Annotated in this window: 45 protein-coding genes, 8 pseudogenes and 2 riboswitches (2 of these 55 cut by a window edge); of the genes and pseudogenes, 23 read left to right on the top strand and 30 right to left on the bottom strand. The window is 73.2% G+C overall.

Features of this window, described 5'->3' with window-relative positions:
- The 4 genes and pseudogenes from NEH16_RS23675 to NEH16_RS23660 all read left to right on the top strand — a co-directional run.
- Positions 1-152: the 3' portion of a beta-class carbonic anhydrase gene (locus NEH16_RS23675; RefSeq protein ID WP_073968186.1), read on the top strand. The gene continues 379 nt to the left of window position 1, outside the view; the window shows 152 of its 531 coding nt (coding positions 380-531); the start codon falls outside the window, past its left edge; the stop codon is at positions 150-152.
- 281 nt (positions 153-433) lie between these two features.
- Positions 434-1483: an AAA family ATPase gene (locus NEH16_RS23670; RefSeq protein WP_073968185.1), complete on the top strand. Its 1050-nt coding sequence runs from the start codon at positions 434-436 to the stop codon at positions 1481-1483.
- Positions 1483-2849 (top strand): annotated as a pseudogene (locus tag NEH16_RS23665) (DUF58 domain-containing protein). Before NEH16_RS23670 ends, NEH16_RS23665 begins: the two are co-directional and overlap by 1 nt.
- 55 nt (positions 2850-2904) lie before the next feature.
- Positions 2905-5316 carry a transglutaminase TgpA family protein gene (locus NEH16_RS23660; protein ID WP_265544815.1) on the top strand — a complete coding sequence of 804 codons (2412 nt, stop codon included), beginning with the start codon at positions 2905-2907 and terminating at the stop codon, positions 5314-5316.
- 315 nt (positions 5317-5631) lie between these two features.
- Here NEH16_RS23660 and NEH16_RS23655 read toward each other — a convergent pair whose 3' ends face one another.
- The 3 genes from NEH16_RS23655 to NEH16_RS23645 form a co-directional block, all read right to left on the bottom strand.
- Positions 5632-6030, bottom strand: coding sequence for a DUF3040 domain-containing protein (locus NEH16_RS23655; RefSeq protein ID WP_073968182.1), 399 nt, complete (start codon positions 6028-6030; stop codon positions 5632-5634).
- Between the two features lie 279 nt (positions 6031-6309).
- Positions 6310-7068 carry a class I SAM-dependent methyltransferase gene (locus NEH16_RS23650; protein WP_265544812.1) on the bottom strand — a complete coding sequence of 253 codons (759 nt, stop codon included), beginning with the start codon at positions 7066-7068 and terminating at the stop codon, positions 6310-6312.
- A gap of 97 nt (positions 7069-7165) precedes the next feature.
- Positions 7166-7693, bottom strand: coding sequence for an SAV_6107 family HEPN domain-containing protein (locus tag NEH16_RS23645; RefSeq protein WP_073968180.1), 528 nt, complete (start codon positions 7691-7693; stop codon positions 7166-7168).
- 166 nt (positions 7694-7859) lie between these two features.
- Between NEH16_RS23645 and NEH16_RS23640 the strand changes: the two genes are divergently transcribed.
- The 5 genes from NEH16_RS23640 (at position 7860) to NEH16_RS23620 (ending at position 13842) form a co-directional block, all read left to right on the top strand.
- On the top strand, positions 7860-8624 hold the full coding sequence (locus NEH16_RS23640; protein ID WP_265544811.1) for an ATP-binding cassette domain-containing protein: 765 nt from the start codon (positions 7860-7862) through the stop codon (positions 8622-8624).
- Positions 8596-10683 carry a YhgE/Pip domain-containing protein gene (locus tag NEH16_RS23635; RefSeq protein WP_265544809.1) on the top strand — a complete coding sequence of 696 codons (2088 nt, stop codon included), beginning with the start codon at positions 8596-8598 and terminating at the stop codon, positions 10681-10683. The genes NEH16_RS23640 and NEH16_RS23635 overlap by 29 nt, the downstream gene beginning before the upstream one ends.
- Positions 10684-10712: 29 nt before the next feature.
- Positions 10713-11324 (top strand): TetR/AcrR family transcriptional regulator, encoded by a 612-nt coding sequence (locus tag NEH16_RS23630; protein ID WP_073968177.1) that lies wholly within the window; start codon positions 10713-10715, stop codon positions 11322-11324.
- 344 nt (positions 11325-11668) lie between these two features.
- Positions 11669-12295 carry a DUF4126 domain-containing protein gene (locus NEH16_RS23625; protein ID WP_265544808.1) on the top strand — a complete coding sequence of 209 codons (627 nt, stop codon included), beginning with the start codon at positions 11669-11671 and terminating at the stop codon, positions 12293-12295.
- A gap of 38 nt (positions 12296-12333) precedes the next feature.
- Positions 12334-13842, top strand: a complete 1509-nt coding sequence (locus tag NEH16_RS23620; RefSeq protein ID WP_265544806.1) for a phytoene desaturase family protein — start codon at positions 12334-12336, stop codon at positions 13840-13842.
- A gap of 13 nt (positions 13843-13855) precedes the next feature.
- Here NEH16_RS23620 and NEH16_RS23615 read toward each other — a convergent pair whose 3' ends face one another.
- The 5 genes from NEH16_RS23615 to NEH16_RS23595 form a co-directional block, all read right to left on the bottom strand.
- Positions 13856-14719 (bottom strand): hypothetical protein, encoded by an 864-nt coding sequence (locus NEH16_RS23615; RefSeq protein WP_265544804.1) that lies wholly within the window; start codon positions 14717-14719, stop codon positions 13856-13858.
- A gap of 50 nt (positions 14720-14769) precedes the next feature.
- Positions 14770-15687, bottom strand: a complete 918-nt coding sequence (gene metF, locus NEH16_RS23610) for a methylenetetrahydrofolate reductase [NAD(P)H] (protein ID WP_073968173.1) — start codon at positions 15685-15687, stop codon at positions 14770-14772.
- 139 nt (positions 15688-15826) lie between these two features.
- Positions 15827-16480, bottom strand: coding sequence for a thiamine phosphate synthase (thiE, locus tag NEH16_RS23605; RefSeq protein WP_265544802.1), 654 nt, complete (start codon positions 16478-16480; stop codon positions 15827-15829).
- A 94-nt stretch (positions 16481-16574) separates the two neighbouring features.
- Positions 16575-16940 (bottom strand): Rv2175c family DNA-binding protein, encoded by a 366-nt coding sequence (locus tag NEH16_RS23600; protein WP_073968171.1) that lies wholly within the window; start codon positions 16938-16940, stop codon positions 16575-16577.
- Positions 16941-17018: 78 nt separating this feature from the next.
- A complete protein-coding gene (locus NEH16_RS23595; RefSeq protein ID WP_265544799.1) occupies positions 17019-18251 on the bottom strand; it encodes an NAD(P)/FAD-dependent oxidoreductase in 1233 nt (410 codons plus the stop codon).
- Positions 18252-18347: 96 nt separating this feature from the next.
- Positions 18348-18460: riboswitch (TPP riboswitch) on the top strand.
- Between NEH16_RS23595 and thiO the strand changes: the two genes are divergently transcribed.
- The 5 genes from thiO to NEH16_RS23570 all read left to right on the top strand — a co-directional run bounded on the left by thiO (position 18458) and on the right by NEH16_RS23570 (position 23540).
- Entirely contained in the window at positions 18458-19633 is a 1176-nt protein-coding gene (gene thiO / locus NEH16_RS23590; protein ID WP_265544797.1) for a glycine oxidase ThiO, read from the top strand. (Overlaps the previous riboswitch by 3 nt.)
- Positions 19630-19848, top strand: coding sequence for a sulfur carrier protein ThiS (thiS, locus tag NEH16_RS23585; protein ID WP_265544796.1), 219 nt, complete (start codon positions 19630-19632; stop codon positions 19846-19848). Before thiO ends, thiS begins: the two co-directional genes overlap by 4 nt.
- A gap of 2 nt (positions 19849-19850) precedes the next feature.
- Positions 19851-20645: a thiazole synthase gene (locus NEH16_RS23580; protein ID WP_265544794.1), complete on the top strand. Its 795-nt coding sequence runs from the start codon at positions 19851-19853 to the stop codon at positions 20643-20645.
- 88 nt (positions 20646-20733) lie between these two features.
- Positions 20734-22674 (top strand): Stk1 family PASTA domain-containing Ser/Thr kinase, encoded by a 1941-nt coding sequence (pknB, locus tag NEH16_RS23575; RefSeq protein ID WP_265547351.1) that lies wholly within the window; start codon positions 20734-20736, stop codon positions 22672-22674.
- 8 nt (positions 22675-22682) lie between these two features.
- A complete protein-coding gene (locus NEH16_RS23570; RefSeq protein ID WP_073968166.1) occupies positions 22683-23540 on the top strand; it encodes a deoxyribonuclease IV in 858 nt (285 codons plus the stop codon).
- Positions 23541-23562: 22 nt separating this feature from the next.
- On the opposite strand, the gene NEH16_RS23565 is transcribed toward NEH16_RS23570, so the two are convergent.
- Positions 23563-24195 carry a sulfite oxidase-like oxidoreductase gene (locus tag NEH16_RS23565; RefSeq protein WP_265544792.1) on the bottom strand — a complete coding sequence of 211 codons (633 nt, stop codon included), beginning with the start codon at positions 24193-24195 and terminating at the stop codon, positions 23563-23565.
- A 153-nt stretch (positions 24196-24348) separates the two neighbouring features.
- Here NEH16_RS23565 and bfr point away from each other — a divergent pair, with 153 nt between their 5' ends.
- A complete protein-coding gene (gene bfr / locus NEH16_RS23560) occupies positions 24349-24828 on the top strand; it encodes a bacterioferritin (protein WP_073968164.1) in 480 nt (159 codons plus the stop codon).
- Positions 24829-24834: 6 nt separating this feature from the next.
- On the opposite strand, the gene NEH16_RS23555 is transcribed toward bfr, so the two are convergent.
- Positions 24835-25077 carry a (2Fe-2S)-binding protein gene (locus tag NEH16_RS23555; protein WP_265544789.1) on the bottom strand — a complete coding sequence of 81 codons (243 nt, stop codon included), beginning with the start codon at positions 25075-25077 and terminating at the stop codon, positions 24835-24837.
- A 169-nt stretch (positions 25078-25246) separates the two neighbouring features.
- Positions 25247-26632 carry a class II 3-deoxy-7-phosphoheptulonate synthase gene (locus NEH16_RS23550; RefSeq protein ID WP_265544788.1) on the bottom strand — a complete coding sequence of 462 codons (1386 nt, stop codon included), beginning with the start codon at positions 26630-26632 and terminating at the stop codon, positions 25247-25249.
- 192 nt (positions 26633-26824) lie between these two features.
- On the opposite strand from NEH16_RS23550, the pseudogene NEH16_RS23545 reads away from it, so the two are divergent.
- From NEH16_RS23545 to NEH16_RS23540, 3 genes and pseudogenes are all read left to right on the top strand, one after another.
- Positions 26825-29541, top strand: a pseudogene (locus NEH16_RS23545) (N-acetylmuramoyl-L-alanine amidase).
- A gap of 93 nt (positions 29542-29634) precedes the next feature.
- Positions 29635-29691: a trp operon leader peptide gene (locus tag NEH16_RS33955; RefSeq protein ID WP_073968448.1), complete on the top strand. Its 57-nt coding sequence runs from the start codon at positions 29635-29637 to the stop codon at positions 29689-29691.
- 97 nt (positions 29692-29788) lie between these two features.
- Positions 29789-31656: pseudogene (locus tag NEH16_RS23540) on the top strand (anthranilate synthase family protein).
- 23 nt (positions 31657-31679) lie between these two features.
- Here the strand turns inward: NEH16_RS23540 and NEH16_RS23535 are convergent.
- The 4 genes and pseudogenes from NEH16_RS23535 to NEH16_RS23520 form a co-directional block, all read right to left on the bottom strand.
- Entirely contained in the window at positions 31680-32684 is a 1005-nt protein-coding gene (locus tag NEH16_RS23535) for a 2-hydroxyacid dehydrogenase (RefSeq protein ID WP_265547348.1), read from the bottom strand.
- An 80-nt stretch (positions 32685-32764) separates the two neighbouring features.
- Positions 32765-33457 carry a response regulator gene (locus tag NEH16_RS23530; protein WP_073968160.1) on the bottom strand — a complete coding sequence of 231 codons (693 nt, stop codon included), beginning with the start codon at positions 33455-33457 and terminating at the stop codon, positions 32765-32767.
- A pseudogene (gene macS / locus NEH16_RS23525) lies at positions 33456-34679 on the bottom strand (MacS family sensor histidine kinase); the annotation flags it as partial. The pseudogene macS and the gene NEH16_RS23530, both read right to left, overlap by 2 nt.
- Before the next feature lie 37 nt (positions 34680-34716).
- Entirely contained in the window at positions 34717-35436 is a 720-nt protein-coding gene (locus tag NEH16_RS23520) for a lysophospholipid acyltransferase family protein (RefSeq protein ID WP_073968158.1), read from the bottom strand.
- 235 nt (positions 35437-35671) lie between these two features.
- On the opposite strand from NEH16_RS23520, the pseudogene NEH16_RS23515 reads away from it, so the two are divergent.
- Positions 35672-36418 (top strand): annotated as a pseudogene (locus NEH16_RS23515) (alpha/beta hydrolase); the annotation flags it as partial.
- A 680-nt stretch (positions 36419-37098) separates the two neighbouring features.
- On the opposite strand, the pseudogene NEH16_RS23510 reads toward NEH16_RS23515, so the two are convergent.
- From NEH16_RS23510 to NEH16_RS23485, 6 genes and pseudogenes are all read right to left on the bottom strand, one after another.
- Positions 37099-37856, bottom strand: a pseudogene (locus NEH16_RS23510) (endonuclease/exonuclease/phosphatase family protein).
- 249 nt (positions 37857-38105) lie between these two features.
- Positions 38106-39047 carry an ROK family glucokinase gene (locus NEH16_RS23505; protein WP_018518640.1) on the bottom strand — a complete coding sequence of 314 codons (942 nt, stop codon included), beginning with the start codon at positions 39045-39047 and terminating at the stop codon, positions 38106-38108.
- Positions 39048-39121: 74 nt separating this feature from the next.
- A pseudogene (locus NEH16_RS23500) lies at positions 39122-39579 on the bottom strand (DUF5304 domain-containing protein).
- Between the two features lie 83 nt (positions 39580-39662).
- The gene (locus NEH16_RS23495; RefSeq protein WP_265544786.1) at positions 39663-40871 is read right to left on the bottom strand and encodes an ArsA family ATPase; all 1209 of its coding nucleotides are present in this window, start codon (positions 40869-40871) and stop codon (positions 39663-39665) included.
- A 4-nt stretch (positions 40872-40875) separates the two neighbouring features.
- Entirely contained in the window at positions 40876-41325 is a 450-nt protein-coding gene (locus NEH16_RS23490) for an SRPBCC family protein (RefSeq protein ID WP_018104407.1), read from the bottom strand.
- A gap of 99 nt (positions 41326-41424) precedes the next feature.
- Positions 41425-42204: a metallophosphoesterase family protein gene (locus NEH16_RS23485; protein ID WP_265544784.1), complete on the bottom strand. Its 780-nt coding sequence runs from the start codon at positions 42202-42204 to the stop codon at positions 41425-41427.
- A 265-nt stretch (positions 42205-42469) separates the two neighbouring features.
- Here NEH16_RS23485 and NEH16_RS23480 point away from each other — a divergent pair, with 265 nt between their 5' ends.
- Positions 42470-44266 (top strand): AMP-dependent synthetase/ligase, encoded by a 1797-nt coding sequence (locus tag NEH16_RS23480; RefSeq protein WP_265544783.1) that lies wholly within the window; start codon positions 42470-42472, stop codon positions 44264-44266.
- Between the two features lie 65 nt (positions 44267-44331).
- Here NEH16_RS23480 and NEH16_RS23475 read toward each other — a convergent pair whose 3' ends face one another.
- The gene (locus NEH16_RS23475; protein ID WP_265544780.1) at positions 44332-45474 is read right to left on the bottom strand and encodes a glycosyltransferase family 4 protein; all 1143 of its coding nucleotides are present in this window, start codon (positions 45472-45474) and stop codon (positions 44332-44334) included.
- Between the two features lie 108 nt (positions 45475-45582).
- On the opposite strand from NEH16_RS23475, the gene NEH16_RS23470 reads away from it, so the two are divergent.
- The gene (locus NEH16_RS23470; RefSeq protein ID WP_265544779.1) at positions 45583-46845 is read left to right on the top strand and encodes a glycosyltransferase family 87 protein; all 1263 of its coding nucleotides are present in this window, start codon (positions 45583-45585) and stop codon (positions 46843-46845) included.
- On the opposite strand, the gene NEH16_RS23465 is transcribed toward NEH16_RS23470, so the two are convergent.
- The 5 genes from NEH16_RS23465 to NEH16_RS23445 all read right to left on the bottom strand — a co-directional run bounded on the left by NEH16_RS23465 (position 46802) and on the right by NEH16_RS23445 (position 52292).
- On the bottom strand, positions 46802-48040 hold the full coding sequence (locus tag NEH16_RS23465) for a hypothetical protein (protein WP_265544777.1): 1239 nt from the start codon (positions 48038-48040) through the stop codon (positions 46802-46804). The two genes, NEH16_RS23470 and NEH16_RS23465, sit on opposite strands and share 44 nt — an antisense overlap.
- 28 nt (positions 48041-48068) lie before the next feature.
- A complete protein-coding gene (locus tag NEH16_RS23460) occupies positions 48069-49100 on the bottom strand; it encodes a C40 family peptidase (RefSeq protein WP_265544776.1) in 1032 nt (343 codons plus the stop codon).
- Between the two features lie 237 nt (positions 49101-49337).
- The gene (locus NEH16_RS23455; RefSeq protein ID WP_073968146.1) at positions 49338-50363 is read right to left on the bottom strand and encodes a C40 family peptidase; all 1026 of its coding nucleotides are present in this window, start codon (positions 50361-50363) and stop codon (positions 49338-49340) included.
- 286 nt (positions 50364-50649) lie between these two features.
- Complete coding sequence (locus tag NEH16_RS23450; protein ID WP_276103919.1) at positions 50650-52014, bottom strand: NYN domain-containing protein; 1365 nt, start codon at positions 52012-52014, stop codon at positions 50650-50652.
- 35 nt (positions 52015-52049) lie between these two features.
- Entirely contained in the window at positions 52050-52292 is a 243-nt protein-coding gene (locus tag NEH16_RS23445) for a hypothetical protein (protein WP_018104398.1), read from the bottom strand.
- Positions 52293-52451: 159 nt separating this feature from the next.
- On the opposite strand from NEH16_RS23445, the pseudogene NEH16_RS23440 reads away from it, so the two are divergent.
- Positions 52452-53197, top strand: a pseudogene (locus NEH16_RS23440) (rhomboid family intramembrane serine protease).
- Positions 53194-53475 carry an Lrp/AsnC family transcriptional regulator gene (locus NEH16_RS23435; RefSeq protein ID WP_073968144.1) on the top strand — a complete coding sequence of 94 codons (282 nt, stop codon included), beginning with the start codon at positions 53194-53196 and terminating at the stop codon, positions 53473-53475. The pseudogene NEH16_RS23440 and the gene NEH16_RS23435 overlap by 4 nt, the downstream one beginning before the upstream one ends.
- Positions 53476-53494: 19 nt before the next feature.
- Here the strand turns inward: NEH16_RS23435 and NEH16_RS23430 are convergent, their stop codons facing one another.
- The 3 genes from NEH16_RS23430 to qcrB form a co-directional block, all read right to left on the bottom strand.
- Positions 53495-54871 (bottom strand): aminotransferase class V-fold PLP-dependent enzyme, encoded by a 1377-nt coding sequence (locus NEH16_RS23430; protein WP_265544773.1) that lies wholly within the window; start codon positions 54869-54871, stop codon positions 53495-53497.
- A 176-nt stretch (positions 54872-55047) separates the two neighbouring features.
- A riboswitch (SAM riboswitch) is annotated at positions 55048-55165 on the bottom strand.
- 82 nt (positions 55166-55247) lie between these two features.
- Positions 55248-56312 carry an anthranilate phosphoribosyltransferase gene (gene trpD / locus NEH16_RS23425; protein ID WP_265544772.1) on the bottom strand — a complete coding sequence of 355 codons (1065 nt, stop codon included), beginning with the start codon at positions 56310-56312 and terminating at the stop codon, positions 55248-55250.
- Between the two features lie 123 nt (positions 56313-56435).
- Positions 56436-57671, bottom strand: the 3' portion of a protein-coding gene (gene qcrB / locus NEH16_RS23420; RefSeq protein ID WP_073968141.1) for a cytochrome bc1 complex cytochrome b subunit. Its footprint extends 411 nt past the window's final position; the window shows 1236 of its 1647 coding nt (coding positions 412-1647); its start codon lies beyond the right edge, outside the window — the gene reads right to left on this strand; its stop codon occupies positions 56436-56438.

The raw sequence follows: 57671 nt of genomic DNA, 5'->3' as shown, positions 1-57671 counted from the left end.
CCGTCGAGGCGTACACCGACGCCGACCAGGACGTGCGGCAGTCGATGCAGCGGGCCCGCACCTCGCCGTTCCTCAAGCACACCGACGACGTGCGCGGTTTTGTCTTCGACGTGACCACCGGCAAGCTGCGCGAGGTCCTGCCCGCCTCCTGAACCGAAGGCCCGCGTGGTCCCGGCCGAAGGCCCGAGGGACACCGGACCACCACCTTCCGGTGACGAAATCCTCACCCAATCCGACATATCGCCCCGGGTTGTCCACAGGCGAGTGACACGAAGCGGTAACGGCAACAAGAATGCGTGAGTGACACCCCGCCGGACCCCGTCCGGCGCGGTGTCCGCAATTCGGGGTGGGCCGGGCCGCACGAGGGCACCGGCCCGTGACTGGGGAATCCCCTGCTCCTGGTGAGCGTGGGGCGGGGCCGAGGAGGGCCGGGGTGACGACCTATGACGATCGAGCGAGCCTCACAGATCTGACCACCACCGTCGATCGGGTGCGCAGGTCGATGGAGGCCGTGATCGAGGGCAAGCCCGAGGTCGTGCGGCTCTCGCTGACCGTGCTGCTCGCGGAGGGGCACCTCCTGATCGAGGACGTGCCGGGCGTGGGCAAGACCATGCTGGCCAAGGCGCTGGCCCGGTCCGTCGACTGCTCGGTGCGGCGCATCCAGTTCACGCCCGACCTGCTGCCCTCGGACATCACCGGTGTGTCCATATACGACCAGCAGCGCCGGGACTTCGAGTTCAAGCCCGGCGCGATCTTCGCGCAGGTCGTGATCGGCGACGAGATCAACCGCGCCTCCCCGAAGACCCAGTCCGCGCTCCTGGAGTCGATGGAGGAGCGCCAGGTCACCATCGACGGGCACACCTACGAGCTGCCCGACCCCTTCATGGTCGTGGCGACGCAGAACCCGGTCGAGATGGAGGGCACGTATCCGCTGCCCGAGGCCCAGCGCGACCGGTTCATGGCCCGGGTGTCGATCGGCTATCCCAGCGCGGAGGCCGAGCTGCGGATGCTCGACGTGCACGGCGGCCCCTCGCCGCTCGACGACCTCCAGCCCGTGGCGCACGCGCACGACATCGTGAAGCTGATCGAGGCGGTGCGCGCGGTCCATGTCGCCGAGGCCGTCCGCAGATACGCGGTCCAGCTCGTCGCGGCCACCCGCGGCCACCTCGACCTCCGGCTCGGCGCCTCGCCGCGCGCCACGCTGCACCTGCTGCGCGCCGCCAAGGCGTCCGCCGCGCTGGCCGGCCGGGACTACTGCCTGCCGGACGACGTGCAGGCCCTGGCCGTCGCGGTGCTCGCGCACCGGCTGCTGCCCACCGCTCAGGCCCAGCTCAACCGGCGCACCGCCGAGCAGGTGGTGCTGGAGATCCTTCAGCAGACCCCGGTGCCCACGGCCTCGGGCGGCTCCGGCCCCCAGGCTCCCGCGTATCCGGCGGGCCCGGCGTACGGCGGCCCGCAGCAGCCCGGCGCGCGGCGTCCGTGATGGCCGCGTCGGGGCCCGTGGCGGTGGACGGGGACGACAAGGGCGGCCTGCGGGCCGCGCTCGGCGGCCTGACGACCCGTGGCCGGTCCTTCCTCGCGGCCGGGATCGCGGCGGCGGTCTGCGCCTACGTACTGGGCCAGGGCGACCTGCTGCGGGTCGGGCTGCTGCTCGCGGTGCTGCCGCTGGTCTCCGTGACCGTGCTCCACCGGACCCGCTACCGGGTCACGGGCACCCGCAGGCTCTCCCCCTCGCGCGTCCCGGCCGGCTCCGAGGCCCGCGTCCACCTGCGCATGGACAACGTCTCGCGGCTGCCCACGGGGCTGCTGATGCTCCAGGACCGGGTGCCGTACGTGCTCGGGCCGCGGCCCCGCTTCGTGCTGGACCGGGTGGAGGCGGGCGGGCGCCGCGAGGTGTCCTACCGGGTCCGGTCCGACCTGCGCGGGCGCTATCCGCTCGGCCCGCTGCAACTGCGGCTGAGCGACCCCTTCGGCATGTGCGAGCTGACCCGCTCGTTCAGCGCCTACGACACCCTGGTCGTGGTCCCCCGCACCGAACCGCTGCCCCCGCGCCGCTGGCCGGTGAGTCCTCCGGATACGGCGAGGGGCGCCAGCGGTCCCTGGCGCTGGCCGGTGACGACGACGTGATCCCGCGCGGCTACCGCTACGGGGACGATCTGCGCCGGGTCCACTGGCGTTCCACCGCGCGCTACGGGGAGCTGATGGTGCGCCGCGAGGAGCAGCCGCAGCGCGCCCGGTGCACGGTCCTGCTGGACACCCGCCGGACCGCCTACCGGGGGTCGGGGCCGGACTCCGCGTTCGAGTGGGCCGTCTCCGGTGCGGCGTCCGCGCTGGTGCACATGCTGGAGCGCGGCTTCGCGGTCCGGCTGTTGACGGACGCGGGGGACGCGGTGCCGGGCGAGGGCGAGGGCGGTTTCGCCGGTGCCACGCAGGCCACCGCGGACGCGGCGGGGCTGATGATGGACACCCTCGCGGAGATCGGGCACTCCGACGGCGGCGGTCTCTCCCGGGCCCACGACGTGCTGCGCGGGGGCGGCGAGGGGCTGCTGATCGCCTTCCTCGGCGATCTGGACGAGGAGCAGGCCGGGATGGCCGCCCGGATGCGGCAGCGCAGCGGCGGGGCCGTGGCCTTCGTCCTGGACAGCGCCGCCTGGGTGAACGGCGATTCGCCCGCCTCCCGGGAGGCGGCGGAGCGGCGGCTGCGGGTGCTGCGCGAGGCGGGGTGGACGGTGGTTTCGGCGGAGCCCGGCGCGCGGCTGGCCGAGCTGTGGCGGCTGGCGGCCCGGCACGGTGCGGTGGCCGGGTCCGGCGCCGCGGCCGGCCCGGCGGGCTTCGGGGGTTGGTCATGAGGGGGCTGGGCTTGAGGGGGCTGGGCCCGAGAGGGCTGGGCTTGAGGGGGCGGTCATGAGCGGTCGGGGCCGGCTGGCGCTGGCCGCCTTCGCGGCGACGCTGATGGCGTCCTGTTCGATGCTGCCGCTGGTGGACCCGGTGAGCTGGCTCGTGCAGGCGGCGTTCCTGCTGGCCGTGCAGTGCGGGGTGGGGGTGCTGGGCCGCCGGGTGCCGTTGCCCCGGCTGCTGACGGCCGCCGCCCAGGCGCTGGTCATGGTGGTGCTGCTGACCGTGGCGTTCGCCCGGGAGCAGGCGGTGGCGGGCGTGCTGCCCGGACCGCAGGCCCTGCGGCAGCTGGTGGACCTGCTCACGGCCGGCGGCGAAGACGTCGGGCGGTACGCGATCCCGGCACCGGCGACCCCGGGCATCCGGCTGATGCTGGTGGGCGGTGTCCTGCTGGTCGGTCTTCTGGTGGACACGCTGGCGGTGACGTTCCGCAGCGCCGCGCCCGCCGGGCTGCCGCTGCTGGCGCTGTATTCGGTGGCCGCCGGGCTGGCGGAGGGGAGTGCGGGCTGGCTGTGGTTCCTCCTGGCCGCCTGCGGCTATCTGCTGCTCCTGCTGGCCGAGGGGCGCGACCGGCTCTCCCAGTGGGGCCGGGTCTTCGCGGGCGCCGCGCGGCCCCGGGGCTCGTCCGCCGGGCTCGACACCACGGGCGGCGGCCGGGCGGCGGCCCCGGTCCGCACGGGGCGCCGGATCGGGGCGGTGGCCCTCGGGATCGCGCTCGTGGTGCCCGCGGCGCTGCCGGCGCTCGACGGCGGCCTGCTGGCCGGTGCGGGCGGCGGAGGCGGCAGGGGTGGCGGGGGCGGCACGATCTCCGCGGTGAACCCGCTGGTCTCGCTCCAGGACAACCTCAACCAGCCGGAGAACCGGCAGGTCATGTCGTACCGCACCGACGCGAGCAGTCCGGGCGACTTCTATCTGCGCATCCTGGCCCTGGACCAGTTCAACGGGAACGAGTGGCGTGCCTCGACGCGCAAGCTCCAGGACGTGCCGAAGCGGCTGCCGACTCCGGCCGGGCTGTCCTCGTCCGTCGCGGTCGCGGAGATCAGGTCGACCGTCTCGGCGTCGGCCTCCTACAAGCAGACGTATCTGCCGCTGCCCTATCCGGCGTCCGAGGTGCGGATCGGCGGCCGGTGGCGCTTCGAGCCGGAGGGACGCACCCTCGTCGGTGACGACGGGGAGACCACCGGCGGCGCGCAGTACACGGTGACCAGCCTCGATGTGCAGCCGACGTCCGACCAGCTCGCCCGCGCGGGCGCGGTGCCGCCGGAACTCCTGCGCGAGTACACGCAGGTGCCCGACTCGCTGCCGAAGGTGGTCGCGCGGACGGCCGACGAGGTCACGAAGGGGGCCGCCAACTCCTACGAGCGGGCGGTGAAGCTCCAGGACTACTTCTCCACCGACGGCGGGTTCAGGTACGACACCTCGGTCGACTCCGGTACGGGCAGCGCGGCGATCGCCCGCTTCCTGAAGGACAAGCAGGGCTTCTGCGTCCACTTCTCTTTCACGATGGCGGCGATGGCCCGGACGCTGGGCATCCCGGCCCGGGTCGCGGTGGGCTTCACCCCGGGCAGCGCGCAGGCGGACGGTTCGTACTCGGTGGGGCTGCGCGACGCGCACGCCTGGCCCGAGCTGTACTTCGAGGGGATCGGCTGGACGCGCTTCGAGCCGACGCCGACGCGGGGCTCCGTCCCGTCGTACACCCTGCCCGACGCTCCGACCGGTGACGCGGCGGACCCGGCCCGGCCGGAGGCGGACGCCTCGGCGCCGGTCGCGGCCACGCCGTCCGCCTCGGAGAGCTGCCCGGCGCAGATGCGCAAGCAGGGCGAGTGCGGGCAGTCCGCCGCGCCCGGTGCCGCCGCGCCGACCGACCCGGGGGCGCCGACCGGGACCGTGCTGGGCGTGGCCGCCGCGGTGGTGGTCGTCCTGCTGCTGCCGCTGCTGCCGATGTTCTGGCGCCTGCGGGCGCGGGCCCGCCGCCTGGGTTCCTCGGGCGGCCGCACCCCCGCCGACACGACCGCGCGGACGCTGGCGGTGTGGCGGGAGGTCACCGACACGGCGTGGGACCACGGCATTCCGCCGGACGAGGCGCTGACCCCGCGCCGGGCGGCCGAGCGGCTGGTGCGGCTGGGCCGGCTGGACACGGAGGCGGCGGACGCGGTGCACCGGGTCGCGGGAGCGGTGGAGCAGGTGCTCTACGCCCCCGAGCCGCGCCCGGCGTCGGGCCTCGCCGAGGACGCGCGGGCGGTACGGACCGGTCTGGCCCTCTCGGCCGGCCGCCCGGCCCGCCTCCGCGCGCTCCTCGCCCCCCGCTCGTCCGTACGGGTGGCCTGGGCCCTGTCCAGGCGCCGAACGGCCCTGTCGGCCCGCTTCCACCTGCCACCGCGCCCGGCATGGACCCGGCGCCCGTCCCGCCAGGAAGGCTGAGGGGGCCGCGGGCGGCCCGGGGCCTGCGCCGGCCGGGCAGTGTGCGCCCCGGCCCGGGACGGCCGCCCGCGGGCGGGGGCCCCGAAGGGCAGCCGCCGTACGGACCGACGCCGCACGGGGCTGCGCTGGTCCCCCACGCCCAGGGGGGTCGGGGGCCTCGGCCCGGACGCACCCCCGCGCAGGCGCAGCGCGCCGGGCCGCGCGCCACCACGCGGACGGGCCCGTGCCAACGGTGTCGGCCGCCCGGGGCGGCCATACGCGTGAAGGGGCGGCCGCCCGGTCGGCGGCCGCCCCTTCAGCTGAAGCGTTCTGTGGTTACTGTCCCTGCTCGTCGCGGCGGCGCTGCCACCGCTGTTCGATCCGGTTCATCACGGACCGGCGCTGACGGGACTGCCTGCGGTCGCCCGCGCCACCCGCGCGCACCGACTGCTGCTCGCCCGGCTTGGGCGCCTTGCGCCATCCCGTGACCGCGAGCACCGCGCAGCCCAGCATGACGAGGAAGCCCACCACGCTGATCCAGATCTGCTGAGCGACCATTCCGGCCATGAGGAGCGCGATACCCACCAGAAAGCCAGCGACCGCCTGGTAGACCCGTCGCCGGGTGTACGTACGCAGCCCACTTCCCTCGAGCGCTGTCGCGAACTTGGGATCTTCGGCGTACAGCGCTCGCTCCATTTGCTCGAGCATTCGCTGCTCGTGCTCCGAGAGCGGCACGGAGTCCTCCTCGTCGTCGGCCGCGGGGGCGGCCGGTATGCGGCCCTTCCAGGATAGGCAGGGAATCGCCCCCGTGAAACCCGCCCTCATTGCCAAACAGCCAGTCCGGGCCGCCACGACGGCTCAGCTGCTGAGTTGATTCCCCAACCTCCGATCCGTCATGCCGGATGGTGTCCCCCGATCATACGGGGCCGGAGCGCCGAACGGGGCGGTCGGTGCGTACTCCGTCTGCCGCTGCGTCGCTGATCAGCCGCGCTCTCGCCGGTAACCCCCGGGGGTTCAGCCCCGCTTGGTGCCCAGGACGTGCAGCTGGGTGGCCACGGAGTGGAACGCGGGCAGTTCGGCGGCGGCGGCCTCCAGCCGGAGCAGGGCCTCCATCGCGCCCGGCTCGGTGTCCACCAGGACCCCGGGGACAAGGTCGGCGAAGACCCGCACCCCGTGCACGGCGCCCACCTCGACGTCGGCGGCCGTGACCAGCTCGGTCAGCTGCTCCGCGGTGTACCGCCGGGGCATCGGGTCCCCGTCGCCCCACCGGCCCTCCGGGTCGCCCAGCGCGTGCCGCGCCTCGTTGAAGTGGCCGGCCAGCGCGCGGGCCAGGACGGCACCGCCGAGACCGGCGGCGAGCAGGCTCAGCGCCCCGGCCGGACGGAGGGCCTCCACCGCGTGCCGGACACCCTCGGCGGGGTCGTCCACGTACTCCAGGACGCCGTGGCAGAGCACCGCGTCGTAGCCCCCGCGCTCGACCACGTCGAACAGGCCGAGGATATCGCCCTGCACGCCGTGCACCCGGTCGGCGACCCCGGCCTCGGCGGCGCGGCGCTCCAGCGCGAAGAGCGCGTTGGGGCTGGGGTCGACGACGGTGACCCGGTGGCCGAGCCGGGCGGCGGGCACCGCGAAGTTGCCCGTGCCGCCGCCGGTGTCCAGCACGTCCAGGGCGTCCCGGCCGGTCGCCTTGACCCGGCGGTCGAGGGCGTCCTTCAGGACCTCCCAGACCACGGCGGTACGGAGGGAGGCACGGGGGCGCAGCGGGTCCGACACGGCAGTTGACTCCTCGGCACGGGCCGCACGGGGGCGGAGCGTGAACAGCGCAGGTAACAGGTACCGCCCACCCTATTGCCTGGCGCCGCCCACGCGGTCACCCCGCGTCGGGCCGCTCCCCGCGCGGCTGCGGGAGCACCGGCTGGAGCGCGAGCAGCCGTTCCACGAGGCGCAGGAACATGGCGGCGTCGCGCAGCAGGTCGTCGGCCTGACGCCGGTTGGCCGCTCCCGGTATGCCCGCCTCGGCGCGGGCCCGCCGAGCGGCGCCGGAGGCGAAGAGGGCGCTCCACTCGGCGAGTTCGGGCGCCAGCTCCGGAAGGATCTCCCAGGCGCTGCGGATCGGCTCCCGGCGTCGGCGCGGGGGCTCGGGCCGGGCCCGGGCGGCGAGGACGGCGGCCGCGGTGCGCAGGGCGGCGAGGTGTGCGGTGGCGTACCGCTCGTTGGGCACGGAGAGGACAGCTGCCTCGTCCAGGCCGGCACGGGCCTGGGTGAGGAGATCGAGGGCGGCGGGCGGTGCGGTGGTGCGCCGGACGACGGGGTGGACATCGCGGGCCGGGCCGGTCGGTGAGGGAGCAGGGCCGTCTGCGCGGCGTCGCGGAGCGGCGGCTGCGGACGAGTGGGCCATGACAGAACCTCCTGTCTCGGTGACGACTCTGTGGCCGTCTGTATCCATCGTGACCGCCCCCACTGACAATTAACCTCCGCACTGCCCTGACCTGGGCTTTTGCTTCGATCGCGAGTTCGGGCTACGTTTTGAACTGACCAGTCAGTTCAAATGAGGGGTGGGGTGCGTGGAGAGTCCGCACGGGGCGGCCGTCACCGCCGAGGACCTGGGCCTGGAAGGGCCGCGCGGCTGGGCCTTCCGGGGCGTGGGCTTCCGCGCGGAGCCCGGCGCCCTGATCGCCGTCGAGGGCCCGTCCGGCTCCGGCCGCACCTGCCTTCTGCTCGCCCTCACCGGCCGTATGCGTCCCACCGAGGGCGAGGCCACGACCGCAGGTCTGGCCCTGCCGCGCCGGGCCGCCGCCGTCCGCCGCCTCGCGGCCCTGGGCCCGGTGCCCGGGGTCAGCGAGCTGGACCCGGCGTTCACGGTCGCCGAGCACCTGCGCGAGCGGGCCCTGCTCCTGCGCCGCTACGACGGCTCCCCGCGCGCCCTGCTGCGCCGCCCCCGGGACCGGGCCGCCGCCGCCCGCGCCCGGATCGACGCCGCCCTGGAAGCCGCCGGGCTCGACCTCGCCACGCTGCCCAAGGCCGAGCGCACCGCCGTACGGGACCTGGAGCGGACCGAGGCGCTGCGGCTGTCCGTGGCCCTCGCGCTGATGGGCCGGCCCCGGCTGCTCGCGGTGGACGACACCGATCTCAAGCTGTCCGACGACGAGCGGGCCGAGGTCTGGGAGCTGCTGCGCTCCGTGGCCGCCGACGGCACCACCGTCCTCGCCGTCTGCAGCGAGGCCCCCGAGGACGCCGTCACCGTACGCACGGGCACCGCCCCCGAAACCCACGCCACCACGCACGAGGAGGAACCGGCCGATGCGTTCGCCGAGACTGGCCGCGCTTGAGCTGAGGCGCTTCGGAAGGGGCCGGCTGCCGCGCGCCGCCCTCGCCGCGCTCCTGCTGCTCCCCCTGCTCTACGGCGCCCTGTACCTGTGGTCCTTCTGGGACCCGTACGGCAGGCTGGACCGCATCCCGGTCGCCCTGGTCAACGACGACAAGGGCGCCACCGCCGACGGCAAGCGCCTCGCGGCGGGCGACCAGATCACCGGCAAGCTCCTCGACTCGAAGACCTTCGACTGGCACGAGGTGAGCGCCGAGGAGGCGGACCGGGGCGTCGAGAACGGCACCTACTACCTCTCGCTGCGCATGCCCGCCGACTTCAGCGCGCGCATCGCCTCCAGCGCCGGTGACTCCCCCGAGACCGGCGCGCTCCAGGTGCGTACCAACGACGCGAACAACTACATCGTCGGGCAGATATCGCGGACGGTGTTCTCCGAGGTCCGCACGGCCGCGTCGGCCAACGCCTCGCGCGGGTTCCTGGACCGGATCTTCATCAGCTTCTCCGATCTGCACGACCGGACGGCGAAGGCGGCGAAGGGCGCGTCCGATCTCAAGGACGGGATCGGCAAGGCGAAGAAGGGCTCGAAGGACCTCGCGGACGGGCTGAAGGACGCCAAGAAGGGCAGCGGCAAGCTGTCCGGCGGGATCGTGAAGCTCGACAAGGGCGCGGGCGATCTGGAGACCGGTTCGCGCCAGGTCGCCGACGGCACCCAGCTCCTCGCCGACAAGGTCAACGGGGTCGCCGCCAACGTACGCCCGTTCCTGAAGGACAACGGCAAGGCCATCGGCGACACCGCCCGGCTGGTCGCCGACTCCTCGAAGACCGTACGGGACAACCTGGACCTGCTCGTCAAGGCGGCGCCCACCGCCGCCACCGCCGCGCACACCGCCGCCGACGACCTCACCGAGATCCACCGCACCCGCTGCGAGGAGCAGCCGGCCCCCGACCCCACCGTCTGCCCGCCGCTGAAGCGGGCCGTGACCGCGGCGGCCGACGTCGCCGCCGTGGCCGACGACGTGAACACCCTGGTCAAGAACCAGAACGGGGACCTGAAGAAGCTGCGCACCCAACTGACCACACTGGAGAAGCAGGCGAAGAGCCTCGCCGCGCGCTCCCCGCACCTGGACGAGGACCTGGAAGCCGCGGTCAAGAAGATCAACGCGCTGAACTCCGGCGCGCACAAGGTCGCCACCGGCGCGGACCGGCTGCACACCGGGCTCGGCACGGCGAAGACCGGCTCGTCCGACCTGGACGCGGGCGTCGGCAAGCTCAAGAAGGGCGCCGACAGCCTCGACAAGGGCCTGGTCCGCCTGAAGGACGGGTCCACCACGCTCGCCCAGGGGCTCGGCGACGGCGTCGGCAAGATCCCCGACTACGGGAAGAAGGACCGCGACGCCCGTACGGAGGTCATGGCCGACCCGGTACGCCTGGCCTCGCAGTCGCTGCACTCCGCCCCGAACTACGGCACCGGCTTCGCGCCCTACTTCATCCCGCTGTCCCTCTGGGTCGGCGCCATGGTGGCGTACATGCTGATCAAGCCGCTCAGCGGGCGCGCCCTGGCCGCCGGGGCGCCGGCCCGGCGGATCGCCCTCGCGGGCTGGCTGCCGGTGGCCGGGATCGGGCTGCTCCAGACGGCCGCGCTGATGGCCGTCCTGCACTGGGGCCCCGGCCTGGACATGGCGCACCCCGCCGGGACGCTCGGCTTCCTGGCGCTGGTCACCTGCTGCTTCGCGGCGATCGTGCAGTGGCTGAACGCCTGCTTCGGCGCGGCCGGGCGCATCCTCGTCCTCGCGCTGCTGATGCTCCAGCTGACCTCGGCGGGCGGCACCTACCCCGTACAGACGAGTCCCGGTTTCTTCAACGCGATCCACCCGTACCTGCCGATGAGCTACGTCGTGGAGGGGCTGCGCCGGCTCATCACGGGCGGCGGGCTCGGCCCGGTCTGGCAGGGCTGCGCGGTGCTGGTGGCCTTCACCGCCGGGGCGCTCGCGCTGACCGCCCTGTCGGCCCGCCGCAAGCAGATGTGGACACTGGAGCGGCTGCATCCGGAGCTGAGCCTGTGACCGTGCCGGGACCTGTGAGAATCAGGTCCATGGAAAGCAGTAGCAGCGCGCGCCGCCAGGCCACCCGGCAGAGGCTCTACGAAGCAGCCGTCACCCTCATCGCCGAGAAGGGCTTCTCGGCGACCACGGTGGACGAGATCGCCGACCGGGCCGGGGTCGCCAAGGGCACGGTCTACTACAACTTCAAGAGCAAGACCGAGCTTTTCGAGGAGCTGCTGCGCCACGGCGTCGGCCTGCTCACCTCCTCGCTGCGCGCGGCGGCCGAGGAGACCGGCGCCCGCGGCGGCAGCCGGGTCGAGGCGCTGGACGCCATGATCCGGGCCGGTCTGGTCTTCATCGACCGCTACCCGGCCTTCACCCAGCTGTACGTGGCCGAGCTCTGGCGCACCAACCGCGCCTGGCAGTCCACCCTGCTGGTGGTGCGCCGCGAGGCGGTCGCCGTGGTGGAGGGCGTCATCGCGGAGGGCGTGACCAACGGCGAGCTGAGCGAGGAGATCGATGTGCCGCTGACGGCGGCGGCGCTCGTCGGGATGGTGCTGGTGGCGGCGCTCGACTGGCAGGCGTTCCAGCCGGAGCGCTCGATCGACGATGTGCACTCGGCGCTGTCCCTGCTGCTGCGCGGCCGCGTCAGCGGGCACTGAGCACCCCGTACGCACGAAGGCGCCGGTCGCGCGTGGCCCGTCCCCCGAGCCCGCCCGACCGGCGCCTTCCGTGCTGCCGGAGGACCATCCCCCGTGACCCCGTGTCCCCCGTGGTCCCGAAGTCCTCCGCCGCGCACCCCCGTTCGGAAGGGAGCCGCCGCCCCGCCCCGCCGCCCCGTGCCGGCGGTGGCGGGACGGCGCCCCTTCCGTGGCCACCACTCTGCCGTTCCGGCAGGTCACGGCCCATCCGTGCGGCTACTCATCCCGCGCTCTGAGTACGGGTACTCAGAGCCGGGTCTCCGCGCCCTGCCCGGGGGCCAGACCCGCTGGCTACGATCGCCTGCGTGTCGGTACTCCCTCTGGTGTTCACAAGCGGCTGGGCGAGCGGGATCAACGCGTACGCGGTGGTCCTCCTGCTCGGCATATTCGGCGCGACCGGTGTCAGCGACGAGGTGCCCGCCTCGTTGCAGCGCACCGACGTGCTCGTCGTCGTCGCGGTCCTCTTCCTCTTCGAGGCGGTCGCGGACAAGGTCCCCTATGTCGATACCGCGTGGGACGCGGTGCACACGGTCGTCAGGCCGGTGGCGGGCGCGGTGGTCGCGGCGCTGCTGGCCGGCGAGAGCGGTTCGCTCCCGGAGATCGCGGCCGGTGCCATCGGGGGCTCGACCGCCCTGGTGAGCCATCTGGTGAAGGCCGGGACGCGGATGGCGGTCAACACCTCACCCGAGCCGTTCAGCAACATCGCGCTGAGCGCCGTCGAGGACCTGGGGGTCGCGGGGGTCGTCACCTTCGCGATCTTCCATCCGTGGATCGCCGCCACCCTCGCCGGGACGTTCCTCGTCGCGGGCCTCGCGATCGTGATCTTCCTGGCCTCCCGCATCCGCCGGTTCTGGCGCCGCCGGGCGGAGCGCCGTGCGGAGAGGCGCCGGGGGCAGGCCGTCCTCCCCTCGGCCAACCCTCCCTGGGGCTGACGGCCGGTCTTTCGGCGGCGGCCGTTAAGGTCGCCTGCATGGCACGAATTGCGGTGATCGGCGCCGGGATGGGCGCGATGGCGGCGGCGGCCCGGCTGGCCGTGGCAGGGCACCGGGTGACGGTGTACGAGCGCGCGCAGACGTACGGCGGCTCGCTCGGGCAGTACGCGGAGGAGGGCTTCGCGTTCGACACCGGGCCGGGTCTGCTTCATCTCCCCGCGGTCTACCGCGACCTGTTCGTGAAGACCGGCAAGGAGCCGCTGGAGCGGTGCGTCCAGCTGACCCAGGTGGACCCGGCGAGCCGGCACCTCTTCGCGGACGGCACCTCGGTCTCCCTGCCGAACGCCTCGCGCGCCGGGACCGTCGCCGCCCTGGACACCGCGCTCGGCGGTGGCGCCGGCGCGACGTGGGGGGCCTTCCTCGACCGGGCCAGGGACGCCTGGGACCGCTCGCGGCGGCCGCTCCTGGAGGAGCCCCTGCGCCCCGACTGGCAGGTGCTGGGCCGTGACCCGTATCCGGCCGAGGAGCGCCGGCGGCTGCTGCGCCCGGCGCGGCGGGCCGGGACGGTGGCGGAGATCGGCGCGTGGGAGCTGGCGGACCCCCGGCTCGCGGCCCTCCTCGACGGATACGCCCTCGCGTACGGCCTCGACCCCTCGCACGCCCCGGCGGGCGCGGCCCTCCTGCCGTACATGGAGGAGACGTTCGGCACCTGGTACGTGAGCGGCGGCATGCGGGCGCTGGCCCGGGCCGTGTACGAGCGGTGCCTGGCCCGGAAGGTGGAGTTCGTCTTCGGCGCCGAGGTGGCCCGGGTCGTGGAGAAGGACGGCCGCGCTGCGGGCGTGGAGCTGGCGGACGGGACGGTCGCGGAGGCCGCCCATGTGGTGCTCGGGGCCCGGCCGTGGCCCGGCCTGGTGCCGGGTCAGGAGCTGTGGGCGGACGGGGATGTGACGGTGCGTGCGGACGGGGCGGGGGCAGGCCGCTTCGTGGTGATGCTGTCGCTGCGCGGCGGGCGGCCCGCGGACGCCGTGCACCGGACCGTGGTGCACCCGGCGGACGGGGCGGCCGAGCGCGAGGCGGTGTTCGGCGGCCGGATCGCCGCGCACCCGACGGTGACCGTGCTGCGCCCCGACGACCCCTCGACCCGCCCCGACGCGGAGCACGAGGCGGTGACGCTGGTGGCGACCGTGGCCCCGCACGGCCCGGTGGACTGGACGGACGAGGGCCTGCGGGCCCGGTTCGCCGAGACGCTGACCGAGGCGGCGGGCACGGCGGTGCCGGGGCTGCGGGAGCGGGTGCTGCGGACCCGGGTGCGGACGCCCGCCGAGACCGCCGCGGACACGGGCGCCGAGGGCGGTGCGGTGCCGCCGCCGGCGCTGGGCGGTGCCGGGGGCGCGTTCCTGCACCCGGCCAACCGGACCCGGCTGCCGGGCCTGTTGCTGGCCGGCGGCTGGTCGCATCCGGGCGGCGGACTCGCGCACGCGGGCATGTCCGGGGCGCTGGTCGCGGGGACCGTGGTGGAGGGGGACGGCTTCCGCGGCTCCCAGTGAGCCCGGGGGCGCCTCAGTAGCGGTACTGCTCGTCGTAGCCGGTGTCGTAGCCGTTCGGGTACGGGGCCGGCTGGGCGGCCTGCTGCGGGTGCTGGTCGCCCTCGCGCTGCTGCGGCACCCAGACACCGCCCGGCGGGGTCTCCGAGCCGTAGCCGTCGCCCTGCGCGTACGGGTCGGCGTACTGCTGGCCGCCGTAGCCGTCGTAGTTCCCGTAGCCCTCGTACGTGCCGTACTGCGGGGTGCTCGCCGTGGTGCCGATGTACGGGTCGGAGTAGGCGGCGTAGCTCTGCTGATCGGTGCCGTAGTCGTACTGCCCGGCCCCGGCATAGGTGTCCTGGGCCTGGGGCTGCTGGACCGGATAGCCGTAGGGGTCGTATGCCTCGTGGCTCTGCGCGGTCTGCGGCTCGTGGGCCGGGCGGGGCGGTGCAGGGTCGGTGTAGACGCCGTACTGGCCGGTGTCCTCGTCCATCGGTTCGGTCGCGTAGACGGCGGCGGGGGCAGGGGCGGACGGCGGGGCGGCCGGGGCCTCGGGGGCGCCGCCCTCGTACTCCACCTCCAGGTCCGAGACCTCCAGGGTGGGCTTGCGTCCGGCGGCGCCGCGCCGACGGCGGCTCTCACCGGGCTTGCCCCCGATCGCCCAGCCGGTGGAGAAGCCCTTGCGGAACGAGAGCGTGACGTAGGTCTGGCCGGTGGCGAAGGCGACCGCGCCGAGGGCGATGACGGGCACGGACGGCAGCAGGACGCCGATCACCACGCCGAGGAAGCCGGTGAAGGCGAGGAGGCGCCAGCGCAGCCGCGCCTTGTACTGCAGCAGCACCTCGCCGAGCAGCCACAGCGCGACGACACCGAACGCGATGTAGAGGACCGTCCAGCCCATGCCCGCCCCCTTCTACGGCCACCGCCCCGGATGGTGGCGGGTACGGCCGGTCACGACTGCTTGTGCAGTCCGAGATTCTCGTAGATCTCGAGCGTCGCAGTCGAGTTGTTCAGCGTGATGAAGTGCAGTCCGGGCACGCCCTCGGAGAGCAGCTTCGCGCTGAACCGCGTTGCGAAGTCGATGCCAATGGAGCGTACAGCGGCGGGGTCGTCCTTGGCGGCGAGGATGCGCTCTTTCAGGTCGTCGGGCAGCTTCGCGTCGCTGAGCTGGGAGAACCGCTCCAGTTGCCGGACGTTGGTGACCGGCATGACCTCGGGGATGATCGGGGTGTCGCAACCTGCCGCGACCACCCGGTCACGCATCCGGAGATATGCCTCGGGGTCGAAGAACATCTGGGTGATCGCGTAGTCGGCGCCCGCGCGGCACTTGTCCACGAAGTGCCGGATGTCGGTGTCCCAGTCCTCGGAGCGCGGGTGCCGCTCGGGGAACGCCGCGACGCCCACGCAGAAGTCACCGGCCTCCTTGATCAGCCGGACCAGGTCCGCCGCGTACTTCACGCCCTGCGGGTGCTCGACCCAGGGGCCCATCGGGTCGCCCGGCGGGTCGCCGCGCAGGGCGAGGATGTTCCGGATGCCGACGTCCGCGAACTGGCCGACCATGTTGCGCAGTTCGGCGACCGAGTGGTCGACGGCCGTGAGGTGCGCGACCGGGGTGAGCGTGGACTCGGCGGCGATGTCCTGGGTGGCCTTCACCGTGCCGGAGCGGGTGGATCCGCCGGCTCCGTACGTCACCGAGACGAAGCTCGGCGCGACGGCCTCGACCCGGCGCAGCGCGTTCCACAGGTTGCGCTCGCCCTTCTCGGTCTTGGGCGCCCAGAACTCGAACGAGTACGAGGTCGCGCCGGTCGCGAGCATCTCACGCACGGTGCGCGCGTGATCTGTCCTGGTGGAAGGTGTGCCAAGGGCCATACGGGCAGGTTAACCAGGGCGGGGCGGGCCCCCAACCGAACCGGAGACATTTGCCGGAATTGACTGATTCTTGTCCATCCTTCGGACAGATGCGTCCCAGACCGGTCCCGCGCGGCCGCTCCTGGCGCACCCGCCCCCGTCAGGCCCCGGCGCGCTCGCGGACCCGTCGTGCCAGCTCAGCGGCGGCGGCACCCGGGTCGGACGCCTCCGTAACGGCCCGTACGACCACGACCCGCCGGGCCCCGGCGTCCAGCACCTGGTCGAGGTTGTCCGCGTCGATGCCCCCGATGGCGAACCAGGGGCGGGCCGGGGCGAGCGAGGCGGCGTAGCGGACGAGGTCCAGGCCGGGCGCGTGGCGGCCGGGCTTGGTGGGGGTGGGCCAGCAGGGGCCGGTGCAGAAGTAGTCCACGCCGGGCTCGGTGACGGCGGCGTCGACCTCGGCCTCGGCGTGCGTGGAGCGGCCGATGACCGGCTCGGCGCCGATGATCGCGCGGGCCGCCGGCACCGGCAGGTCGCCCTGGCCCAGGTGCAGCACGTCGGAGCCGATGGCGTGGGCCACGTCCGCCCGGTCGTTGACGGCGAGGAGCTTGCCGTGCCGCTTGCAGGCGTCCGCGAAGACGGCGAGGTGGTCCAGCTCCTCACCGGCCTCCATGCCCTTGTCGCGGAGCTGGACGATGTCCACCCCGCCGGCGAGGACCGCGTCGAGGAAGTCGGGCAGGTCTCCCTGGCGCCTGCGGGCGTCCGTGCACAGGTAGAGCCGGGCGTCGGACAGCTGGGCGCGAGGCGTGGACATGGCGGTTCCCCCGGGACGGTGACGGTGGATCGGTGGTGCGGCGTGGGGAAGCGGGCCGCCCGCTCGCGCGGTGCGGCCCGCTTACCCGGGCGGTTCAGACGGCGAGCGCCTGGGCGCGGCGCTTCACCTCCGTGCCGCGATTCTCACTCAATGCCTGCGCGGGGGTGCCGGGCAGGGTCGGGTCGGGGGTGAAGAGCCATTCGAGCATCTCCTCGTCGGAGAAGCCGTCGTCCTTCAGGAGCGTCAGGGTCCCGGAGAGGCCCTTGACCACCTTGTTGCCGTCGATGAAGGCGGCGGGCACCTGAAGTGCCCGGTTCTCCCCACGGCGTACGGCGATGAGCTGGCCCTCCTTGACCAGCTGCCGCACACGCGTCACCTCGACATCGAGCATTTCCGCGATGTCGGGCAGGTGGAGCCAGGCAGGGACGAGAGCATCGATCTTTGCGTCAATCTCGGTCACGGGACAAGCCTGCCATCCCGGACTGACAGCCGAAACCCGGACTCCGCCCTTCAGGGCCCGGGCCTTCCGCGACACCCTCTACGGCAGGACCGCCGACTTCAGCGGCACGGCGGGGTCCCCGGCCCGGTCCGCGTCGAGCCGGCTCCCCGCCTCGATGAGCCGGCGCCCCTGGGCCAGGTCGCGCGGGCGGCTCACCGCGAGCACCGCGACCAGGACGCCTGCGCGCAGCCAGCACACCGACCAGCCGGGATCGGCCGGGTCGCCGCGCCACAGCAGGGTGTCGGCGTCCGCGTGGTGTCCGGCGTACTGCACGAACCGGCCGAACTGCTCGGACCAGAAGTAGGGCACGGGGTCGTACGGCGGGATGTCGGCGCCCTCCGCCGCGATGTGGGCGGCGGCGGTCCTGGGCCCCTGGAGCGCGTTGTCCCAGTGGTGCACGACCAGGCGGGTGCGGTAGCGGGCCGAGGGGAAGGAGGCGCAGTCGCCGACCGCGTACACATCGGGCAGCGAGGTGCGCAGCGCCGCGTCGGCGGTCACCGAGCCCTCGGGCCCGAGCGCGATGCCGGAGCCGGCGAGCCAGCCGGTGGCGGGGTGGGCGCCGATGCCGACGACGACCGCGCCCGCCGGCAGGGTGCGCCCGTCGGCGAGGACCACCGTGCCGGGTTCGACGCGGGCGACCCGGGTGCCGGTGAGGAGCCGGGCGCCGCTCTCCTCGTACCAGGCGGCCATCGGGGCGGCGACCTCGGCGGGCAGGGCGCCGGCCAGCGGGCGGTCGGCGGCCTCCACGACGGTGACCTCGCAGTCGGCGGCGCGGGCGGCGGTGGCGAACTCGGCGCCGATCCAGCCGGCGCCGACGACCACGACGGGGTGCCCGGCCTCCAGGACGGGGCGCAGCCGGGCCGCGTCGTCGAGGGTGCGCAGCAGGTGGACGCCGGGAACGCCTTCGGAGCCGGGCAGGGCGACGGGTTCGGCGCCGGTGGCGAGGACCAGGACGTCGTAGCGGACCGGGCCGTCGGAGGTGTCGAGTTCGTGGGCGCCGGCGCGGACGCCGGTGACCTCGCAGCCCAGGCGCAGGGTGATGTCCAGCCCCTCGAAGTCGATGTCGAAGGCGGACTCCTCGGCCTTGCCCAGCAGCACCGCCTTGGACAGCGGGGGCCGGTCGTAGGGCTGGTGGGGTTCGGCGCCGATCAGCGTGACGGGGCCGGTGAAGCCCTGTTCCCGCAGGGCAACGGCGGTCTGCACACCCGCCATGCCCGCGCCCGCGACGACGACCCGGCGTTCCGTCCGCTCTGCCCGCTGCTGCTCGCTCACCTGTCCACCTTACGTAGCTGACGAGCCATCAGGAAAGGGCGCCCCCTCCCCCGGCCCTCCCTACCCGGTCCGCCGGACGGGGTTTAGGGTGGCCACCGTAAGACACGCGGGAGCCCGGGCGCACCGGGCTGAGAGGGAGGCTGGGCGGCCTCCGACCGTACGAACCTGATCCGGGTCATGCCGGCGAAGGGAGGGGCTGGACACCCATGCGCACCCATCCCACCGAAGGGTCCGACGTCCTCGTCATCGGGGGCGGCATCATCGGTCTGGTGACCGCCTGGCGGGCCGCGCGGCGCGGCCTGGCCGTCGCGCTCGCCGACCCCGAGCCGGGCGGCGGAGCGGCCCGGGTCGCGGCCGGGATGCTGGCCGCCGTCACCGAGCTGCACTACGGCGAGGAGACGCTGCTCGGGCTCAACCTCGCCTCCGCCCGGCGCTATCCGGCGTTCACGGCCGAGCTGGAGGAGGCGAGCGGGCAGGACATCGGCTTCCGCGCCTGCGGCACCCTGGCCGTCGCGCTCGACGCCGACGACCGCGCCCATCTGCGCGAGCTCCACGAGCTGCAACGCCGCTCGGGCCTGGAGTCGGAGTGGCTGACCGGGCGCGAGTGCCGCCGCCTGGAACCGATGCTCGCCCCGGGCGTGCGCGGCGGCCTGCGGGTGGACGGCGACCACCAGGTCGACCCGCGCCGCCTCGCCGCCGCGCTGCTCACCGCCTGCGAACGGGCCGGAGTGGTCTTCCACCGCCGCCGGGCCGACCGCCTCTCCGTGGTCGCGGACCGGGCCGTGGGTGCCGTGCTCGACGACGGTACGGAGGTGGCCGCCGACCAGGTGGTACTCGCCGCGGGCAGTCTCAGCGGCCGGCTCGCCGGGGTCCCCGCCCACGTCCTGCCGCCGGTGCGCCCGGTCAAGGGCCAGGTGCTGCGCCTCACCGTGCCCCCGGCGTACGCCCCCTTCCTCTCGCGCACCGTGCGCGCGGTGGTCCGGGGCAGCCACGTCTATCTCGTACCGCGCGAGAACGGTGAGCTGGTCATCGGCGCCACCACCGAGGAGATGGGCTGGGACACCACCGTCACGGCGGGCGGGGTCTACGAGCTGCTGCGCGACGCCCACGAGCTGGTGCCCGGCATCACCGAGCTGCCGCTCACCGAGACCCGCGCCGGGCTGCGCCCCGCCTCCCCCGACAACGCCCCGCTGCTCGGCCGCACCGCGCTGCCCGGCCTCCACCTCGCCACCGGCCACGGCCGCAACGGTGTGCTGCTCACCCCCGTCACCGGGGACGCCATGGCGTCGCTGCTGGCCGACGGCGAGCTGCCCGAGGCGGCCCGCCCCTTCTCCCCCGGCCGGTTCGCCCCGGTCCCCGCACCCCAGGAGCAGCCCGCATGACCGACCCCACCCCGCTCACCGTGTCCGTGAACGGCGCCCCGGCCACCGTCGCGCCGGGCACCACCCTGGACGCCCTCGTCGCGACGCTGACCGACGCGACGGCGGGGGTGGCCGCCGCACTCAACGAGACCGTGGTGCCGCGCGGCCAGTGGCCCGCCGCCGCGCTCGCCGACGGCGACCGGGTCGAGGTCCTGACCGCGGTCCAGGGAGGCTGACGATGTCCGACGACCTGTTCACCCTCGGCGGCACCGACTTCACCTCGCGGCTGATCATGGGCACCGGCGGGGCGCCCAGCCTGGACGTGCTGGAGCGGTCGCTGATCGCGTCCGGCACCGAGCTGACCACGGTCGCGATGCGCCGCCTCGACCCGACCGTGCAGGGTTCGGTGCTCTCCGTGCTGCGGAAGCTGTCCATCCGGGTGCTGCCGAACACCGCCGGCTGCTACACCGCCGGGGAGGCCGTGCTCACCGCCCGGCTGGCCCGGGAGGCGCTGGGCACGGACTGGGTGAAGCTGGAGGTGGTGGCGGACGAGCGGACGCTGCTGCCCGACCCGGTCGAGCTGCTGGACGCCGCCGAGATCCTGGTGGACGACGGCTTCACGGTGCTGCCGTACACCAACGACGACCCGGTCCTGGCGCGGAAGCTGGAGGACGTGGGGTGCGCGGCGGTCATGCCGCTCGGCTCCCCCATCGGCTCGGGCCTGGGCATCCGCAACCCGCACAACTTCCAGCTGATCACCGAGCAGGCCGGGGTTCCGGTGATCCTGGACGCCGGAGCCGGGACCGCGTCGGACGCGGCGCTCGCGATGGAGCTGGGCTGCTCGGCTGTGATGCTCGCCTCAGCGGTGACCCGGGCCCAGGAGCCGGAGCTGATGGCCGCCGCGATGCGGCACGCGGTGGAGGGCGGGCGGCTCGCGCACCGGGCCGGGCGCATCCCGCGCCGCCACTTCGCGGAGGCGTCCTCGCCTACGGCCGGGCGGGCGGTGCTCGATCCGGAGCGGCCGGCTTTCTGACACGCGCCTGTCACGGCTCGGCTTCAGTACTGCGCCGGGTTCGCTCCGCCGCGGCGGGCCTGTCCGCGGCGGCTCGTAGACTCGCATGGTGGATACGACCCTCCAGGACCCCCTCGTCGGGCAGCTGCTCGACGGCCGCTACCGCGTCGATGCCCGCATCGCCGTGGGCGGCATGGCCACGGTCTACCGGGCCATGGACATGCGGCTCGACCGGGTGCTCGCGCTCAAGGTGATGCACCCGGCGCTGGCGACCGACGCCTCGTTCGTCGAGCGCTTCATCCGCGAGGCCAAGTCGGTGGCGCACCTCGCCCACCCCAACGTGGTCGGGGTCTTCGACCAGGGCGCCCAGGGTCAGTACGTCTACCTGGCCATGGAGTACGTCGCCGGGTGCACGCTGCGCGATGTGCTGAGCGAGCGCGGGGCGCTCCGGCCGCGGGCCGCGCTGGACATCCTGGAATCGGTCCTCGCCGCCCTCGGCGCGGCGCACCGCGCGGGCTTCGTGCACCGCGACATGAAGCCGGAGAACGTGCTGATCGGGGACGACGGCCGGGTCAAGGTCGCCGACTTCGGCCTGGTCCGGTCCGTGGACGCGGTGACGAACACCACCGGGACGATCCTCGGCACCGTCTCGTACCTGGCCCCGGAGCAGATCGAGCACGGCACGGCGGACACCCGCGCCGACGTGTACGCCTGCGGGGTCGTGCTGTACGAGATGCTGACCGGCGCCAAGCCGCGTGACGGGGAGTCCCCCGCCCAGGTCATCTACCAGCATCTGCACGAGGACGTGCCGGCCCCGTCCGCCGCCGTCCCCGGTCTGGCGCCCGAGCTGGACGCGCTGGTGGGGGGCGCGACCGCCCGGGACCCGGAGGCCCGCCCGTTCGACGCGGTGGCGCTGCTCGCCGTGGCCCGCCGGGCGCGCGCCGCCCTCACGGACGCGCAGCTCGACGCCGTACCGCCGCAGGCCCGGCCGGAGCCCGGCCCGGACGGCGGGACGGAGGGGTCCGACGCGCGGACGACGGTGATCCCCCGGGTGCTGCCGAGGGACCTGGGCACCGCCCACCACACCAGCCGGCTGGAGATGCCCCCGCCCGCGCCCCCGCGGCGCCCGCTGCCGCCGCGCCGGAGGGGGCCGTTCGCCGGCCCCCGGCGCGGGCTGATCGCGGCGGTCCTGGCGGTGCTCGTCGTCCTGGGCGTCGGCGGCGGCGTCTGGTACATCAACTCCGGGCAGTTCACGAAGGTCCCCTCGCTGCTGGGCCAGACCGAGAAGGCGGCCGAGAAGCGGCTCTCCGACGCGGGCCTGGAGCTGAAGGGCGTGAAGCGGGCCTTCAGCGACACCGTCGACCGGGGCAAGGTGATCAGCAGCGATCCCCGGTCCGGCGCGCGGATCAGGGGCAACGGCTCGGTCTCGCTCGTCGTCTCGCGCGGCCCCGAGATCGTCCGGGTGCCCGATGTCGCGGGCGACCGGCTCGCCGAAGCCAAGCAGCGGCTGACCAAGGCGGGCCTGCGCCCGGGCATGGTCACCAAGGAGTTCGACGACGACGTGGCGGCCGGCGAGGTGGTGCGTACGGACCCCGGGGCGGGCACCGAGCGCCACCCGGACTCGGCGGTCGCGATCGTCGTCTCCAAGGGCAGCCCCGTCGACGTCCCGGACGTCACCGGGCTCTCCGTCGACGACGCCACCGACACGCTGGCCGACGAGGGCCTGAAGGTGAAGGTGAAGCCCGGCCGGGTGCACTCGCCGGAGGACGAGGGCGATGTCGCCGCCCAGTCACCGAAGGAGGGCGCCGAGGCCGCCGAGGGCGACACCGTGACGCTGACGGTCTCCGCCGGGCCGCGCATGATCGACGTGCCGGACGTGGTCGGCAAGAACGTGGACGACGCCCGGGACGAGCTGGAGGCGGCGGGCTTCGAGGTCGACGTCGACCACGGGTTCCTCTCCTTCAGCGACAAGGTCGCAGGCCAGTCCGTGGACGGCGGCGACCGGGCCCCCGAGGGCAGCACCATCACCATCAAGACCAAGGGACTGTAGAGATCCGTATGCGCAACCCAGTCGGCGGCCATGTACCGGTGGCCGGCGGCCTCGCCAAGGTCGGCCTCCCCTATGCCCGCGAGATGGGCGCCGAGGCCGTCCAGGTCTTCGTCGCCAACCCGCGCGGCTGGGCCACCCCGGCCGGCAACCCGGCGCAGGACGAGCTGTTCCGCGCCCAGTGCGCCGCCGAGTCCGTACCGGCGTACGTGCACGCCCCGTATCTGATCAACTTCGGCTCGCACACCCCGGCGACGGTGGAGCGGTCCGTGGAGTCGCTGCGCCACTCGCTGCGCCGGGCCCGGGAGATCGGGGCGCTGGGCGTCGTGGTGCACACGGGGTCGGCCACCGGCGGGCGGCCCCGCGAGGAGGCGCTGGCCCAGGTACGGACGCACATGCGGCCGCTGCTGGACGAGCTGACGCACGACGACGACCCGTTCCTGCTGCTGGAGTCCACCGCCGGGCAGGGCTCCTCGCTCTGCTCACGGACCTGGGACTTCGGCCCGTACTTCGAGGCGCTGGACGCCCATCCGAAGCTCGGGGTCTGCCTGGACACCTGCCACATCTTCGCGGCGGGGCACGACCTGGCCGGGCCGGGCGGGATGAAGGAGACGCTGGACCTGCTGGTGGGGACGGTCGGCGAGGGCCGGCTGAAGCTCATCCACGCCAATGACTCCAAGGACGTCTCCGGCGCCCACAAGGACCGGCACGAGAACATCGGCTCGGGCCACATCGGCGAGGAGCCGTTCCGCGAGCTGTTCGCGCACCCGGCCACCGAGGGCGTGCCGCTGGTCATCGAGACACCGGGCGGCAAGGAGGGCCACGCGGCGGACGTGGCCCGGCTCCAGGCGCTGCGCGACGGCGGGTGACGCGGGCCGGTCGGAGCCCGGTTCAGAGTTCGGGGCCGTCCCCGGGCTCCTCCTGGTAGGAGTAGCGCTGTTCCTTCCAGGGGTCGCCGATGTTGTGGTAGCCGCGCTCCTCCCAGAAGCCGCGGCGGTCGGCGGTCATGTACTCGATGCCCCGGACCCACTTGGGCCCTTTCCAGGCGTACAGGTGGGGGACGACGAGCCGGAGCGGGAAGCCGTGTTCGGCGGTGAGCAGTTCGCCGCCCTTGTGGGTGGCGAACAGGGTCCGGTCGGAGAGGAAGTCGTCCAGCCTGAGGTTGGAGCTGAAGCCGTATTCGGCCCAGACCATCACATGCGTGACCTGGGGGGCGGGCGGCGCGAGGGCGACCACGTCGCGGGCGAGCACACCGCCCCACTCGGCGCCCAGCATGCTGAATTTGGTGACGCAGTGGAGATCGGCGACGACCGAGGAGAACGGCAGGGCCGAGAATTCCTCGTGGTTCCAGCAGTGCTTCTCACCGTCGGCGGTCGCGCCGAAGACGCGGAATTCCCAGCGTTCCGGTTTGAACTTGGGGACGGGCCCGTAGTGGGTGACCGGCCACCCACGCTGCAACCGCTGGCCCGGCGGAAGCTCGGACTGCTCTGACGCGCGGTGTTCCCGGCTTTCCGGCTGACCCATGTCTCCATGGTGACAGACAGGCGGGGGTGGTCGTGACCAGGGCGGAGCCCATTCGGGCAACTCGTACTAAGCATGCACTTACTGGACGGTCACCGGGTCCGGTGCGAGGATGCCGCCAACGTGCCCGGTTCACCGTTGGAAGGAGCCTCTGCGATGCAGGGCGACCCCGAGGTCATCGAGTTCCTGAATGAACAGCTGACCGCCGAATTGACTGCCATCAACCAGTACTTCCTGCACGCGAAGATGCAGGACAACTTCGGCTGGACCAAGCTGGCGAAATACACGCGCGCCGAGTCCTTCGACGAGATGAAGCACGCGGAGATCCTGACCGACCGCATTCTCTTCCTCGACGGTCTGCCGAACTACCAGCGGCTGTTCCACGTACGGGTCGGCCAGACGGTCACCGAGATGTTCCAGGCGGACCGGCAGATCGAGGTCGAGGCGATCGACCGCCTCAAGCGCGGGATCGAGCTGATGCGCGGCAAGGGCGACATCACGTCGGCGAACATCTTCGAGTCGATCCTCGCGGACGAGGAGCACCACATCGACTATCTCGACACCCAGCTCGATCTCGTCGAGAAGCTGGGCGAGCCGCTGTACATCGCGCAGCTGATCGAGCAGCCGGAGAGCTGACCGCGCTCAGGCGGCCTCGGGAAGCCCCTCCACCGGAGCGGTGGCGGTGGCGGGCGTCTGCTTCCGCTCCAGGAGCTCGCGGCGCGGGCAGGCACCCCGGCCGAGCATCGCCTGGATGGTGCGGACACAGCCGCCGCAGTCCGTGCCTGCCTTGGAGGCGGAGGCGATCTGGCGGGGCGTGCACGCCCCGGCCGCCGCATGATCCCTGACCTGCTGCTCCGTAACGCCGAAGCACGAGCAGACGTACATGCGGTTCACCTCCCGGGCGGGGACGGGTCGTGGGCGCCGCCCCGATGATCGGTGAGGCTAACCTAACCTTACCCGCCGCGCGCGGGCGGCAAAAGCCCGGGAATGCCCGTGGGGCACGGATCACATCGATCCGTGCCCCACAGTCGTACGGTGCCGCCTGCCGCGGCCCTTACTGGTCGCGGTACATCTCGGCGACGAGGAAGGCCAGGTCGAGCGACTGGCTGCGGTTGAGCCGGGGGTCGCAGGCCGTCTCGTAGCGCTGGTGGAGGTCGTCCACGAAGATCTCGTGGCCGCCGCCGACGCACTCGGTGACGTCGTCGCCGGTCAGCTCGACGTGGATGCCGCCGGGGTGCGTGCCGAGGCCCTTGTGCACCTCGAAGAAGCCCTTGACCTCGTCCAGGACGTCGTCGAAGCGACGCGTCTTGTGGCCGGAGGCCGCCTCGAAGGTGTTGCCGTGCATCGGGTCGGTCACCCAGGCGACGGTGGCGCCGGAGGCGGTGACCTTCTCGACCAGCTCGGGCAGCTTGTCCCGGACCTTGTCGGCGCCCATGCGGACGATGAACGTCAGCCGGCCGGGCTCGCGCTCGGGGTCGAGGCGCTCGATGTAGCCCAGGGCCTCGTCGACGGTGGTCGTCGGGCCGAGCTTGATCCCGATCGGGTTGCGCACCTTGGAGGCGAACTCGATGTGCGCGCCGTCCATCTGGCGGGTGCGCTCACCGATCCACACCATGTGGCCCGAGGTGTCGTACAGGTGGCCGGTGCGCGAGTCGGTGCGGGTCAGCGCGGTCTCGTAGTCGAGGAGCAGGGCCTCGTGCGAGGCGTAGAACTCGACGGCCTTGAACTCGGCGGGGTCGGTCCCGCACGCCTTCATGAAGTTCAGCGCGTTGTCGATCTCGCGGGCCAGGGCCTCGTAGCGCTGGCCGGACGGGGACGACTTCACGAAGTCCTGGTTCCAGGCGTGGACCTGGCGCAGGTCGGCGTAGCCGCCGGTGGTGAAGGCGCGCACGAGGTTCAGCGTGGAGGCGGACGCGTGGTACATCCGCTTCAGGCGCTCGGGGTCGGGGACGCGGTCGGCCTCGGTGAAGGCGAAGCCGTTGACGGAGTCGCCGCGGTAGGTCGGCAGGGTCACGCCGTCGCGGGTCTCGGTCGGCTTGGAGCGCGGCTTGGAGTACTGGCCGGCGATCCGGCCGACCTTGACGACGGGCACGGAGGCCGCGTAGGTGAGGACGGCGCTCATCTGGAGCAGCGTCTTCAGCTTGGCGCGGATGTGCTCGGCCGACACGGCGTCGAAGGCCTCGGCGCAGTCTCCGCCCTGCAACAGGAACGCCTCGCCCTTGGCGACGGCTCCCATACGGGCACGCAGCTGGTCGCACTCGCCCGCGAAGACGAGCGGCGGATACGACGCGAGGTCCGCGAGTACATCGCGCAGGGCCTCGGAGTCGGGGTACTCGGGCTGCTGCGCCGCGGGAAGGTCTCGCCAGGTGTTGCCACCGGCGACGGAGGTATTGGCGTTCACGGTCACGGCGTCCACATTACGGGGTCGCGACCGCTCCATTTCCCGGTTGCCCAGTCACTGAGACGGACGTCTCGCCACGGCCGGTGCCGGGGGTGTCCGAGCGGCCTGCTAACCTCGCGACTTTCAGCGTTGCACAACGTTGGACAAGTGGACATCGAGGGTGGGGACTTGAAGCGGAATCACCGTAAGGACCTCAAGAAGAGACGGCTGCTGATCGGGGCGGGTGCCGCCGTGGTCGCGACCGCGACGATCGGCACCCTGGCCATGGCCGCGCAGGACCCGGACCCGGGGACCGCCAAGGCCGCCTCGCCGTCCGCCGTGCTCCAGGCCCAGTTCGAGGACGCGGCCCGTGAGTTCGACGTACCGCAGAGCGTGCTGATGGCGGTCTCGTACCGGCAGACGCGGTGGGAGAGCCACGACGGGGAGCCGAGCACGACGGGTGCGTACAACGTCATGGGGCTCACCAGCGTGGCGGCCGGGGACGTGGAGCAGCCGACGGACGCGGAGCGTCTGGCGCACATGAACATGTCCGGCCGGCCGGAGATCGAGAAGACCTTCGACGCCGCGAAGGCGCTGCGCGACCTGCCGAAGAAGACGGTCGACACCACCGACCCCCGGCTGCACACGCTGGACGAGGCCGCCGGGCTGATCGACACGGACACGGCTTCGGTACGCGACGACACCGAGGACAGCATCCGCGCGGGCGCGGCCCTCCTCGCCGAGTACCAGCGCGACGCCAAGGGCTCCCTGTCGGACGACGCCGCGCAGTGGTATCCGGCGGTGGCGCGGTTCAGCCAGTCGCCGGACAAGAAGGGGGCCGACCTCTTCGCGAAGCGCGTCTTCGACTCGATCCGTACGGGCGAGAGCGCGGTCACCCAGGACGGCCAGCAGGTCTCGCTGCCCGCCGACCCGTCGGTCCAGCCGGTCAAGCCGGCGAAGGTGCCGCTGGCCGCGTCCTTCGCGAGCACGGCCGCGACCCCCACCCCGGAGTGCCCGTCCGGTCTGAACTGCAACTTCGTGCAGGCCAAGACGTCGAGCACGGGCCAGCGCGCCTACACGCCCGCCGTGCGCCCCGACAAGGGCGTCGACATCCGGCAGATCGTGATCCACGACACCGAGGGCGACTACGCGAGCTCGCTCGCCACGCTCACCAGCCCGAGTGCGGCCGCCAGCGCTAACTACCTGATCCGCGCGTCGGACGGCCTGGTCACGCAGATGGTCGAGAACAAGGACCTGGCGTGGCACGCGGGCAACTGGACCCTGAACATGCACTCGATCGGCGTGGAGCACGAGGGCTACGCGATCAAGGAGGGCAAGTGGTACACGGAGCCGCAGTACGAGTCCTCCTCGGCCCTGGTGAAGTTCCTGGCGGACAAGTACGGCGTCCCGATCGACCGTGAGCACATCATCGGCCACGACGCGGTGCCCGTCGCTCTGAACGACAAGTTCGCGGGGCCCACTGGGACCCGGGCCCGTTCTGGGACTGGAACCACTTCATGGGCCTGATGGGCGCCCCGACGGGCGCGAGCGGCGCCGGCGGCCCGGTCAAGGCGGGGCAGCTGGTGCGCGTGGTGCCGCCGTTCACCACGGCCAACCAGCCGAAGCTGACCTCCGGCTCCAAGGCGGTCACCACGCAGCCGGCGAACTTCGGCTACCTGTACACCTCGGCGTCCACCAGCGCGACCACGCTCAGCGATCCGTACTTCTCGGCGCTGTGGAGCGAGGGCTCCAACTGGTCGAACAAGGTCCGCGCCGGCGACACCTATGTCGTCGCCGAGGCCAAGGCCGACTGGACGGCGATCTGGTACGGCGGCAAGAAGGCGTGGTTCTACAACCCGGGCGGCCAGTACACCGTGCCGCTCGCCGCGGCCCCGCGCGTGGTGAAGGCCAAGGCCGGGGTGACCGTCCGGATCTACGGGCGGGCCTACCCGGAGACCGCCGCCTATGAGGCCGCGGGCCTGGAGGCGCCGACGGACAACCCGGACTACCTGACCAAGTACACGCTGCCTTCGGGCCAGGGGTACACGCTGGCCGGTGCCGAGGCGAAGGGCGACGACTGGTTCGGCTCGGCCCAGACGGACGTCATCGGTTCCACGTCCTATCTGCCGATCAACTACAACCACCGCCAGGCGTGGGTGAAGGCGAGCGACGTCCAGACCTCCACGAGCGTCGCGCCGGTCTCCGCCACCGACCGCTACAACATGATCGGCCGCGACAGCGCCGGCCGGATCTGGCAGTACCAGGGCACCGGTAGCGCCTCCTCCCCGTACTACCGCCGCTACCAGGCGGGCTACGGCTGGGGCGGCTACACCGTGATGACCGCCATGACCGCGCTGCGCGCGGACGGTACGGGCGACTTCGTGGCCCGGGACAAGGACGGCGTCCTCTGGTACTACCGGGGCAGCGGCAACCCGGACAAGCCGTACATGGCCCGGCTCAAGGTCGGCAGCGGCTGGAACCAGTACAGCAGCCTCAACGGCATGCGCGACCTGGACGCGGACGGCAAGGCCGACATGATCGCCCGCAACGCCGCCGGGGACATCTACTTCTACAAGGGCACCGGCACCCCGGAGAAGCCCTTCGCCCCCAAGGTGAAGATCGGGTACGGCTGGCAGATCTACGACCAGATCGTCTCCACCGGCGACCTCAACGGCGACGGCAAGGCCGACTTCGTGGCCCGGGACAAGTCCGGGACCCTGTGGATCTACACGGGCACCGGCTCGGCCTCCGCCCCGTACGACAAGCGGGTCAAGATCGGTACCGGCTGGGGCAAGTACAAGCTGCTGCTCGGCCCGAGCGACCTGGACCGTGACGGCCGGGGCGACCTGGTCGGCGTGGACTCGGCCGGAGATTTCTGGTTCTACCACTCCACCGGCAAGGTGACGGCCCCGTTCGCGACGAAGTCGCAGGTCGGGGACGGCTGGCAGATCTACGACACCCTGTTCTAGCCGACAGGACGTCTCGTGCGCGCGGGGCCCTTTCCCATCCGGCCGGGTGGGAAAGGGCCCCGCCGCCGTCAGGCGTGGGTTAGGGTACGGGGCATGTTCGCGCACTCGACCCGTAACTGGTGGTGGACCGCTCATCCGGCGGCCCGCTGATCGCGCGTACACACTGACGCAGAGGCCGCCCGAGGGGCGGCCTTTTCCGTGTCCACGGGCCGTTCCTCCCAGCTGATTCCCTGGAAGGAACCGACCCATGAGCTTCGACCGACTCCTGCGCGACGACTGCCCGCCGTTCGCCCTGCTGCGCCGCCGCACCCCCGGCCACGACCACGACACCGTCGAGGTGCTGATCGGCCGGGTGCACGAGGCGGACCGCCTCGCCGGCATCCCCGTGGGCGAGCTGCCGTCGCTGGCGCTGGTGCCGTTCCGGCAGATCGCGGAACGCGGCTTCGACGTACGCGACGACGGCACTCCGCTGTCCGTCCTGGTCGCGGACGAGGCGTACACGCTGTCCCTGACCGAGGCGCTGGAAGCGCTCCCCCGCCACGAAGTCCGCGTGGACGACGGGGAGTTCGACGTCAGCGACGAGGAGTACGCCGACACCGTGCGGCGGGTGATCGAGGACGAGATCGGCCGGGGCGAGGGCGCCAACTTCGTGATCCGGCGGACGTTCCGGGGCCGGATCGACGGCTTCGGCCGGGCGGACGCGCTGGCCCTGTTCCGGCGGCTGCTGGCGGGCGAGCGGGGCGCGTACTGGACGTTCGTCGTGCACACCGGCGACCGTGTACTCGTCGGCGCCAGCCCCGAGGTGCATGTGCGGATGTCCGGCGGGACCGTCGTGATGAACCCCATCAGCGGCACCTACCGCTACCCCGCCGAGGGGCCGACCCCGAGAGCCTGCTCGCCTTCCTCGGCGACCGCAAGGAGACCGAGGAGCTCTCCATGGTGGTCGACGAGGAGCTGAAGATGATGTGCACGGTCGGCGACATGGGCGGTGTGGTGATCGGCCCGCGCCTCAAGGAGATGGCCCATCTCGCGCACACCGAGTACGAGTTGCGCGGACGCTCCTCGCTGGACGTACGGGAGGTGCTGAGGGAGACCATGTTCGCGGCGACCGTCACCGGCTCCCCCGTGCAGAACGCCTGCCGGGTCATCGAGCGGTACGAGGACGGCGGGCGCGGCTACTACGCGGGCGCGCTGGCCCTGCTGCGCCGCGAGGGCGACGGCGGCCAGACCCTGGACTCGCCGATCCTGATCCGGACCGCCGACATCGACGCGGACGGCACGCTGCGGGTGCCGGTCGGGGCCACCCTGGTCCGCCACTCGGACCCGGAGAGCGAGGTCGCCGAGACCCACGCCAAGGCGGCCGGCGTCCTCGCCGCCCTCGGCGTCCGCCCGGCCCGCCCCGAGGCGGAGCGGGAGCGGCCCCGGCTGGCCGCCGACCCCCGGGTGCGGGCGGCCCTGGACGCCCGGCGGGACGGGCTCGCCCCGTTCTGGCTGCGGATGCAGGAGCGCGCCGCCGACCGCACCGGCCACGCCCTGGTGGTGGACGGCGAGGACACGTTCACCGCGATGCTCGGGCACCTGCTGCGCGCCTCGGGGCTCGACGTCACCGTGCGCCGCTACGACGAGCCGGGGCTGCGCGAGGCGGTGCGGGCGCACGAGGGGCCCGTGGTGCTCGGGCCCGGCCCGGGGAATCCGGCGGACGCGGCCGACCCGAAGATGCGGTTCCTCCGCGCGATGGCCGCCGAGCTGGTCCGGGACCACCGGCACGGGCTGCTCGGGGTGTGCCTCGGCCATGAGCTGATCGCGGCCGAACTGGGCCTGGAGATCGTCCGCAAAGCGGTGCCGTACCAGGGGGCGCAGACCCGTATCGATCTGTTCGGGCGGCCCGAGACGGTCGGCTTCTACAACAGCTACACCGCGCGCTGCGACGACTCCGGGGCGGCGGAGCTCGCGGCGCACGGCATCGAGGCGAGCCGGGACGAGGTGTCCGGGGAGCTGCACGCGCTGCGCGGGGCCGGGTTCGCCTCGGTGCAGTTCCACCCGGAGTCGGTGCTGACGCTGCGCGGGGCGGCGATCGTCTCCGAGCTGCTGGCGGGGCTGCCGGTGCGCGGCTGAGGGGCTGCCCGGGCCCCGGGGTCTCAGCTCCCGGGGCGGGCCGGGACCAGGACGTTGTCGCCGTGGCGGCCGGCCAGGTAGTCGCCGACGTTCTCGACGGTGGCGTCGATGATCTGGCCGACCGCGTCCTCGGTGTAGTACGCCTGGTGCGAGGTGACGATGACGTTCGGGAAGGTCACGAGCCGGGCCAGGGTGTCGTCGTCCACGCCCTCCAGGGACTTGTCCAGGAAGAACAGCCCGGCCTCCGCCTCGTACACGTCGAGTCCGACGCCGAGGAAGCGGCCCGCGCGCAACTCGCCGACCAGGGCCGAGGTGTCGATGAGGCCGCCCCGGCTGGAGTTGACCAGGATCGCGTCGTCCTTCATCAGGGCGAGGGCGTCCCTGTCGATGAGGTGGTGCGTCGCCGGGAGCAGCGGGACGTGCAGGCTGACCAGGTCGGACTCGGCGAGCAGCCGCTCCTTGTCGACGTACCGCATGCCCAGCTCGACGCAGGCCGGGTTCTCTGCGACGTCCCAGCCGAGCAGCTTCATGCCGAAGCCGTGGGCGATCCGGGTGAACGCCTCGCCGATCTTGCCGGTGCCGACGACGCCCACGGTGCGGCCGTGCATGTCGCGGCCGAGGAGCCCGTCGAGCCGGAAGTCGAAGTCGCGGGTGCGGCTCGCGGCCCGGATCACCCGGCGGTTGACCGCCATGGCCAGGGTCCAGGCGAACTCCGCGACCGAGTACGGCGAGTAGTACGAGACCCGGGCGACGCGCAGCGCCAAGCGCTCTGCGACGTCCAGGTCGATGTTGTTGAAGCCGGTGGAGCGCTGGGCGATCATCTGGGTGCCGCCGGCCGCGAGGGTCTGGAGGACCGCGCCGCCCAGGTCGGCGTTGACGCTGGTGGAGATGACCTCGTAGCCGGCCGCGATGGGGGCGGTGTCCCGGTTCAGGAAGACGTCCAGGCAGCGGACTTCGTGCTTCCCGGCGAATGCCTTCTCGATCAGCGGCTTCTCGTCGGACTGCACTCCGAAGGCCAGGATCTCCACGACGTCTCCCCTGTCTGCGTGCTGGGCGCGGCCGGTCCCCGCGAATATACGGCGACCGGCCCCGCCGCGCCGGACAGGCCCTAGACGTCGTCGAGTCCGCGCTCTATGGCGTAGCGCACCAGCTCGACCCGGTTGTGCAGCTGGAGCTTGCCCAGGGTGTTCTGGACGTGGTTCTGCACGGTCCGGTGCGAGATGACGAGCCGCTCCGCGATCTGCTTGTACGAGAGCCCCTTGGCCACGAGCCGCAGCACCTCGGTCTCCCGGTCGGTCAGCTCCGGCGCCTTGGGCTCGTCGGACGCGGCCGGTGCGGGCTCCGAGGCCAGCCTGCGGTACTCGCCGAGGACCAGGCCCGCCAGGCCCGGGGTGAAGACGGCGTCTCCGGCGGCGGTGCGGCGGACGGCCTCGGTCAGCTCCTGGGTGCTCGCCGACTTCATCAGGTAGCCGGTGGCACCGGACTTGACGGCCTCCAGGACGTCGGCGTGCTCGCCGCTGGCGGAGAGCACGAGGACCCGCAGCCCGGGCTGGCTGCCGACGAGTTCCTTGCAGACCTGCACCCCGGGCATGCCGGGCAGATTGAGGTCGAGGACCAGGACGTCCGGGGTGACGGCGCCGGCCCGGCGGACGGCCTGGGGCCCGTCGCCCGCGGTGGCCACCACGTCGAACCCGGCCTCGGTGAGGTCGCGGGCCACCGCGTCCCGCCACATCGGGTGGTCGTCCACCACCATCACTCTGATCGCCGGCTGCCCGGTGCCCTCTTCGTGTGTCGCGTTCATCGGACCGATCCCGCCTTCCCCGTGAAACCTTGGGAACCTTCAATTCCACCTCGGTGCCCTGTCCGGGCACCGAGATCAGCTCTGCCGTACCGCCCAGGTCGCGCAGCCGGCCGCGGATCGACAGGGCGACCCCGAGCCGCCCCTCCCCCTCGGCCTGCGCGAGCCGCCCCTCGGGGATGCCGGGCCCGTCGTCCCGGACCGTGACGACGACCTCGTCCGGCCAGTCCTCCAGCAGGATCCACGCCTGGGCGCCCTCGCCCGCGTGCACCCGGACATTGTCCAGCGCCGCGCCGACCGCGGCCGCCAGTTCCGCCGCGGCGGCGGAGGGCAGCAGCACCGGGGCGCCCGGCTCCGCGAAGCTGGTCCGGGATCCGGCGTGCGGGGCGAGGAGCGTCCGCAGGTCGGTCTCGCCGCCGTCGGCCGGTTCGTCCTCGTCCGTCTCGACGGTCCGGACGACGGCGCCCTCGGAGGCGTCCTCGGAGAGCCGGGTGGGCGGCACCAGGCCGCTGGAGACCAGGGTGCGCAGGGCGACCTCCTGTTCCCCGGCCATCCGGCCGAGCTCCGCCGCCTCGCCGCCGATCGCGGCGCCGCGCCGCTGGACCATCGCGAGGACCTGGAGCACGCCGTCGTGGATGTCCCGGGCGAGGCGTTCCCGTTCGCGGGTGGCGGCCTCGATCTCCAGGGCGCGGGCGAGGGTGCGCTCACTGGCCCGGGCGACCTCCACCACGTAACCGATGGCGATGGAGGCGACCCAGACCAGCATCACGTTGTGCAGGGTGTCGCGGCTGGGCTCGCCGCGCTCGATGAGGTTGGCGACGGCGACCAGGCTGGAGGCGAAGCCCGCCCAGCGCCAGCCGCCCTTGATCGCGAAGGCCAGCACGGAACCGGCGGTCCAGATGGACGGCAGGGTCGGCCCGTCGACGTGCTGCGCCTGGAGGTCGGCGAGCGGGGTGACCAGGATCCCGATGAGGGCGAGGGCCAGGTCCGCGCCCAGGAAGCGCCTGGTGCAGGCGGCGGCGCTGCCCACCTTCGGCAGGGTGGCGAGCGTCCAGACCGCCATCAGCGACAGGAAGGTGATCGCTATCCAGGGCCGCTCGTAGTCGTGCCGGGCGAAGGCGGCGAGCAGGACCGCATAGGCCATCGTCAGCACGCGGTACGCCGTCAGGGCGCGCCACAGCGGCTGCTCCACGGACATCCGGACCACGCGTACGCGTTTGACCATGCTGTTCTCCCCCGTCCCCCGGCGGACCGCCGCGCCGTCAGGCGCTGTCGCCGTCCGTCTTCTTCGCGGCCTCGGACCGGCGCTTGGCCTCGTCGGCGAGCTGCCGCTTGGCGGCGGTCGCGTAGATGTCGACGTACTCCTGGCCCGAGAGCTTCATGATCTCGTACATCACCTCGTCGGTGACCGAGCGCAGGATGAAGCGGTCGCCGTCCATGCCGTGGTAGCGGCTGAAGTCGAGCGGCTTGCCGATGCGGATGCCGGGCCGCATCAGCTTGGGGATCACCTGGCCGGGCGGCTGGATCTTCTCCGTGTCGATCATGGCGACGGGGATGACCGGCGCCCCGGTGGCCAGCGCGACGCGGGCCAGGCCGCCGGGCTTGCCCCGGTAGAGCCGCCCGTCGGGCGACCGGGTGCCCTCGGGGTAGATGCCGAAGAGGCCGCCGCTCTCGATGACCTGGATGCCCGCCCGGATCGCCGCCTCACCGGCGCCGCGCGCGCCGGAGCGGTCGACGGGGAGCTGGCCGACGCCCTTGAAGAACGCGGCGGTGAGCTTGCCCTTCACACCGGGGGCCGTGAAGTACTCGGCCTTCGCGATGAAGGTCACCTTCCGGTCCAGGACGGCCGGCAGGAAGAAGGAGTCGGAGAACGACAGGTGGTTGCTGGCGAGGATCGCGGGCCCGCGCGCGGGGATGTTCTCCAGGCCCTCCACCCACGGCCTGAAGGCGAGCTTCAGCGACCCGCCGATGGAGAACTTCATAGCGCCGTAGATCAACTCGGATGCCTCCTGTGTGCTGTCCGACAGACCTTAACCCGCCGTGTCCCCCTTCCTCCCGCCTGGCGCGGACGGGTGTCCGAGGCCCGGGCCGCGACGGCCCTGGTCGGTGTCGGCCCGGTCGCGTACGGTGAAGTAATCCTCGCGCGTCCCGTACATCTTTCCGAACCCCTTCCGCTCCCCGCTCGTGCCCCGCGAGCCTCATGAACAGGAGACCCCGGTGCCGGTCCTTCCCGGAGCCGAGCCGTTCCGCCACGAGGGCGGAGCGGTCGGCGTCCTCCTCTGTCACGGATTCACCGGTTCCCCGCAGTCGCTGCGCCCCTGGGCCGAGTATCTGGCCGAGCGCGGCCTGACGGTGTCGCTGCCGCTGCTCCCCGGGCACGGCACGCGCTGGCAGGACATGCAGGTGACCGGCTGGCAGGACTGGTACGCGGAGGTGGACCGGGAGCTCCGCGGGCTGCTGGAGCGCTGCGAGCGGGTGTTCGTCTTCGGGCTCTCGATGGGCGGTGCGCTGGCGCTGCGGCTGGCCGCGAAGCACGGGGACGCGGTGAGCGGTCTGGTGCTCGTCAATCCGGCCAACAAGGTGCACGGCCTCGCGGCGCACGCGCTGCCGGTGGTCCGCCATCTGGTGCCGACGACGAAGGGCCTGGTCAGCGACATCGCCCTGGAGGGTGTCGCGGAGGTGGGGTACGAACGGGTGCCGCTGCACGCGGCGCATTCGGTGCGCCGGTTCTTCCGGCTGGTCGACGGCGACCTCCCCCAGGTCACCCAGCCGCTCCTGCTGCTGCACAGCCCGCAGGACCACGTCGTGCCGCCCGCCGACACGGCCCGCATCCTGAGCCGGGTCTCCTCGACGGATGTCCGGGAGGTCCTGCTGGAACAGAGCTATCACGTCGCGACGTTGGACCATGATGCGAAGCGGATCTTCGACGAGAGTCATGCGTTCATCGGCCGCCTCGCTCCGAGCGAGAAGAATCAGGAGGGGGTACGTCCGATGGCTGAGCACGACGCGGAGCGCGCGGGCAGCGAGGAGGAGCGCGAGCCGCTCCCCGTGGAGGGGGCGGCCGTCGCCGACGAGGCCGGCGCCCCGGTGGCCGGTGCGGGTGACGGAGCGCTGGACGAGGAGGCCGTCTGGCGGGCCATCGTGGAGGGTTACGGGGAGGAGCCGCCGGACCCGCCGGGCGCGCGGCCCTTCCGGTCGATCGAGGATCTGGCGCTGCCGGACGACGGTCCGCTGACCGCCCCGGCCGCGGACAAGGGGCTCGGCAAGCGGCCGCCCAAGCCGAAGCCGGAGGAGGACCGGCCGCTGGGCGGCTCCGTGGTCTTCGCTCCGGGCGTGGGCCCGCGCGACTACGAGCCGGCCGACCCGGACGCGGCCGCCCCGGGCGGCGGGGACGACGACGAGGGGCACTTCGTGCCGCCGGAGCCGCCGCCGCTGCCGGAGGCCGACGTCACGGCGAAGTTCGCCTGGCTCGCGGTGGTCGGCGGGCCGGTGCTGATGCTGCTCGCGGTGCTGCTGTCCTGGGAGATGACCTGGTGGCTGACGACGGTCTGCGTCGGCGGCTTCCTGGGCGGTTTCGTGACGCTGGTGGCCCGGATGGACTCCGACGAGGACGGCGACGACGACCCGGGGCGGGGCGCGGTGGTCTAGGGGGTGTCTGCGGGCACCCGGAGTGCGGCCAGTACCGGGCGGTGGTCGGTCGCCGCCCGCAGGTCGGCCTCGCGCACCCCGGGCAGTCCGTCCGGGACCCCGCAGCCGAGGACCTCGATGCCGCCGGTGGCGAAGACGGCGTCGATCCGGCGGCGCGGTTCGTGCGCCGGGAAGGTGTACTCGCCGCCCTGCGGCTTCACCTCCCAGCAGTCCTGGTAGCGCCCGGCCAGCCGCCGGAAGGCCCGCCCGCTCGGTACGTCGTTGAGGTCGCCGGCGACGACGGCGTGCCGCACGCCCAGCGCGTCCACGGTCTCCGTCAGCCGCTCGGCCTGGGCCAGCCGCTCCTGCCGCTGGAGGCTGAGGTGGCAGCTGACCACGCCGACCCGGGCGCCCGCGAACCGGACGACGGCGGTGGCGAAGCCCCGGCGGTGCAGCCCCGGGGTGCGCGGCAGCAGGATGTCCTCGGTGCGCTCGACGGTGGCGCGCAGCGAGCACAGCAGCAGCGGCCCGGCGGCGGTGGCGCCCCGCCCAGGATCACCAGGTCGGTGGCGGCGGCGAGCCGGGCGGCGTACTTGCGCCAGCGGAAGAAGCGCGGCGCCTCCTGGACGAGGACCAGATCGGGGGCGCAGGCGCGGATGACCCGGGCGAGGGCGCCGCGGTCGTCGCGCATCGAGCGGATGTTGTAGCTGAGCACGCGGATGACGGCCGAGCCGTCCGGCTCGGTGCACGAATCGGGCAGCGACATCGTGGCCATGCCCTCACGATACGGCGGACGCCCGCCGCTCCCAGGTCGTGTCCGCGAAGTGTCGTCCGGCCCACGACGCCTGGCACGCACTCTCGCGGCGTTGCCGGGGTGCCCAAGTAGCTCCGCTACGAGGACACCCCGGCGCCTTGCGAGAGCACGCACCAGACGCCGCAGGCCCCGCCCTTCGGGCGGACGACGCCACTTCGCGGACACTCCCGGGGCGCGACGGGCGTCCGGCGTTCGGATGCGCGGGTGGGCTCAGCCCTGGCGGGCCAGGTCCGCCGCGCCCACGAGACCTGCCTTGCCGCCGAGTTGGGCGGCGAGCACCTGGGCGTGCGGGCGCCATTCGCCGCCGATCAGCCAGCGCCGGAACGACTTGCGGATCGGGTCGAGGACGAGCTCGCCCTCGTCCGAGACGCCGCCGCCGACGATGAAGGCCGACGGGTCGAACAGCGAGGCCAAGTCGGCGAGTCCGGCGCCGGCCCAGCGGGCCAGCTCGCGGAACGAGTCGACGGCCACCGGGCAGCCCTGGCGGGCGGCCTCGCTGATGTGCTTGCCCTCGATGCCGTCCACGGTGCCGTCGCCGAGCCCCAGGAGGATCGGGGCGTTCTCCGGGGTGGCGTTGGCACGCTGCTTCGCGTACCGCACGAGGGCGCGGCCGGAGGCGTACTGCTCCCAGCAGCCCTGGCTGCCGCAGCCGCAGAGCAGACCGTCCGGGACGACCCGGATGTGGCCGAACTCGGCGGCCACGCCGAACCGTCCGCGGCGCAGCTTGTTGCCGATGATGATGCCGCCGCCGAGGCCGGTGCCCAGCGTGATGCAGATGACGTCGTCGTGGCCCTGGCCGGCGCCGAAGCGGTATTCGCCCCAGGCGGCGGCGTTGGCGTCGTTCTCCACGACGACGGGGAGGCCGACGCGCTGCTCGACCTTGTCCTTGAGCGGTTCGTGGCGCCAGTTGATGTTGGGCGCGAACAGCACGGTGGCCCGCTTGTCGTCCACGTATCCGGCCGCGCCGATGCCGACGGCGTCGACCTGGTGCCCGGCGCTCGCGCCGGAGACCGCCGCCGCGATGGCGTCCACGATGGCTTCGGCCGTCGGCGGGGTCGGCACCTTGAAGGTCGAGAGGATGTGGCCCTCTTCGTCGACCACTCCAGCTGCGATCTTCGTGCCGCCGATATCGACGCCGATGGTGAGTCCCATGAATCCCTCAGTTCCGGTCGAGCCCCGCTGAGGCAACCGTACCCGAGGCCGGGGCCCGCCCTCTCCGGCGCCGGTCAGTCGAGGTCGATGTGTTCGCCGGCGCCGGACCCCTCGTCCCGGGGGCCTTCGGGGCCTTCCGCCTTCTTTTCGGTGCCCGCGGGGTCCCCCGCCCCCGGGTCCAGCGGCCTTCCTGGCCCTGGACCGCGGAGCGGTAGGCGGCGAGCAGTTCGTTACCGGCCGCCGCGATGTGATCGAAAACGTCCGGATTGCGTTCGATGACGGGCTCCACGGCCGCCTTGGCCTGCTGGATGACCTGCTGCACGGCCCCCTGCGCGGCCATGCCGAGCAGCGGCGCCTGGAACGAGCCGAGCTTGTCGGCCACCGCGTCGACCAGCTTGCGCAGCTCCTCGGCGGCGGTGCCGGGCGGCGGCCCGTAGGCGGCGCGGCGGCGGGCCTGCTCGGCGGCGAGGTCCTCGGCGCACGCGTCGGCCCAGGCGTCCTCGTCGGCGGGGCGATCGGTGGCTTCGCTCATGGCGGACTCCAGGGGGCATCGTGGCCGGCGGCCCGGCATACCGGACACGTACCTTCGACGGTACCCGAACGGCGGTGGGCCGTTCAGCCCGTCCGGGGCCAGAGCGCGGGATCGGGCGTGAAGCGGACCCGGAGCACCCCGTCGGTGAGGGCCGCGCCGGAGACGGTGCAGCGGCGCAGGGCGGGCTCCAGGGGCACGATGCGGTGGAACGGGCCGACGGTCAGGAGGAGTTCGCCGCCGCGCCGGACGAGCTGGAGGTCCTTCTTGACGGCGCCGGGGAGCCGCAGGCACCAGACGAGTATCCCGTCGCCTTCGGGGCCGCCGGCCTCCTCGGTCCACCAGGGGTCCGGGGCCCGGCCGCCCGCCTCGCCGATGCCGGACACGGCGAGCGCGTTGCCGTCGCCGTCCGCGCCGGCCAGGGCCAGGAGGTCGTCGGGGCCCTGCGGGTCGCGGCCGAGGTGGGCGACGCGGACCGGGGCCGCCCCCTCGTCCGCCCAGTGGCCGAGGGACTTCTCCTGCTGGGCGGCGAGCGCGGCGAAGAAGGGGTCCGGGGAGTGGCCGGGCAGCAGCCGGTTGGCGACCGGTGCCTCGGCGCGCAGCCCGTGCAGGGCGAGGCCGGTGCGGGCGGTGCGCAGGGCCTCGTCGGCGGCGGGCCCGGGCTCGGCGACGAGCCGGAGGGTGGTGGACCGGTCCTCGATCAGCGCCTGGACCTGGGCCAGTTCGGCGTCGTGCCGGGCTGCGGCCTCGTACAGCCACTGGGCGGGCATGGGCACCCCGGCCAGCTGGGCGAGCATCGGGCGCAGGGCGCGGGCGGCCTGGCGCTCCTGGGGCAGCAGCCGGCGCAGATAGCGGCGCAGCTGTTCGGGGAGGGCGAGCAGGCGGAGGGCGTCGCGCAGGGGCGGGAGGTCCACGACGAGGAGGTCGTACGCCTCGGCGGACCAGTCGCCGCGGGCGGCCCGGCGCAGCGCGTGGAGCAGGGCGAGTTCGCCGCTGCCGGGGAGTTCGGTCAGCTCCTCGCCGTCCAGCGGGTTGCCGCCGAGCAGTTCGAGGACGGACGACAACTGCTCCTGGAGGGACAGGAGTTCGTCGCGGAAGTGGGCGGCGGAGTCGATCCGGACGGACCGCAGCCCGGCGGTGACCGGGGTGGGGGCGGTGGCGTCGGGGAAGCCGGGTATCGGGTCGGCGGAGATCAGCAGGGTGCGGGCGCCGTCGCGGGCCGCGGCGAGCGCGGTGGCCGCCGCGACGGTCGTACGGCCTGCTCCGCCGGGTCCGGTGACCAGGACCGTACGCACGCGCTCAGCCCTTCGGGACGGACTCGACGCGCTTCTTCAGGCCGGCGAGGGCGCGGTCGATGATGACCTTCTCCGCCTTGCGCTTGATCATGCCGAGCATGGGGATCTTGACGTCGACGGTCAGCCGGTAGGTGACCTCGGTGCGGTCGCCGTCGCCGAGCGGCGCGAGCGCGTAGGAGCCGTCGATGGCGCGGAGCATCTGGGACTTGACCAGGGTCCAGCTGACCTCGTAGTCGCCGATCCAGGTGTAGGCGAGGGTGTGGTCGTCCTTGATGGCGCCGGCGTCCAGGACGAGGCGGACCTTCTCGGCGCGGCCGTGCTCGTCGGTGCCGAGGACCTCGGCCTCCTTGACCTCGCCGGTCCACTCCGGATAGCGCTCGAAGTCGGCGATCACACCCATGACGTCGGCCGGCGCCGCCTCGATCGTGATGCTCGAGCTGGTGTGTTCAGCCATCGCTGTGGCCCTCCAGTGCGGTGTACCGGTCCGTCGGCAGGAGCCTGCCGCCAGAAGGCTATCGCGTGCGCCCGGCGGCCCGTCCCAGGGTGGGGCGGTTCACCACTCCAGTGCCCAGGGCCGGCCGGTGGAGGCGAAGTGGCCGACGTTCACGCACTCGGTGGCACCGATCCGCATCCGGCGGGCCAGTGGCTGGTGGACGTGGCCGAAGAGGGAGTAGCGGGGGCGGGTGCGCCGGATGGCGTCGAGCAGGGCCCGGCTGCCGCGCTCGAAGCGGCGCGCCACGGTGTCGTAGACCAGCTCGGGCACCTCGGGCGGGATGTGGGTGCAGAGCACGTCGACCTCGCCGACCGCCTCGATCTTGGCGGCGTACTCCTCGTCGCCGATCTCGTACGGGGTGCGCATCGGCGTCCGCAGGCCGCCGCCGACGAAGCCGAAGACGCGGCCGCCGATCTCGACCCGCTCGCCGTCCAGGACGGTGGTGCCGGGGGCGGCGTACTCGGGCCAGAGGGCGGGGATGTCGACGTTGCCGTAGGTGGCGTACGTCGGGGTGGGCAGCGCGGCGAACATCTCGGCGTACTGCCGGCGGACCGCTTCGGTGATCGCGGCGTTGCGGTCCATGCCCTGCCAGAGCTGCCGGCCGAAGTCGCGGGCCTCGTCGAAGCGGCGGGCGGTGCGCAGGGCGACGATCCGGTCGGCGTTCTCGACGCCGAAGAGGTCGGGGAAGATGCCGCGCGAGTGGTCGGCGTAGTCGAGGAAGAGGACCAGGTCACCGAGGCAGATCAGGGCGTCGGCACCGTCCCCGGCGCGGGCCAGCGCCTCGGTGTTGCCGTGCACGTCGCTGACCACATGGACGCGGGTGTTCGCTCCTGCTCGCATGAAAACAGCGTAGAGCCTGCGCAGAGGCCCCGGACCTGCGGTTACTTCCTGGTGTGCGGACGGGTGGACTACTGTGCGCGAAAGGACGTCCCGATATGTGTGACGCATAAGACATCTGGCCGGGACCCCCTATCCGGAACCGAGTACTGGTGGGTAACGTCCGGGCAGTCCAGTCGTGCTCACCCCACTGAGCACCCGCCATCTTGGACCGCGCCGGTGCGTCACACAGAGCCGTGGCACCGGAGCCCGATGAGGAGCAGCAGTCTTGCGCGAGTTCAGCCTTCCGGCCCTGTACGAGGTCCCCTCGGACGGCAACCTGACGGATCTCATCCGCCGCAATGCCGCTCAGCATCCCGATGTCGCGGTGATGAGCCGCAAAGTGGCGGGCGTCTGGACGGACGTCACCGCCACGCGGTTCCTGGCCGAGGTCCGGTCGGCCGCCAAGGGCCTGATCGCGGCGGGCGTCGAGCCCGGCGACCGGGTCGCCCTGATGTCGCGCACCCGGTACGAGTGGGTGCTGCTGGACTTCGCGATCTGGAGCGCGGGCGCGGTCACCGTGCCGGTGTACGAGACCAGCTCGCCCGAGCAGGTGCAGTGGATCCTCGGTGACTCGGGGGCCGTCGCGGTCCTCGTGGAGAGCGACGTCCACGCCGCCGCCGTCGCCTCCGTGCGCGACCGGCTCCCCGGGCTGCGCCACGTCTGGCAGATCGAGAAGGGCGCCGTCGACACGCTCCGCGCCGAGGGCGAGGAGGTCTCCGAGGAGACCGTCGACCTGCGCAGCGCGTCGGCCCGCGCCGACGACCCCGCCACCATCGTCTACACCTCCGGCACCACGGGCCGCCCCAAGGGCTGCGTCCTGACGCACCGCAGCTTCTTCGCGGAGTGCGGGAACGTGGTGGAGCGCCTCAAGCCCCTCTTCCGTACCGGCGAGTGCTCGGTCCTGCTCTTCCTGCCCGCCGCCCACGTCTTCGGACGGCTGGTCGAGGTCGCCTCGGTGATGGCGCCGATCAAGCTCGGCTGCGTCCCGGACATCAAGAACCTCACCGACGAGCTGGCCGCGTTCCGCCCGACGCTGATCCTCGGCGTGCCGCGCGTCTTCGAGAAGGTCTACAACGCCGCGCGCGCCAAGGCGCAGGCCGACGGCAAGGGCAAGATCTTCGACAGGGCCGCCGACACCGCGATCGCCTACAGCCGCGCGCTGGGCACCCCGCAGGGCCCCTCGCTGGGCCTGAAGTTCCGGCACAAGGTCTTCGACCGCCTGGTCTACGGCAAGCTGCGCGCGGTGCTCGGCGGGCGCGGCGAGCACGCGATCTCCGGCGGCGCCCCGCTCGGCGAGCGGCTCGGCCACTTCTACCGGGGCATCGGCTTCACCGTCCTGGAGGGCTACGGCCTCACCGAGTCCTGCGCGGCCACCGCCTTCAACCCCTGGGACCGGCAGAAGATCGGCACGGTCGGCCAGCCGCTCCCCGGTTCCGTGGTGCGCATCGCGGACGACGGCGAGGTGCTGCTCCACGGCGAGCACCTGTTCTCCGGCTACTGGAACAACGAGGCGGCGACGGCCGAGGCGCTGGCGGACGGCTGGTTCCACACCGGGGACATCGGCACGCTGGACGAGGACGGCTACCTCGCGATCACCGGCCGCAAGAAGGAGATCATCGTCACGGCCGGCGGCAAGAACGTCGCGCCCGCCGTCATCGAGGACCGCATCCGCGGCCACGCCCTGGTGGCGGAGTGCATGGTGGTCGGCGACGGGCGGCCCTTCGTGGGCGCGCTGGTGACGCTGGACGAGGAGTTCCTGGGCCGCTGGGCCGAGGAGCACGGCAAGCCGGCCGGCTCGACCGCGCTGTCGCTGCGCGACGACCCGGAGCTGATCGCCGAGGTGCAGCGCGCGGTGGACGACGGCAACGCGGCGGTCTCCAAGGCCGAGTCCGTACGCAAGTTCCGCATCCTGGGCGCCCAGTTCACCGAGGAGGCGGGCCACATCACGCCCTCGCTGAAGCTGAAGCGGAACGTGGTGGCGAAGGACTTCGCGGACGAGGTGGAGTCGATCTACCGCTCGTGAGCGCGTGCGGCGTACGACGACGAGGGGGCCCGCACCGGTGTGGTGCGGGCCCCCTCGTCCGCGTATCAGAGCAGTTCGCGCAGCCGCTCCGCGAGCAGGTCCCAGCGCCACTTCTCCTCGACCCAGGCCCGGCCCCGCTCCCCCATGCGCCGCCGCAGCTCCGCGTCGCCCAGCAGCGCGGTGATCCGGTCCGCCGCCTCGCCGGGCTCACCGCCGCGCACCACCCAGCCGCTCTCGCCGTCCAGCACCGCGTCCGGGGCGCCGCCCGAGTCGCCGGCCACCACCGGCAGCCCGGTCGCGGACGCCTCCAGGTACACGATGCCCAGGCCCTCCACGTCGAGGCCGCCGCGCCGGGTCCGGCAGGGCATCGCGAAGACGTCCCCGGCCCCGTAGTGCGCGGGCAGCTCCGACCAGGGCACCGGCCCGGTGAACCGCACGGAGTCCGCCACCCCGGTGCGCGCGGCGAGCCGCCGCAGGTCGTCCTCGTAGGGCCCGCCGCCCACGATCAGCAGGACCGCGTCCGGCTGGGCGGCCAGGATCGCGGGCATCGCGAGGATCAGGGTGTCCTGGCCCTTGCGGGGCACCAGCCGGGACACGCAGACCACGACCGGCCGTTCGGTGAGCCCGAGCCGGGCCCGGACCTCGTCGCCGCCGGAGTCCGGGCGGAACGTCTTCTCGTCCACGCCGGGGGGCAGCTGCACCATGCGGCGGGCGGCGGCCGGGCTCAGCGCGGCGGCGATCCGGGAGCGGGTGTACTCGCCGAGGTAGGTCAGCGTGTCGGTGCCCTCGCCGATCCGGCGCAGCAGCTGCCGGGAGGCGGGCAGCTGCGCCCAGGCCGCCTCGTGGCCGTGCGTCGTGGCGACGAGCCGCCGGGCGCCCGCCTCGCGCAGCGCCGGGCCCATCAGGCCGAGCGGGGCGGCGGCGCCGAACCAGACGGACGAGCAGCCGTGCGCGCGCAGCAGCTCCGTGGCGCGCCGGGTCACCCGCGGGGTCGGCAGCAGCATCGTCGTACGGTCGCGGACGACGGTGAACGGCTGCTCGGCGTCGAAGGCGGCGGTGGCGGCCGCGCCCTCGGCCCCGCGCTTCCAGGTGGAGGCGTAGACGACGACCCGGTCGGGGTCGAGCCGCAGCGCCATGTTGTGCAGGAACGCCTGGATGCCTCCCGGGCGGGGCGGGAAGTCGTTGGTCACGATCAAGGTCTTGTCCATCGCCGCCGACAGTACCGGGCCCCGGCGGCCGTGCCTGATGGCCCGCGCACAGGGCGTACGGGCATCATGGCTGTTTCGTACGGCGTACAGGACGGGTGAGGGCAGGTCATGACGGGTTCCAGCGGCACGCGTCCGGCGGCCTTCGTGGTGTGGGCGCTCACCAGGGCGGTGCTGCTGCTCTGGGTGACCAAGGTGGTCACCCCGCCGGGGCTCGACGTGACGAGCGACGTGTCGGTGATCTACCACGGCTGGTCCGAGGTGCTGCGCTCCGGCAGCTACCCGCAGTCCGACGTCACCTGGCAGTACCCGCCGGTGGCGGCCCTGGCGGTCCTCTCCCCCGCCCTGCTGCCGTTCCTGGACTACGCCACCGCCTTCTACGTGCTGGCGTTCCTGTGCGACGCGCTGGTCCTGGGGATGCTGCTGCGCGCGAGCGACGGTCCGGGGCGCCGGGCGGCCGGGGTGTGGGTGTGGGTGGCGGGCGTCCCGCTGCTCGGCACGACCGCGTACGCCCGGTACGACGTGATGGTGACGGCGGTGGCGGTGGCGGCGCTGCTGGCCGGGCTGCGGCACCCCCGGGTGCTGGGGGCGCTGGCCGCGTTCGGGGCGCTGCTGAAGGTGTGGCCGGCGCTGGTGCTGGCCGGGACGGCCCGGGGGCGCGCGACCCGGCTGGCCTGGGGGACGGCGGCGGCGGTGGCGGCCGGGCTGCTGCTGGTGTGCGTGGCGGCGGCGCCGGGCGCGCTGGCGTTCCTCGGCTTCCAGCGGGACCGGGGCACCGAGGTCGAGTCGCTGGGGGCGCTGGTCTTCCATGTGTGGCGGCAGTTCGGCTGGGAGGGCCGGGTGGAGCTGCACTACGGCTCGCTGGAGTTCCTGGGCCCGCATGTGCCGCTGGTGAGCACCCTGGCGCTGGGGCTGAGCGTCGCCGCGTTCGGCTGGCTGCTGGTGTGGCGGCTGAAGGCGCGGACCTTCGGGGTGAGTACGCCGGCGGACGCGGCGTTCACGGCGGTGCTGCTGTTCACCACGACGAGCCGGGTGATCAGCCCGCAGTACATGCTGTGGCTGGTCGGCCTCGCGGCGGTCTGCCTGGTGCTGCGGGAGAGCCGGATGGGGTGGCCGGCCGTGCTGGTGGTGGCGGCCACGGGCGTGACGCAGCTGGAGTTCCCGATCGGCTTCGTCCATGTGGTGACGAGCGACGCGCACGGCCTGACCCTGATGTTCCTGCGCAACGGGCTGCTGGTCGCCGCGTGTGTGCTGGCGGCCGTGCGGCTGTGGCGGGACACGGTACGGGCCCCGAGCCGCGAGGCGGTCCGGGAGGCGGCGGAGCCCGCGCTCAGCCGAGCCGGTCGCGCAGATACACCCGCCAGCGCGCCGTGAAGTCCTGCGGGGTGGTGCCCAGCACCTCGTGCAGGGCGTCCTCGATCGCCCCGTCGCGCCCGTGGTGGGCGCCCACGGCCCGGTAGAAGGCGAACAGCTTCTCCTCGCCCCAGCGGTCCGCGATCAGCTCGCAGGCCAGCCAGGAGCCCTCGTACGCCTTCGCCAGCCGGTCCGCGTCCCCGGCGAAGGCGAAGTCCTCGTCGTCGGGCAGCCCGGCCGGCAGGTCCCCGGCCCGCACCGCGTCGGCCAGCTCGGGGGCGATCTCCTCGGCGGTGCGGTCCTGGTCCCGGTAGGCCGCCCAGTCCGCGAAGCCCTCGGAGAGCCAGGTCGGAGTGGCGGACGAGGTCCGTTTGCGGGTGGCCACATGGGCGGTCTCGTGGGTGAGGACGACGCGCTGCCCGAAGTCGCCGAGCAGGGCGTACGCCTCCGGGTTGACGATCACCCGGTCGGCGGGGGCCTTTCCGGTGGTGCCGGTCTCGCCGGTGGTGACGGCCGCTATGCCCTTGTAGTTCGAGGCAGGTGACCCGAGCAGCCGGCCCATCTCCGTCACGCTGTCCGGCACCAGCACCACGACGCGCCCCGCCCACCGCTCCGGCCAGGCGGCGGAGACCGCGGGCACCGCCTCGTCCGCCGTCGCCGCGATGGCGTCCAGCTCGTCCCGGGTGCGGCCGACGCCCAGGACCAGGCTGTGCCTGCCGCGCACCACCTCGACGTCGCCCTGCTCCCACAGCTGCCCGGCGCTGCCGTCGGCGGCCCGGTCCGCGGTGACGTACCAGCGGCCGTCCGCCGGGTCCCGGGCCAGGTCGACGACCCGGTCGACGGAGACCGGGGCGCTGTCGTAGCCCGCTATCCGGTAGCCGAGCGTGACGTCGGCGGTGACCCGGTCCGCCCCGTGCGGGGTGAGGTGGGTCAGCCGGTACGCCCAGGAGCCGAGCGGCACCTCCGCCAGCCGGGCGATCTCCCGGCGCTGGGCGGTGCGCAGCGCGGTGGCGTCCGGGTCGACGGCGGCGGCGTAGGCGGCCGGGTCGTGGTGCAGCACGGCCGCGGCGCGCCGGTCCAGGGTGGCGCGGACGCCCCGGGAGGTGCTGTCGGGCGCCCTGTCGGCCGGGGCGGAGCAGCCGGCGGCGCACAGCAGTGCGGCGAGGACGGCACCCGCCGCCCGCCGCCCACCACGTATGCGCACCTGTTCGACCACATGACGAGCGTACGGGCTGTCGCCGGGCTCAGACCCGGGTGACCGAGGAGACGGGCATCATCCCGACGGGGTCGTAGCGGACCGGGGCGCCCGGGTACGGGGCGTGGATGACCTGGCCGTTCCCGACGTACATCGCGATGTGGCTGGCGTCCGCCCGGTAGGCGACGAGGTCTCCGGGGCGGGCCTCGGAGAGCGGCACCAGGTGCCCGGCGTACCGCTGGGCCTGCGAGGTCCGGGGCAGGCTCACCCCGGCCCGGGCCCAGGCCCACTGCATCAGCCCGGAGCAGTCGAAGCCGGAGGGCCCGTTGGCGCCCCACACATAGGGCCGGCCGAGCGCCTGCTGGGCGGCCAGGACGGCCGCCGCGGCGCGGGACGAGCCCGCGGGGAGCCCGGCCAGGAGCCCGGCGCCCGGATCGCGGCCGTCGCGGGAGGCGCGGGCCAGGGCGGCCCGCTCGGAGGCCGGCAGCGACTTCAGCAGCTGCCTGGCCCGGGCGAGCTTGCCCTCGACGGTCCGCTTGTGGCGGCTGACGGCCTCCCGGCGGCGCTCCAGGCCGGCCAGTGAGCGGGCCGCCTCGGCCCGGGTCTGGGCGAGCGCCCGCTGGGCCTTGCGCAGCTCGGCGAGGGCGGTGGCCCGGTGGGCGTCGGCCATGGTGACGGCGGAGGCCCGGTCGAGGTAGCTGTCGGGGTCCGAGGTGAGCAGCAGGGCCAGCGAGGGGTCGATGCCGCCCGCGCGGTACTCCGCCCGGGCCGCCGAACCCAGCTCCTCGCGCATCCGGTTGATGCGTTCCTGGCCCCGGGCCGCCCGGTCCTGGGCCCGGCTGAACTCGCCGCGCAGCCGGGTCACGTCCTCGCCGGCCCTGTTGTACCGCTCGGTGGCGCGCTCGGCCTCGGCGTACAGGTGGTCGACGCGGGCCCCGGCGGACTGCGGGGTGTCCTGCGGCTCGGCGTGCGCGGTGGCGGCGCCGAGCGTGGCGGCCGCGGTCGCGGCCGCCGCCGTCAGGACCGTGGCCCGGGCACCGCGGCCGGTACCTGGCTGTGTGGAACGGCGATGGGATCCCACAGGACGCCGCACTCCCTTCCGCTGTCCGCAGACGCGCGCGGCCCCTGCCGCCCGGGCGGGCGGACCGACGTACGGGAGCCGTGACAGCAGGCAGACAGTAGCCGCGTGATCACGGAGCGGACAAAGACGCGCCGGACCGGTGGGGGCCACACACAGTGACGCCCCGCCGGTGACCTGTGGTCTCCGGCGGGGCGGGCGTCAGTACGGGGCGCGGGAATTCGCCCGTTCGGGCGCGGTTCAGATGCGCACGGCGGCGTAGATGCTGCCGATGGTGCTCATCGACTCGTAGCGGACGTAGGCGCCGGGGTACGGGGCGTGCAGGACCTGGCCGTTGCCCGCGTAGAGGCCGACGTGCTCGTTGCCGTTGAAGAAGACCAGGTCGCCGGGGGCCAGCTGGCTGACGCCGATCCGGTGACCCTGGTTGACCTGGGTGTACGTGGTGCGGGTGATGTTGACGCCGGCCTGGGCGTACGCCCACATGGTCAGGCCCGAGCAGTCGAAGGAGTTGGGGCCGGTGGCCGCGGGCACGTACGGCTTGCCCAGGCGGGTGGCGGCGGCGTTGAGGGCGGCCTTCCCGAGACCGGAGGCGGCGACCTCGTTGCCGAGTTCGACCCGGGTGCCGGCGGCGCGGCTCGCGCGGGCCTCGTCCTGGCGCATCTTCTCGCGCTCGGCGGCGGTGAGGGTGTTGAGCAGCTGGCGCGCCTCGGTGAGCTTGGCCTGCTGCTGCTTCTTCTTCTCACCGAGCGTCTTGCGGACGGCGGCGAGGTCGCTCAGCTTGTCCTGGGCCTCCTTGCGCTGCTGCGCGAGGGCCCGCTGCTTCTCCTGGACCTTCGACAGGGCCTCGGTCTGCTTGGCCGTCAGCTGGTCGAGCGCGGACGCCTGGTCGAGGAAGCTGTCCGGGTCGGAGGAGAGGAACAGCTGTACGGAGGGGTCGATGCCTCCGGAGCGGTACTGCGCGGCGGCGAGGGAACCGAGGCCGGACCGGAGCTGGTTGAGCTCCTCCTGGCCGCGGGCCACCTTGTCCTGGATCGCGCCGATCTGCTTCTCGAGCTTCTCCTGCTTCTCCTTCGCCCCGTTGTACTGCTCGGTGGCCGCTCCGGCCTCGTGGTAGAGCTTGTCGACCTTCGCCTTGACCTCGTTCTTGGTCGGCTTGGGGTCGGCGTGAGCGGCCTGGGAGGACAGGGCGACGGCCGCGGCTGCGGTCGCGGTGAGCACGGTCACACGAGTGCGGCTCGGCTGCTTGGGACGACGGTGGGACGCCACGAAGGCGAGCTCCTTCTTCCTCGAGCCGCCTACCGGATCTGTGGGGGGAGGGGATCCCCGGCTCCGTGCACGTCACGGACTCGGCGGTTCCTTCGCCGCCACCCCGGGTGGGTGATCGACCGCGCGAAGGTTCGAGGCCCGACCCTAGTGACCATCTTGTGATCAGTTCAAATCCTCACAGGAAAAATCTCGTCACACACGGCACTTCTTTACCCACACCCCACGGCGTGTAGCGGTGACTTGACGGTCCGTTCCCTGATCTCGGCCGAACTCCCCGCAAGGGGCGCTAAACCCGCGAAAGCCGCTTCAGGAGCAAGGCGGACGCAACGGGCCTGGCCCCCGCCTTCGCCACTCCGTCGGCCACCTCGCGGTCGGTGGAGACCACCACCACGGGCCGCCCCGGCGGCTCCGCGCGCGCCAGTTGGCGGATCAGCTCGTCGGCGGTGACCCCCGGCTTGCTGAACAGCACCCGCACCCCGCGCGGCGGCGCGAGGAGCACCGGGGCGGCCAGCTCCGCCCCGTCGAACACACACGTCATCTCCGCGCCCGTGCGGGCCGCGAGGACCGAGAGCCCGCCGAGCAGCCGCAGCCGCTGCTTCTCCAACGGCATCTGCGGATAACCCGTCTTGGTGACGTTGTAGCCGTCCACGATCAGATGGGCCTGCGGCAGCTCCAGGAGCTGGTCGAGCAGGGCCGGGTCGGTCTCCGAAAGGGCCCTGGCCGCGATGTCCTTGGGCGACATCCGGCCGGGCTCCACCGCGTCCACACTGTCCGCGGGCCGCATCGAGGACGGCGGCAGCGCCAGTTCGCGCCGCAGTCCGCCGGCCGCTTCGAGCACCGTGTCGAGCAGCAGCCGCAGCCGCATGTCCTCGACCGAGCGCCCCTCCCGGGCCGCCCTGCGACTCGCCTCGACGGACGCCTCCGCCTCCCCGAGCCGCGCCCTCAGCCGCCGGGTCTCGCTCTCGGCGGCGGACACCTGCGCGGCCGCCTCGGCGCGTACGTTCTCGGTCTCGGCCTTGGACCTGCGCAGCGCCGCCTCACCGCGCTTGACCTCGCTGAGCGCGCTGCGCAGCTTGCGCTGGAGGGAGTCCGCCTCCTTGCGGGCGGCGTCCAGCTCGACGCGGAGCCGTTCCGTCTCAGTCTTCGTGTGCGCCCGGGCCTCGGCCAGCTCCTCGCGCAGCCGCGCCACTTCGCGCCGGCTCTCCTCGCCGGCCCGCTCGGCGTCCGCGCGCTGGACCTCCTCGCCGGCCGCGGCGACGAGCTTCACCCAGCCGTCCGGGCGCAGCACGTACGCCGCCGCCGCCACGTCCACCGGATCGGCCGCGGCGGGCGGCGCGCCGGACTCCAGGGCACCCGCCAGCTCCGGCTGGGCCTCCCTCAGCCGGTCGGCGATGCGGCGGCGGAACCGTTCGTCGTTCGCCACGGCGGCCGCCATGGCGTTCCCGGCGAACTTGGCGCGCCGGGAGGCCGTGAAGCGGGCGTACTGCCTCAGCTGGGCGGGCAGTTCGGCGACCGTGAGACCGCCGAACGCGTCGGACACCAGCGCCACGACCCGGCGCCGTACCCCTTCGGGCAGCGGGCGGTCGAGCGCCTCCACGGCGTCGTCGGCCCCGTCGGCCGACGCGGCGCCGCCCTCGGGCTGCTCCACCATCCGTCACCCCATTGTGTTGTCTCCGCACGGCCCCGTCAGGAGTCGGCACCCGGCCTGTCGACGAGCTCGATCTGGTCCACCGCGTTGCACCAACGACAACGGACCGACTCGATGGTCTCACTGACCACCTCGCGTTCCTCGACGCTCGACTCACCGGCCAGGTCGAGGTGCACGTACTCCACGACCTTCGAGGACCGCGTCACGTCGAACCGCGTGAGGTTCCCGCAGAGCGTGCAGCGCCAGCGGGTCGTGTCGGTCGGCTGGGGAACGGTCGTCATCGTGCGTCCTCTTTCGTCGAGCCGTGAGCTGCCGGACAAGGGTCTCGCGGTGCGCCGTCGAACTGCGGATGTCCACCCGTCACCCTACGGCCTCGGTGCGTCCGCCCGGCACGGCGAGGCGGTCTGTCCCGTTCGCTCCGTTTGCGTCATGCTCTGTTCATGATCGATCGGCGGGCCGCCGCGGGCAGGCTCCTTCGGGCGGCCACTTCGGGCGGGCCGCCGGTGACGTACGCCCTCATCGCCCTGTGCTGCGCGGTCTTCGTGATCAGCCCGCTCTCCGGCTTCGTCCCGGTGCGCGGCGGGGCCGACGCGCTGCTCGCCGCGCAGGCGGGCTACTTCGAGCGGTGGGGTGTGATCCCGAGCGAGCTGTGGGACGGCTCGGCGCACGCGCTGTTCACCCCGTTCACCGCGCTGTTCGTGCACGGCAGCTGGCTGCACCTGCTGGGGAACATGCTGTTCCTCTACGTGTTCGGCGCGATGGCCGAGGAACGCATGGGGCACACCGAGTTCGCCCTGTTCTACCTGGGCTGCGGCTACCTCGCGCTGCTCGCGTACGCCGCCGCGCACGCCACGTCCGACCAGACGCTCGTCGGCGCTTCGGGGGCGATCTCGGCGGTGCTCGGGGCGTTCCTCTACCTCTTCCCCGGGCCCGGGTGACCAGCGTCTTCCCGTTCCTGCTGTTCCTGCCGCTGCGCTTTCCCGCGTGGGTGGTGCTGATCTTCTGGTTCGTGCTCCAGTGGCTGGCCGCCGAGGGCGCGGGGAGCGGCCCGGGCGTGGCGTACCTGGCCCACGTCGTCGGCTTCGCGACCGGCTTCCTGTACGCCTGGGGCCGCTACAGGCGCGACGGCGGAGGCCCTAGAGTGAAAGCTCCAGCCACGGCCACCGAGGGAGAAACACAGCCGTGATCACCGCGATCGTGCTCATCAAAACCAGCGTGGACCGGATTCCCGAGATCGCCGAGGCCATCGCCGCGCTGGACAGCGTCAGCGAGGTCTTCTCGGTCACCGGCACCTACGACCTGATCGCCATGGTCCGGGTGGCCAAGCACGACGACCTGGCCGAGGTCATCCCCGGCCGGATCAGCAAGATCCCGGGCGTCGAGGCGACCGACACCCACGTCGCCTTCCGCACGTACTCGCAGCACGACCTGGAGGCCGCGTTCTCCATCGGCCTGGACGCCTAGGGCTCGCGCCGCCCGGCCCTCAGATCTGGGCGGCGCCCCGGTCCGGCACGCAGCGGCCGTCCTCGGTGCGGTACTTCCAGCGTGCCCCGTCGCTCACCAGCTCCCGGACCGCGCGCAGGAAGCGCTCGACGTGCTCGTCCGGGGTCCCGGCGCCGAAGCTGACCCGGATCGCGTTCAGGGACCGCTCCCCCGGCTCCGCCTCGGGCGCGCCGCACTCCCCCGCCTCGCCCGGGTCGCTGCCGAGCAGGGTGCGCACGAGCGGGTGCGCGCAGAAGAGGCCGTCGCGCACCCCGATGCCGTACTCGGCGGAGAGGGCGGCGGCGAAGTGGGAGCTGTTCCAGCCCTCCACCACGAACGAGATTACGCCGACCCTCGGCGCCTCGTCGCCGAACAGCGAGAGCACCTTCACCTCGGGGACCTCGGCAAGACCCGTCAGGACCTCGGCGACGAGGTGCTGCTCGCGGGCGACCAGCCGGTCGAATCCGGCCTCGGTGAGCGCCTTGCAGGCGGAGGCGATGGAGTAGACGCCGATGACGTTGGGCGAGCCGGCCTCGTGCCGGGCGGCCGTGGTGTGCCACTCGACGTCCACGCCGCCGTCCGCGCGCCGGGCCACCGTGCGGGACGCGCCGCCGCCGGCCAGGTACGGCTCGGCCTCGCGCAGCCAGTCGGCCCGGCCGGCCAGGACGCCCGAGCCGAACGGGGCGTACAGCTTGTGCCCGGAGAAGGCGACCCAGTCGACGTCCAGCTCGGCGATGTCCACGGGGTGGTGCGGGGCGAGCTGGGCGGCGTCCAGGACGATCCGGGCGCCGTGGGCGTGCGCGGCGGCGGCCAGCTCCCGTACGGGCCACAGCTCGCCGGTCACGTTGGAGGCGCCGGTGACGCAGACCAGGGCGGGGCCGTGGGGCTCACGGCCGGCGAGGGCCGCCTCCAGCGTGGCGACGGCCTCGGCGGGGGTGCGCGGGGCGTTCAGGTAGGTGACGTGGGCGTCGCGCCAGGGCAGCAGCGAGGCGTGGTGCTCGGTCTCGAAGACGAAGACCTGGCAGTCGGCGGGCAGCGCGGCGGCCAGCAGGTTCAGCGAGTCCGTGGTGGACCGGGTGAAGACCACCTGGTCCTCGGGGCGGCAGCCCAGGAACTCCGCCACGGTGGCCCGGCTGGACTCGAAGAGGTCCGTGGACAGCTGCGAGAGGTACCCGGCGCCCCGGTGCACGCTGCCGTAGTACGGGGCGTAGGCGGCCACGTCGTCCCAGACCCGCTTCAGGGCCGGGGCGCTCGCCGCGTAGTCCAGGGCCGCGTAGCCGACCTCCCCACCGGTGACCAGCGGGACGAGGACGTCCTCGCCCAGAACCGGCAGCGGGGCACAGAGCGACTGGTCGGCGGCAGCGGTGGAGACAGACATGGCGAACTCCCGTAACAGGCAGGCGAATTCCGCGTGCCGGCAGAGACGCGGCAGCACGGAGTGAAAGAAAGAGGGGGTGTGCGGAACAGGGCCTGAGGCCCTAACGCATTCGCTTGCTCACAAGAGGCTCCCTGAGGACCAAGGACCCCACGGGTGGACGTCACGCGACGTCGAGGGGTCCGCGCTTGCCGCAGACCTCGCTGCCTGCGGCCTGGTCTTCACCCGGGGCACCCCGCCACGGACGGAGGGTTGCCGGACAGCGGGCCGGGGCCGTAGTCGCTGTCACTCATGACCTGCGCAGCATCTTGCCATACGTACGGGAACGCGCAAGGCGCAGTCCGCGATCCGGACTGCGCCCCGCCTCACATCGACGCGCTCACGCGTTGCTGGCGACGACCCATCTCTCCAGCGCCCGCCCGGCCGCACCCGAGTCGATGGACTCGGCGGCCTTCGCCATACCGGCCCGGATCTGCTCGGTCAGCGGCCCCTCGCCCGGGTCCAGCGCGACCAGCGCCGCCGCCGAGTTGAGCAGTACGGCGTCCCGTACCGGACCGGTCTCCCCGGCCAGCAGCCGGCGCGCCACATCCGCGTTGTACGAGGCGTCGGCGCCGCGCAGCGCCTCCACCGGGACCAGCTCGACGCCCACGTCGCGTGGGTCGAAGGTCTCCTCGCGGACCACGCCGTCCCGGGCCACCCAGACCCGCGAGGTCGCCGTGGTGGTCAGCTCGTCCAGGCCGTCGTCGCCCCGGAAGACCAGGGCGGAGTTGCCGCGCTCGGCGAGGACGCCCGCGACGATGGGGGCCATCCGCGGATCGGCCACCCCGATCGCCTGGGAGCGCACCCGGGCCGGGTTGGTGAGCGGGCCCAGGATGTTGAACGTGGTGGGCGCGCCCAGCTCCGCACGCGCCTTGGCCGCGTGGCGCAGGGCGGGGTGGAACTTCACCGCGAAGCAGAAGGTGATGCCCGCCTCCTCGGCCACCTCCACTACGCGCCGGGGAGTCAGCTCCAGGTTGACGCCGAGCTTCCCGAGCACGTCGGACGAGCCGCTGGCCGACGAGGAGGCGCGGCTGCCGTGCTTGACGACCTTCGCGCCGGTGCCGGCCACGACGATCGCGGACATCGTGGAGATGTTGACGGTCTTGGCCATGTCGCCGCCGGTGCCGACGATGTCGACGGTGCGGCCGGGGACCTCGATGGTCGTCGCGTGCTCGTACATCGCGCGGACCAGGCCGGAGACCTCGGTGACCGTCTCTCCCTTGGCACGCAGGGCGACCGCGAATCCGGCGATCTGCACGTCGGTCGCCTCGCCGCTCATGATGCGGTCCATGGCCCACGCGGTGGCGTCGGAGTCCAGGTCCTCGCCGCGCAGCAGGGGGGTCAGCACGCCGGGCCAGGAGAAGGCCGCCACGCTGTCGCCGCCGTCCGGGGTCACAACGTTCATGGTCCGCTCCTGGGGTCCACAGCCGATAAGGGATCGGCTCCACCCTATCGAGCCCCCGGGGACGGCAAAGAGCCCCGTCCAGCGAATGGACGGGGCTCTCGCCGTGGCGATCAGAACGGGTGATCAGTGGTGGCCGTGGCCGCTGGTGATCTCCTTGTACTCCTCGGCGGTGGGCTTGGCGATCTGGCTGCTCTCGCCGTACAGGCTCTTGCTGAGCCGCGCCCGGACCTTGGTGATCCTGGAGACCTTGCGCTCGACCCCGTTCTCGTCGACCGTCGGGCCGATCTCGAGCGGCTTGTACTGCTCGTGCGCGGTGAGCGCGTACCGGGCCTCCGGCGACAGCGGCTCGTGCACCTCGACGAACTCACCGTGCGGCAGGCGCTTGATGAGACCCGACTCGCGGCCGTGCAGCACCTTCTCCTTGTCGCGGCGCTGGAGGCCGAGGCAGATCCGCCGGGTCGCGACGAACGCGATGACCGGGCCGACGAAGAAGGCGATACGGACGAACCAGCTGATCGAGTTGAGCGAGAGGCTGAAGTGCGTCGCCCAGATGTCGTTGCCGCCGCCGATCAGCATGACGAAGTAGATCGTCACCCAGGCGACGCCCAGGGCCGTCCGGGTCGGCGCGTTGCGCGGCTTGTCCAGGATGTGGTGCTCGCGCTTGTCGCCGGTGATCCAGGACTCGATGAACGGCCACAGGGCCAGCGCACCGAGCACCACACCGAACAGGACGAGCGGGATGAAGACACCCAGGACCAGCGTGTGGCCCCAGAGGTTGATCTCCCAGCCCGGCATCACACGGACGAAGCCTTCGGCGAAGCCCATGTACCAGTCCGGCTGGGCGCCCGTGGACACCTGGTCGGGGCGGTACGGGCCGAGTGCCCAGATCGGGTTGATCGAGGCGATCGCCGCGATGATCGCGATGAAGCCGAAGACCAGGAAGAAGAACCCGCCGGCCTTCGCCATGTACACCGGCAGCAGGGGCATGCCGACGACGTTCTTGTTCGTCTTGCCGGGACCCGCGAACTGGGTGTGCTTGTGGTAGAAGACCAGGATGAGGTGGCCGACCACGAGCCCGAGCATGATGCCCGGCAGCAGCAGGATGTGGATCGAGTAGAACCTCGCGATGATGTCGCCGCCGGGGAACTCCCCGCCGAACAGGAACATCGAGATGTACGTACCGACGATCGGCGTCGACAGGATCGCGCCCTGGGTGAAGCGGACACCGGTACCGGAGAGCAGGTCGTCCGGCAGCGAGTAACCGGTGAAACCGGTGAACATGCCGAGGACGAACAGCAGGAAGCCGAAGAGCCAGTTGATCTCGCGCGGCTTGCGGTACGCGCCGGTGAAGAAGACGCG

This window comes from Streptomyces drozdowiczii, assembly GCF_026167665.1.
GTDB lineage: Bacteria > Actinomycetota > Actinomycetes > Streptomycetales > Streptomycetaceae > Streptomyces > Streptomyces drozdowiczii_A.
The sequence above is the reverse complement of the archived record's forward strand: the minus strand, read 5'-3'. Positions and strand labels throughout refer to the sequence as shown.

Coding starts and splice junctions, on each gene's coding strand:
- NEH16_RS23620 (WP_265544806.1), top strand. CDS start 12,334: ATGGCACGAATTGCGGTGATCGGCGCCGGGATGGGCGCGATGGCGGCG.
- NEH16_RS23630 (WP_073968177.1), top strand. CDS start 10,713: ATGGAAAGCAGTAGCAGCGCGCGCCGCCAGGCCACCCGGCAGAGGCTC.
- NEH16_RS23475 (WP_265544780.1), bottom strand. CDS start 45,474: ATGGACAAGACCTTGATCGTGACCAACGACTTCCCGCCCCGCCCGGGA.
- NEH16_RS23580 (WP_265544794.1), top strand. CDS start 19,851: ATGTCCGACGACCTGTTCACCCTCGGCGGCACCGACTTCACCTCGCGG.
- NEH16_RS23485 (WP_265544784.1), bottom strand. CDS start 42,204: ATGCGAGCAGGAGCGAACACCCGCGTCCATGTGGTCAGCGACGTGCAC.
- NEH16_RS23615 (WP_265544804.1), bottom strand. CDS start 14,719: ATGGGCTGGACGGTCCTCTACATCGCGTTCGGTGTCGTCGCGCTGTGG.
- bfr (WP_073968164.1), top strand. CDS start 24,349: ATGCAGGGCGACCCCGAGGTCATCGAGTTCCTGAATGAACAGCTGACC.
- NEH16_RS23635 (WP_265544809.1), top strand. CDS start 8,596: ATGCGTTCGCCGAGACTGGCCGCGCTTGAGCTGAGGCGCTTCGGAAGG.
- thiS (WP_265544796.1), top strand. CDS start 19,630: ATGACCGACCCCACCCCGCTCACCGTGTCCGTGAACGGCGCCCCGGCC.
- NEH16_RS23645 (WP_073968180.1), bottom strand. CDS start 7,693: ATGGCCCACTCGTCCGCAGCCGCCGCTCCGCGACGCCGCGCAGACGGC.
- NEH16_RS23570 (WP_073968166.1), top strand. CDS start 22,683: ATGCGCAACCCAGTCGGCGGCCATGTACCGGTGGCCGGCGGCCTCGCC.
- NEH16_RS23450 (WP_276103919.1), bottom strand. CDS start 52,014: ATGGTGGAGCAGCCCGAGGGCGGCGCCGCGTCGGCCGACGGGGCCGAC.
- NEH16_RS23505 (WP_018518640.1), bottom strand. CDS start 39,047: ATGGGACTCACCATCGGCGTCGATATCGGCGGCACGAAGATCGCAGCT.
- thiE (WP_265544802.1), bottom strand. CDS start 16,480: ATGTCCACGCCTCGCGCCCAGCTGTCCGACGCCCGGCTCTACCTGTGC.
- NEH16_RS23660 (WP_265544815.1), top strand. CDS start 2,905: ATGAGCGGTCGGGGCCGGCTGGCGCTGGCCGCCTTCGCGGCGACGCTG.
- NEH16_RS23445 (WP_018104398.1), bottom strand. CDS start 52,292: ATGACGACCGTTCCCCAGCCGACCGACACGACCCGCTGGCGCTGCACG.
- trpD (WP_265544772.1), bottom strand. CDS start 56,312: ATGAACGTTGTGACCCCGGACGGCGGCGACAGCGTGGCGGCCTTCTCC.
- NEH16_RS23550 (WP_265544788.1), bottom strand. CDS start 26,632: ATGGAGCGGTCGCGACCCCGTAATGTGGACGCCGTGACCGTGAACGCC.
- thiO (WP_265544797.1), top strand. CDS start 18,458: ATGCGCACCCATCCCACCGAAGGGTCCGACGTCCTCGTCATCGGGGGC.
- NEH16_RS23530 (WP_073968160.1), bottom strand. CDS start 33,457: ATGAACGCGACACACGAAGAGGGCACCGGGCAGCCGGCGATCAGAGTG.
- NEH16_RS23490 (WP_018104407.1), bottom strand. CDS start 41,325: ATGGCTGAACACACCAGCTCGAGCATCACGATCGAGGCGGCGCCGGCC.
- NEH16_RS23565 (WP_265544792.1), bottom strand. CDS start 24,195: ATGGGTCAGCCGGAAAGCCGGGAACACCGCGCGTCAGAGCAGTCCGAG.
- NEH16_RS23555 (WP_265544789.1), bottom strand. CDS start 25,077: ATGTACGTCTGCTCGTGCTTCGGCGTTACGGAGCAGCAGGTCAGGGAT.
- NEH16_RS23430 (WP_265544773.1), bottom strand. CDS start 54,871: ATGTCTGTCTCCACCGCTGCCGCCGACCAGTCGCTCTGTGCCCCGCTG.
- metF (WP_073968173.1), bottom strand. CDS start 15,687: ATGGCCCTTGGCACACCTTCCACCAGGACAGATCACGCGCGCACCGTG.
- NEH16_RS23470 (WP_265544779.1), top strand. CDS start 45,583: ATGACGGGTTCCAGCGGCACGCGTCCGGCGGCCTTCGTGGTGTGGGCG.
- NEH16_RS23520 (WP_073968158.1), bottom strand. CDS start 35,436: ATGAAGTTCTCCATCGGCGGGTCGCTGAAGCTCGCCTTCAGGCCGTGG.